Genomic DNA, 40,663 nt, shown 5'->3' on the forward strand with positions numbered 1-40,663 from the left:
TCCAAAAAATGGTCGATGCCGATCCATAACTGGCGTCAGGCCATGGTTCGATTTATCATTGAGTTCGGGGATCGCCTCGAAAAGCACATTAACTAAATGGCAGTTACACAGAATCTGTTACAGGCTCTCCCGGTGGCGTTCATTCATTATAGTCATCCCGGTAGCGCTCTTGTGCCGGGATCTTGTTAACACCTGTTTGTATTAACTACGGAGTACACCACTCCGTCATCCCGGTAGTGCTCTTGTGCCGGGATCTTCTCAACACCTGTTTGTATTAACTACGAAGTACACCACTCCGTCATCCCGGTAGCGCTCTTGTGCCGGGATCTTCTCAACACCTGTTTGTATTAACTACGAAGTACACCACTCTGTCATCCCGGTAGCGCTCTTGTGCCGGGATCTTGTTAACGCCTGTTTGTATTAACTACGGAGTACACCACTCTGTCATCCCGGTAGCGCTCTTTTGGGGCGCACGCAGTGCCGGGATCTTCTCAACACCTGCTTGTATTAACTACGAAGTACACCACTCCGTCATCCCTGTAGCGCTCTTGAGCCGGGATCTTCTCAACACCTGTTTGTATTTAACTACGAAGTACACCACTCCGTCATCCCGGCGGTGTTCTTGTGCCGGGATCTTCTCAACACCTGTTTGTATTTAACTACGGAGTACACCACTCCGTCATCCCGGTAGCGCTCTTGTGCCGGGATCTTCTCAACACCTGTTTGTATTTAACTACGAAGTACACCACTCTGTCATCCCGGTAGCGCTCTTTTGGGGCGCACGCAGTGCCGGGATCTTGTTGACGCCTGTTTGTATTAACTACGAAGTACATCACTCTGTCATCCCGGTAGCGCTCTTGTGCCGGGATCTTGTTAACACCTGTTTGTATTTAACTACGGAGTGCTGTTGAGGAGATCCCAGCTAAAATCGTGCTGGGATAACGCTTGGGGCGTTACTTCACTTGGTTGGGTTGGTAACCAGATACATTAACTGGTTCGGGAGCAGGTGGAACGATTTCTTTTCTACGACTGGGCCCAGAGAACCGCACTTTATATGTATCGTATTCGCGCATTGACTCAAAACAATAGCGGCCCAAAGCTTGTTCTAATTCAGCTAAATTATGATTGGTGATCATGATGCAGTTTTTGTTGTTCACTAAGCGTTGGCGCAACAAATTGCCTAACCAACTCTGAGTATTTTTCTTGAGCATGGTCTCATTCACACAGACTTCGTCGAGTATCAGTAAGTCCACATCTAATAATTCTTTTTGGATTTCTCTAAATTGTTCAGCAACATTATCAGTGGCATTGTAATCATAAGAGAAAAAACGCATTTCCAGTAAGCTCGATAATTGACGATAGAGCACCGATATTTCGTATTGTTCAATTAGCTGGTGCGCAATTGCGCCGGCAATATGTGACTTACCACGACCATAATCACCGTAGAAAATCATCATATGTGAACCGCTTCGTCGCCAATTAGGATCGTCATGAGCAGCGATAAAAGATTGGGCAATGCTGACCGCTTCGATCACGTCATCACTGTCTTCAATTAGGGTATCGAAGGTCCATTTCGGATTCAGATCAGAGCGTCCGTGAATTTCTTGAATACGGCGCAATTTGGTTTCTTGCTGCAGTTTTCTAACGTCTCTATTAGCTTGTTTTTCGTATTCCGCGCGCACCGTTTTATAGTCAGTATAGGTGTCGGGCACGTCAGACTTGCCTAAGGCTTTGGCTAATTGGTCGATTCTTTTATTGATACTGTTCACAATGATCCGTAACGGTTAGTAACCATTCTATTCAATAGTTTGGTTTCGATTACTTATTAATACTATTTTGCTTCTTACTGTATTTGGCTACAAGTTGTTTTGCATTTTCATCTGCTTCAACGCCCGCTTTTGGCGTTACCCACTGATTTCCTACTTTATATTTTGGCTTCACACCACTGGCAACACGGCGTTGTTTCAACTGAAAAACAAACTTCTGGGTCCACTGGAATTGACTAAACTGCATTTCAGGTCGGCCCATCCAATAAGCGATAAACTCACCCAGCTCTGTTTCACTATAGTCTTTATCAATGATACCCACCAATGCTGCTAAGTCTTCAAACACGGTTTGATGAGGCGTCCAGTCAGTCGTCATTGCTGACCATTTCATGTGCAGGCTAGGGTAGTCATCGGTTTTTACGTTTAACAGCGGCAAGGTGACTTGTTGACCGTTAAAGCTTTTATCTAAGGAGGCGTCAGCACTGATCTCAATCAGTTGGTACTTAACCAATTCTTTGATCAACGCGTTTATCTGTCGGCCCAAGGTAAACTTTTTCGAGCCGCCATTTAACATAGCGATCAATTGCTTGTAATTAAGTGGTGCAGTTACTCCGCTTTTTTTGTCGGCCAGGGGACGTAAACCAAGCAAATATAGCACTCGGGCATCATTACTGATTTCTTGGGTCAAGGCGCTTTGCTCAGTGTTATTCACAACTAGACCTTTTGTCGCTTGGTAAAATTAAACCGCATTTTGCAAGTAATCTTTTAACCATTCTACCGCAATATCTTCTGGAATAGGGTGGTGTAACACATCAATATGAATGGGTTGGTATGCTAATTTTGCACCGGCTTTTTCCATCAAGTTTTGTAATACCATTGCGCCATTGCAATACGTGTCGTAACTGCTATCACCTAATCCAACGACTAAAAATGTGATATGACTTAAATCCATACCCGATATTTGTTTTGCAAAGGGCTGAATGTTGTCGGGTAAATCACCAGCGCCATGGGTTGAAGAACAGATTAGCCAGATAGCGTCAGGATTGATTTCCTGCACATTAGGATCAAGATGAATACTGACACTATGACCTTGTTCACTCAGTGTTTCACTGAGTGCATCGGCAACGTATTCACTGGCACCTAATACCGTCCCTACTAAAATATCGTAACTTGCCATGAACTTTTCCTTACTTTCCAATACAAAACGACGAGAAAATTTTACCCAGCAAATCATCAGAGCTGAATTCGCCAGTAATTTCATTCAAAGCTTGTTGAGTTAAACGTAATTCTTCTGCTAGAAGCTCTCCAGCGAGATGGTCGTGCAATTGTTGATGGCCTATGGCTAAATGCTCTGCGGCACGTTCTATGGCATCTATGTGCCTACGTCTTGCAATAAACTGGCCTTCACCGCTTTGATCAAAGCCCATGCAATCTTTAAGGTGCTGTGCCAGTGCTTCTATGCCCTGATTTAACTGGGCTGAAATTTTGTACACGGGGAACTGATGGTGTTGTTCCACGCCAGCTTGCTCACCTGATAAATCAATTTTATTGCGCACAATCGTCAGTTTGACGTCTTTGGGAAGCTTGTGCATGAAATCAGGCCAGATCTTATATGGGTCGTTTTCCTTGCTATCACTGCTATCTAGCATAAATAAAACCCGATCGGCTTTGGCTATTTCCTGCCATGCTCGCTCGATACCAATCTGTTCTACTTTATCTGCGCTGTCCCGAAGTCCAGCGGTATCGATAATATGCAGGGGCATGCCATCTAAGTGAATATGTTCTTTGAGAACGTCTCGAGTGGTACCGGCAATGTCGGTCACTATAGCGGCATCACGTCCAGCAAGGGCGTTCAGTAAACTCGATTTACCGGCATTGGGTCGACCTGCAATGACAACTTGCATCCCTTCGCGCAACAAACTGCCTTGCTTAGCCTGCTGTTGCACAATGTTTATTTGGGTAATGATGTCTGCTAGGTCGTTGGCAACTTTTCCGTCGCTTAAGAAATCGATTTCTTCATCAGGAAAGTCAATTGCCGCCTCGACATACATGCGCAGGTGAATAACTTTGTCGACCAGCAAGTGGATTTTAGTCGAGAACTCACCTTGTAAAGAGCGCATTGCGCTTTTGGCGGCTTGTTCTGAACTAGCATCTATTAAATCAGCAATGGCCTCTGCCTGAGCTAAGTCTAATTTGTCATTCAAAAATGCCCGTTCGCTGAATTCGCCAGGGCGAGCCATACGCATTTTGGGAATACTAAGAATTCGTTTGATCAGTAGGTCGAGCACAATTTGGCCACCGTGACCTTGCAGTTCAAGCACATCTTCGCCAGTGAACGAATTGGGCTTTTGATAAAAAATCGCAATGCCTTGATCCAATACCTGACCATCTTCATCGAAAAAAGGCAGATAATGGGCTTTTCTCGCCGTTAACTTGGTGGTCAACAGTTGTTCTGCGACTAGCTCACACAGAGGCCCAGATACACGCACAATACCCACGCCGCCGCGTCCCGGTGCAGTGGCTTGCGCAACAATGGTATCAGTCTGAATGTCCACGTATTAGGTTACCTAATCTCTGAAGTTGTTAAATTGCAGTGGTTGGCCCACATCTTCGCTTTTCAACAAGGCAATCACCGCTTGAAGATCATCCCGTTTCTTGCCAGTGATACGCAGTTGATCACCTTGAATACTGGCTTGTACTTTCATCTTCTTATCTTTTATCAACTTCACTATTTTCTTAGCAACAGGTTGTTCAATACCTTGTTTGAACTTAATCGTTCGGCGGTGGGTTTTTCCACTTCTAACCACATCTTGCGGGTCCATGGCTGAGGTATCCAAATTGCGCTTTGAGCAGGCATTTCTGAGCATATCGGTCAGTTGCTGTAATTGAAATTCACCTTCAGCAATCAACACCACAGACTCGTCTTTAAATTCCATTGAAGCTTCAACACCACGAAAATCAAAGCGGGTACTGAGTTCACGATTTGCATTGTCGACTGAGTTACGAACTTCATTCATGTCAATTTCAGATACTACGTCAAAAGTGGGCATTGCTTGTCTCCTATCTTAGTTATGGCTACATTGTAAACGTCTGGACCTTTACAAAAAAGCCCGCATTGGCGGGCTTTTGAATTTATTTAATTCTGTTTGCGACTATTTGGTTTGTAAGCCGCGTTTTTCCATAGATGCGTAAATAATCTTAGCTTGTATTAGGGTGATAACGTTACTGATCAACCAATACAGTACTAAGCCTGCGGGGAAGAAGAAGAAGAAAATACTCATCGCCACTGGCATCCACTGCATTATCTTCTGTTGCATCGGATCTTGAATGGTCATTGGTTGTAACTTCTGGAGCAAATACATACTCAAACCAGTCAAGATGGGCAATACATAGTATGGGTCTCTAACTGACAAGTCTGTGATCCAAAACACGAAGTCGGCGTGACGTAACTCAACACTTTCAAGCAATACCCAGTATAAGGCCAGGAAAATTGGCATTTGCAGTAAAAGAGGGAAGCAGCCACCCATTGGATTGACTTTTTCTTTCTTGTACATCTCCATCATCGCTTGCGACATCTTTTGTCTGTCATCGCCATGACGTTCTTTAAGCTGGGCCATTTTAGGCGCCAGGTTGCGCATCTTAGCCATCGACTCATATTGCTTCTTAGTCAACGGATACATTACACCTTTAACGATGATAGTAATAATCACAATCGCCAAACCCCAGTTGATCACAATGCTTTGGATCCACTTGAGCAAGGTGAACAACGCTTGAGAAATCATCCAAAGCGGGCCGTAATCTACGGTCAAATCTAAGCCGTAAGCAATTTCTTTGAGCGCGTCTTGATCTTTTGGTCCCATATACAGTGAATTTGACACTGTTACCGTATCGCCCGCTCTGACATCAAAGGGCTGACCGATGAATCCAATAGCTGCGTAGCGGTTTTGAATAATACTACTATACAGTTGGTTGGTTTCTTCTTGGGGCGGTACCCAAGCTGAAACGAAATAATGTTCTAGCATGCCGGCCCAGCCGCCGACTGTGGTCTGGTTAAGACGATCTTCTTCCATGTCGTCAAAATCTAACTTTTCGTAGCGGTCTTCTTTGGTTGAATAGGCTCCACCACGATAAGTCGGCATGAACATACTGCCTTCTGGTCCAGCGATACTTTGTTTGAGCTGAGCATATTGTTTAAATTGTTTGTCGGTTAATGCACCGTTTTTGACTTCATATTCAACCGTGACTTTATGTTCGCCGCGTTTAAAAATAAAACGTTTGGTTACCACCAATCCTTCGATAGAGGTCCAACGCATAGGCACGATTAATTCATTGCCTTGTAAAACAAATTCTTTTTGAGATACAACATAGGCTGGACGACCTTTGGTTGAATCAATCGCATCTCTTCCTATCAGTCCACTTTGTGCAATATAGAGGTTGTTACTATCTGGTCTTAACAAGTTATAAGAATCATTTGATCCTTGCGTAACCGGAAACTTCACCAAGTTTGCTGAAACAACGTCACCGCCGCGAGTGTCGATCAATACATCCAAGGTGTCTGTTTTAATCTTGATAAGACTGTCCGATACAGTATTGGTAGTTTGTACTGGATTATTGTCTTGTGAAATCGGCACATCACTGTTGTTGCTTGGTGCAACACTGGGTATGGACTGAGGCATATCTGCGCTAGGCGTTGAAGGCGTCATTTGCTCAGCTTGAGGAGCGGGCGCTACAGGTTTAGGCCCGTAATCCGCTTGCCATTGATTCCATAACAGAAAACTGACCACTACTAGGCCAATTAACAAAAAATTACGTTGGGATTCCATAAGATACTCTTTAACTACGTGTTCAATTTAGCGGCATGTTAGCGCTGCGTTTATTTTTGTCACTATCAATTAGTCCGACAGTGCATTGAATTATTACATTCGAACTTAAAATTTGTGCAAAATAGTAATGCCAAATGCCTCGAATGATAAGCTTAATCGTGTTTTTTAGTCTTTTTTTCTGGTACTTCGTCAAATCCACCTGGATGCAGCGGGTGACATTTCCCAATTCTTTTCATGCTTAACCAGCTTCCTACAAAAAAACCGTGTTGTTTAATTGCTTGAATTGCATATTCTGAGCATGTTGGATGAAACCTGCATGAAGGCCCAATCATGGGTGACAGAAACTGTTGGTACAGCCTGATTAACCCAATTGGGATTGCGCGCAACGATGCGTAAGCTTTTTCCATAGTTTATCCAGCAACTGAGTGATTTGCTCATTGCTCATTTTATCCAAACCTGATTTACCCACTACCACTATATCAGTGTTCAGTAATCGGTGTTGATTAAGACGGAAGCTTTCTCTAATCAGTCTTTTTACCCGATTACGGTCATGTGCTTTTCTTACTCGTTTTTTAGATACAGTAATTCCCAGCCTTGGATGATCAAGCTGATTAAATCTGGCGAGTATTGTTAGCTGAGGTGAAACAGAAGGAATGGCTTGTTGGAAGACATTTTCAAAGTGAGTGGGAGTTAAAAGTCTTAACTCCCGAGAAAACGAATTTTCACTCACTTTGATAAATTAGGCTGATAAACGAGCACGGCCTTTAGCACGACGATTAGCAAGGACCTTGCGGCCATTCTTAGTCGCCATACGGGCACGAAAACCGTGTGAACGCTTACGCTTTAAGTTACTTGGTTGAAATGTTCTTTTCATGACCTAGTCCCGATACATAAGGGTTAATACAAAATGAACATCAATAGAGTAAAAACCATTGCGCTCAAAAAGGACGCTGAATTCTAGAGATCTAATAGGGTGTTGTCAATCATTGATCGCAAAATAAGCGCTAAAAAGAACACATTTACTCAGTAAGTTTTGCGTGAGCTGTTGATAACAATGCGATTCGTTGCTTTTTTATCCACAGGAAGAGTTAATTTTTCGAAATTACCTCTTTATAATGGCTGCTTTTTAGTGTATCCGGCCAGCCAATAATCTACGGTTATAGATCTTTTGTTTTTGATAAGATAATAAAATAACTAATTAAAACAGGGTGTTGGAGTGTAAACTGCTGGTGTGATTAACTATTTAGTAATTCAAGGTTGCACTGATCGTGTGGTTTGCGAGATAATTCACAACCCCTGTGTGACTAGGGTATAAAAAGAATAATAATTGGTCAATCTCATGTCAGTTGAGTATTCACAATTATCCAATCATATTTAACAAATAACGAGCCTTTTTGGGCCTCGTGACGGATATTTAACAATGTCTTTATGGAATAGATGCCTTGACCGGCTGCAACACGATCTTACCACTCAAGAATTTAGTATGTGGATAAGACCGTTAAAAGTTCACCAAGATGATCAATCTGTCACTCTGGTAGCGCCTAATCGATTCGTGCTTGATTGGGTAAGAGATAAATATCATTCCCGTATCACCCAATTGTTTGATGAGTTTTGTGGAAATGAAGCACCAAGTTTAAATTTAGATGTAGGATCAGCAATACCACGCAACACCGCATTTTCTGCACCTGTTGCTCAGAATGAAACATTACAAACCGAAAATACCGTAGCGTCTGTTGGTTCATCAAACAATAATGCCAGTTCTGCTTCAGGTCAGAATAATTCAGTGGTCAGTTACGAACAGTCGTCACCCGCAGGCAAAGCACACAAAAGCAATATCAATGTTACCTATAAATTTGATAATTTTGTCGAGGGTAAATCTAATCAATTGGCTAGAGCTGCAGCCACTCAAGTCGCTAATAACCCTGGTGGGGCGTACAACCCGTTGTTTATATACGGAGGAACGGGCTTAGGTAAAACTCACTTATTGCATGCGGTAGGTAATGGCATTATTGCCAAAAAGAAAAACGCGACTGTGGTGTACATGCATTCAGAACGTTTTGTTCAAGACATGGTAAAAGCGTTACAGAATAACGCCATCGAATCATTTAAACGTTATTACCGCTCAGTCGATGCACTGCTTATAGATGATATTCAGTTTTTTGCTAATAAAGAGCGTTCTCAAGAAGAATTCTTTCATACTTTCAATGCGTTACTAGAGGGTAACCAACAAATCATTTTGACCTCTGATCGCTACCCTAAAGAAATTGACGGTGTAGAGGACAGGTTAAAATCTAGGTTTGGTTGGGGATTAACCATTGCGATTGAGCCGCCAGAGCTTGAAACACGTGTTGCGATACTGAATCGCAAAGCGCTTGAGAATAAAATTCATTTGCCTGAAGAAGTGGCGTTCTTTATTGCTAAACGTTTACGTTCAAATGTAAGAGAGTTAGAGGGCGCGTTAAATCGCGTGATAGCCAATGCTAATTTCACCGGCAGAGCGATTACCATAGATTTCGTCAGAGAAGCATTACGTGATTTATTAGCCTTGCAAGAAAAATTGGTTACCATTGATAATATTCAAAAAACCGTTGCCGAATATTACAAAATAAAGATGGCTGACATATTATCTAAACGCCGGACTCGAAGTGTTGCTCGACCGAGACAAATGGCGATGGCATTATCAAAGGAATTAACCAATCATAGTTTGCCTGAAATTGGCGATGCATTCGGGGGTAGGGATCATACAACCGTATTGCACGCGTGCCGAAAAATAGTGCAGCTTAGAGATGAAAGTCATGATATAAAAGAAGACTATCAAAACTTAATTCGCACCTTATCTTCTTAAAAATAAAAACGAGTTATAACTAAATGAAATTCACCATAAGCCGGGAAAATTTTTTACAGCCATTACAATTAGTGTCTGGTGCCGTAGAAAGACGTCATACTTTACCAATATTATCTAATGTTCTGATCAAAGTTAGTGAGAATTCACTCTGGCTAACAGGTACTGATCTAGAGGTAGAACTCATTTCTAACGTGACGTTGTCGGGTGAGTTTCAAGAAGGTGAAATAACAGTACCTGCGAAAAAGTTATTTGATATTTGTCGTGGATTATCAGACGAAAGCGAAATTAAATTTGAAGTAGATGGTAGTAAAGCCATTATTCGATCTGGACGCAGTCGCTATACATTATCGACCTTGTCTGCCTCTGATTACCCTAATCTAGAAGATTGGGAAGGCGAAACTGAATTTGAAATATCACGCGCAGATCTAAAACACTTGATCGAAAGCACCCAATTTTCCATGGCGCAACAAGATGTTCGTTACTACCTAAATGGTATGAGTCTTGAGACAGAAGAGAATATCATCCGCACTGTGGCAACAGACGGCCATAGGTTGGCGTTATGCAGAATGTCGTATACGGCGTCTACTCTGCCTAGTAGACAAGTTATCATTCCACGTAAAGGCGTGTTGGAAATTGGTCGATTGATTGAAGCCGACGACAAAATGGTTAAGATCCAACTTGGCTCAAACCATATTCGTATTTTCTCAACAGATTTCATTTTTACCAGTAAATTGGTTGATGGTCGCTTCCCTGATTATCGTCGTGTACTACCAAAAGATGGCGATAAAACCATTGAAGCCAGTAAAGATGTCATGAAGAACGCGTTTTCGCGCGCTTCTATATTGTCGAATGAGAAGTTCCGTGGCGTACGGTTAAACTTATCTAATGGTGAACTAAAGATAACTGCCAATAACCCTGAACAAGAAGAAGCAGAAGAAATCATTGACGTAAATTATCAGGGTGATGACTTGGAAATTGGATTCAACGTTGCTTACTTAATCGATGTATTTAATGCTCTGGGTTCTGAAAACGTCAAGATTTCACTAGCAGATTCAAACAGCAGTGCGTTGATTGAAGATGCTGCGGATGACTCAGCATTGTACGTTATTATGCCGATGAGACTGTAGGCTACAAGGTACGGTCAGTTTATGAAGCTGGACACAGTCCAGATCCATCAGTTTAGAAATTTAGCGAATGTAGAAATTTCCCCTTCTGATTCACTTAATTTTATCTTTGGAAAGAACGGAAGTGGAAAGTCTTCCTTGTTGGAAGCTATCCACTATTTGGGCTTTGGTCGTTCTTTTCGAACTTCAAAACACAAAAATGTTATCCAATATGACGCGCAGAAATTTAGTATTTTTGCATTAAGTTCTGACGAAAAGGGCAGTGTTAAACTCGGAATGTCCAGAAGCACGTCGGACGAACTTGTTGTTAGTGTCAATGGCAATAAATCTAATCGTATGTCTGAGTTGGTAAGTCAGCTGCCAATTCAAATTTTCACTCCGCAAAGTTCAGAGTTGGTTTTAGGTTCGCCGTCTTTGCGTCGACGATTTTTAGATTGGGGATTGTTTCACGTGGAACAATCCTTCGGACAAAGCTCGCAAAACTATCAAAAAATTCTCAAACAGAAGAACGCGTTGTTAAGAAAATCATCCTATATGCCAGCGTCAGATTACCCTCAACAAATGGCTTTTTGGGACAAACAAATTGTAAAAGAAGGCGAGATGCTGACTAAACAAAGAAAAGCCTATTTAGAGGCCATTCTGGAGCATATAAATAGCAATTTAGTGCATTTTCTACCTGAGTTTTCGGTCGAAATCTCGTATCATAGGGGTTGGGAAAAAGAAGCAACTTTAGAAGAAGCAATTTTAAAAAAATCTGAGAAAGACATTAAGAATGGCTATCTCAGTGTTGGTCCTCATAAAGCAGATTTGCGAATTAGGACAAACGGTGTAGATGTCGCTGAAGTATTATCTCGAGGCCAACTTAGAATGTTGGTCGCAGCGTTACAGTTAGCACAGATTCAATTCTTAAAAGAGCGCACTAATAAGTCGACAGTATTCCTATTAGATGATGTTGGTGCGGAGCTAGACGAAACAAAACGCGAATTGTTTATCGACAAATTATTGGAGATAAACTCACAACTTTTTATATCGGCAATTGAGAAAAGCCAATTGCCTTTTATAAATAAATATAAAAACAAGAAAATGTTTCACGTGGAACATGGCCGGATGAGAGAGGAGAGCTAATCAAATGGCAGACGAGAACAATACATATAATTCCTCAAGCATTAAGGTGCTTAAAGGGCTTGATGCAGTTAGAAAAAGACCTGGAATGTATATTGGTGATACCGATGATGGAACCGGATTACACCATATGGTATTTGAGGTAGTAGACAACTCAATTGATGAATCGCTCGCTGGTCATTGTTCAGAGATAAATGTAAAAATCCATACTGATGGCTCAGTATCTGTTAGCGATGATGGCCGTGGTATTCCAACAGAAATCCATGAAGAAGAGGGTGTTTCTGCTGCTGAAGTCATCATGACAGTGCTACACGCTGGCGGTAAATTTGATGATAATTCTTATAAAGTATCTGGCGGTTTGCATGGTGTGGGTGTCTCCGTAGTTAACGCTTTGTCTAAAAAACTACAACTTAAAATACGTCGTGCAGGAAAAGCCTACGAACAGGAATACGTTCACGGTGTGCCTCAAGAACCGCTTAAAGCTGTTGGTGAATCTGACCAGACAGGTACCACAATACGGTTTTGGCCAAGTGAAGAAACCTTTACGGGTATCGAGTATCACTACGATATTCTCGCCAAGAGATTAAGAGAACTTAGCTTTTTGAACTCCGGTGTTTCTATCGTGTTGACAGATGATAGAGATGGTAAGAAAGACCACTTCAAATACGAAGGTGGCATACAAGCCTTTGTTGAATATCTTAATAGAGCAAAAACGGCGGTTCATTCTAAAATATTTAGTTTCCAGACCGAAAGAGATGACGGTATCTCGGTCGAAGTGGCGATGCAATGGAATGATAGCTTTAATGAAAACGTATTTTGTTTTACTAACAATATTCCCCAACGTGATGGTGGAAGTCACTTAGCCGGTTTCCGTGCAGCGCTTACTCGTACGCTTAATAACTACATGGAAAAGGAAGGACTGAATAAAAAGTCTAAAACTAATGCCAGTGGTGACGACGCACGTGAAGGTCTAACCGCAGTAATATCGGTAAAAGTGCCGGATCCAAAATTCTCCTCTCAAACTAAAGATAAGTTGGTATCTTCGGAAGTTAAACCTGCTGTAGAAACCGCGATGGGCGAAGCGTTAACGGATTTCTTATTAGAGAACCCGGCTGAAAGTAAAATCATCGTTGGCAAAATTATCGATGCGGCAAGAGCTAGAGAAGCAGCTAGAAAAGCCCGTGACATGACTCGTCGTAAAGGCGCTTTGGACTTAGCTGGACTGCCAGGTAAACTGGCTGATTGCCAAGAGAAAGACCCTTCAATGTCTGAACTCTACATAGTGGAGGGTGACTCGGCAGGTGGATCTGCCAAACAGGGTCGTAATCGTAAAAACCAAGCCATTCTTCCGTTGAAAGGTAAAATCCTAAACGTTGAGAAAGCGCGTTTTGACAAAATGTTATCATCGCAAGAAGTTGCAACCCTTATTACTGCTTTAGGTTGTGGTATCGGTCGAGATGAATATGATCCTGAAAAACTGCGCTATCATAAAATCATCATCATGACGGATGCTGACGTGGATGGAAGTCACATTCGTACATTGTTGTTGACCTTCTTTTTCCGTCAAATGCCAGAAATTATCGAACGCGGTTATATCTATATTGCCCAGCCTCCGCTATACAAAGCTAAGAAAGGGAAGCAAGAGCAGTATCTGAAAGATGATGAATCACTGACCAATTATTTAACGTCGATTGCTCTAGATGGCGCCTCTATTCATGTTAATGCTGATGCCCCGGGGATCACGGGAGTGGCTTTGGAGAATCTGGTAAATCAGTATCACATTGCCGTTAAAATGATTGAACGCATTAGCCGTATTTATCCTAAGGTCTTAGTTAACCGATTGATTTATAGTGATATTTTAGAGATTTCAGATCTTTCTAATAAGGAAAGTTTGAATAAATTCGGTGAAACCTATATTGCAGCGCTAACGGATGATGAATCAGACGGCGCTACCTATAGCTTTACGGTGAAAGAGGATGCCGAACGTAGTAGTTACTATATTTCAATCATCCTACGTCGTCACGGTATTGATACCGAATATAAGTTTGACCATGATTTTGTAGACTCAACTGAGTACACCAAAATAAAGGAATTGAACAAAGCTATCAATGGCATTATGGAAGAGGGTGCTTACGTTAAACGTGGCGATAAAACCAAAACCGTGTCTGACTTTGTATCTGCGTTGGAATGGTTAATGGGCGAATCTAAACGTGGTCAATATATACAACGCTACAAAGGATTGGGTGAAATGAACCCAAGCCAACTATGGGAAACAACCATGGATCCTGAAAATAGACGTATGTTGCAAGTAACCATAGAAGACGCCATTGGAGCGGATCTATTGTTTACTACACTTATGGGTGACCACGTTGAGCCTCGTCGTAACTTCATTGAAGAAAACGCATTAAGAGTGGCAAACCTAGACGTCTAGTTAAGCCTCTCCTAGTGAGTAAATAGCGTTACACAGCAATAACCTAAGGCACTTATTCATCGAATAGGTGCCTTTTTTATTACCTGGCCTTAACTTCATATAAGTCATCCCAATGGTGCTCGTTAATATCAAGTCATCCCACTGGTGCTATTTCTTAACACGTCATCCCGGTGATACTCTTGTGCCGGGACCTTCCAGACGCCTGTTTGTCGTTAACTACGAAGTACTGTCACGGAGATCCCCGATAAAGAGACCTCGGGGATGACAGAAATGGAGCACTTGGGGGTGACGATGTTCGTACACTTGGGGATGACGATGTTCGTACACTTGAGGATGACGAGGTGTGTTGTCATCCCGATGGTGCTCGTTCATAACACGTCATCCAGGTGGTGCTCGTTCATTACACGTCATCCCGGTGGTGCTCTTGTGCCGGGATCTTCCAGACGCCTGTTTGTGGTTAACTACGGAGTACTGTCACGGGGATCCCCGCACTGCGTGCGCACCTAACAACGTTTCGGGGATGACAGAAATGGAGCACTTGGGGGTGACGATGTTCGTACACTTGGGGATGACGATGTTCGTACACTTGGGGATGACGATGTTCGTACACTTGGGGATGACGATGTTCGTACACTTGAGGATGACGAGGTGTGTTGTCATCCCGATGGTGCTCGTTCATAACACGTCATCCCGGTGGTGCTCTTGTGCCGGGATCTTCCAGACGCCTGTTTGTAGTTAACTACGAAGTACTGTCACGGAGATCCCCGCACTGCGTGCGCACCTAACAGCGTTTCGTGGATGACAGAAATGGAGCACTTGGGGATGACAGAAATGGAGCACTTGGGGATGACGACGTGTGTTGTCATCCCGATGGTGCTCTTCCTTAACAAGTCATCCCGGTGGTGCTCTTGGGCCGGGATCTTTCAGACGCCTGTTTGTAGTTAACTACGAAGTACTGTCACGGAGATCCCCGCACTGCGTGCGCACCTAACAGCGTTTCGGGGATGACAGAAATGGAGCACTTGGGGATGACGATGTTCGTACACTTGGGGATGACGAGGTGTGTTGTCATCCCGGTAGTGCTCTTAGGCCGGGATCTTTCAGACGCCTGTTTGTAGTTAACTACGAAGTACTGTTACGGGGATCCCCAACAAGAGCACTTGGGGATGACGGTTTTACTGAAAAACAAGCATAAAAAAGCCTGGGAAGACCCAGGCTTTTATAAATATTCACTGCTAATAGGATAAGAGCCTTTTCGCTTTATTAAGCCCTAAAAGCTTCTAGAATGCCTTTTTTATATAAACCGTAGGTGATTCTTCATTACTAAAATCAATGAAAAAATCATATTTACCAGTTTCTTCGGGAGTAAATTGAAAGTTGCCGCCTGGATTTTCACAAGAAGATAAGGCTCTGGTGCCTGTCATTAATACTTTACCCTCTGTTCCAATAGGACTACCGCAGTCATAGCCGGGAGTATAATTCTTGTCTGCGAACTTAAAATCATAAGGCTGACCATCGGCGATCAATTTGACCGATGCTTTAAACAACTTACCTTCGACCAATTCCAATCGATAGTTTTCGTCAGCTTCCCACCATGTGAAAACGCCCCTAAGATAGAAGCTTTCATAATCTTTCTCTAAAATCTGTTCAACGAATGTTGTTGAACAACCAGAAAGAAGGGCAGTAAACATGACGAGCAACAAGATTCTCTTTTGCATAATCGTTTTCTTTGACCTCAATTAATCCATTTAATCATGTCTGAGTAGCGAAACATCAGCACATTGTAAGAATAGACCACGCAGCTCTAACAAGAGCGCTAGTCTGTTATGTTTCAAAGCTTGGTCGTCTGCCATCACCATGACATTATCAAAAAATCCATCTATCGACTCACCCAGCGTAGACAGCTCAGTTAACACCGCAACATAGTCACCATTTTGTAGTAAAGGCAGAATTTGTGCTTTGCTATTTTTTAGTTGGGTAGCAAGTTGCTTTTCTTGGGGTTCAACCAAGAGCGAGTCATCGACCGTGTAATCTGCAGTAACCTGATTCTTATCTAAAATATTAGCGACCCGCTTATTGGCTGCCGCTAAGGCTTGCGCAGAAGGCAGTGCTTTAAAGCGAGTCACGCCTTGAATTCTGGCGTCAAAATCCGCAGGGCGAGTAGGGCGACGAGCAAGTACTGCCTGTATGACATCAACTTCTACACCTTGTTCCTGATACCAGGTTCTAAATCGACCTAGAATGAAATCAATGACCTGTTCGACAACCGCTTGGTTTTCAAATTTGTCGTTCAATAAGGTGTTAGCATCACCGACAATATCCGTTAGATCTAACGGCAGTTTCAACTCTACAATAATTCGTAAAACGCCTATTGCAGCTCTGCGCAGTGCAAATGGGTCTTTGTCACCTTTGGGGAGTTGTCCAATACCAAATATGCCTACTAACGTGTCAAGCTTATCTGCAAGTGCTACCGCACAACTGACTAACGACTTGGGTAGGTCGTCACCGGAGAACCTCGGCATATATTGTTCATTCAAGGCATTTGCCACATCCGCATGTTCACCGTCGTGATTAGCATAATGCATTCCCATGATCCCTTGAACATCCGGGAACTCCATGACCATTTCAGTCATCAAATCCGCTTTTGATAGCAATCCCGCTCTTTGCGCATGCTCGCTATTGGCGCCAATACGCTCCGCAATCTTTGCCGCAAGTTTGGCGATGCGCCGCGATTTATCCGCTAAGGTACCAAGCTGCTTTTGAAATAGCACAGACTCTAAACTATCCAAACGGGATGCTAAAGAGCGCTTTTTATCGGTTTCAAAGAAAAAGCGAGCATCAGACAAGCGTGGACGAATGACTTTTTCATTACCGCTGATTACTTGACTTGGATCGCGACTTTCAATGTTAGACACGAACAAAAAACGCGACATCAAGTTGCCGTTATTATCCAGTAAGGGAAAATATTTTTGGTCGCCTTTCATCGTGTATATCAAGGCTTCTTTGGGTACGTCTAAGAACTCATTTTCAAAATTAGCAACCAAAGTGACTGGCCATTCAACGAGTGAGGTGACTTCGTCTAATAAGTCCTGCTCAAGCTCTACTCGCCCACCTTCATTCGCTGCTGCTGAGGTTAGTTGCTGGCTTATTTTTTGTTGACGCGCATTATAGTCAGCAAGAACAAAGCTTTGCTCTAAAGTCTCTAAATAGGCATCGGCACTGCTTAACTCAAGCGTTTTATCACCGTGAAAACGGTGTCCTTGAATAGTGCGAGATGAATTCAAACCCAACACTGAGCCGTTAATTAAGTCGCTACCGTAAAGCATACACAGGGTATGAACGGGACGAATAAATTGGGTCTTTTTGGCTCCCCATCGCATCGGCTTTGGGATCGGTAGCTTTTTCAAAGCCGCATCGACTAATCCTGACAGTAGCTCATCTAAAGCTTTACCAGAAACGTTGGCAACGTGTAATAACCATTCACCTTTGTCCGTGCTCAGGCGTTGTGCCTGCTCTACGGTGATCCCATTTGCATTTGCCCAACCTTGCGCTGCCTTGGTCGGATTGCCTTGATCATCAAAAGCGGCGGACACTGCAGGGCCACGCTTTTCAACTTTTTTATCGAGTTGCTTGTTTGCTAACTGATGTACTTTAACCGCTAGTCGACGTGGTGAAGCAAACCACTGAATCGACTCGAACGGTAAGTCAGCTGCTTCTAAGCCTTGTTGCAAATTGTCGGCAAATGCTTGCGCTAAGGTTTTTAACGATTTCGGGGGTAGCTCTTCTGTGCCGAGCTCGACTAACAAGTTTTCATTACGCATCTTGTTGTCCTCCTTCGACGCTTTGGGTGTTTTTACACATAGGGAAACCGAGTTTCTCTCGGCTTGCGTAATATGCTTCGGCGACCGCTTTGGATAAAGCTCGCACGCGCAGGATGTAGCGTTGACGTTCAGTGACAGAAATAGCATGTCGAGCATCAAGCATATTAAACGCATGAGACGCCTTCATTACTTGCTCATAGGCCGGTAAAGGCAAACCTGCTTCAATCATCCGTTGGCTGTCTTTCTCACACTGATCAAACTGGGCAAATAAAGCGGGTACGTCGGCATGCTCGAAGTTATAGGTTGATTGTTCAACTTCATTTTGGTGAAACACATCGCCGTAAGTCACTTTGCCCATCGGACCATCTGTCCAAATCAGATCGTAAATACTGTCGACTCCTTGAATGTACATGGCTAAACGTTCAAGACCATAAGTGATCTCTCCGGTTACAGGGAAACATTCCAGTCCGCCCACTTGCTGAAAGTAGGTAAACTGTGTGACTTCCATACCATTAAGCCAAACTTCCCAGCCAAGCCCCCAAGCGCCCAAGGTTGGCGATTCCCAATTGTCTTCAACGAAACGGATGTCGTGAACCAAGGGATCAAAGCCCAGCTCTTTCAGTGAGTCTAAATATAACTCCTGAATATTATCCGGAGACGGCTTAAGCATGACTTGAAATTGATAGTAATGCTGCAAACGATTCGGGTTTTCTCCATAACGCCCATCTGTAGGCCGACGACAAGGTTGCACGTAGGCGCTACTAATTGGCTCTGGGCCTAATGAACGCAGAAAAGTCATAGGATGGAAGGTACCAGCGCCTACTTCCATATCGAGGGGCTGAATTATCACACAGCCTTGACGAGCCCAATAATCCTGTAATGCTAGGATCAGCCCTTGAAATGTCTTGATATCAAACTTTTGCATGTACTTTCGCTACACAAATGGGTTATTAAAAAAATGCTCGACAGTATACCTTTTGTCGTGCTTTGAATGTAGGCTAAATCTACGATTAATTACTGCAAATCGCATTTTGAGAGAGATATGAGTGATTTCATTCGCTGTGGTTGGGTAGGGAAGGACCTTATTTATCAGCAATATCATGATCAGGTTTGGGGTAGACCGGTTACCGATAGCCAGACATTGTTCGCTAAATTATGTTTAGACGGTCAACAAGCTGGCCTAAGCTGGATTACAATTCTAAAAAAACAACAAAACTATGAGGATGCCTTCTATCAATTCGATCCTGTTCAAATTGCTACTATGACGGATAAGGATGTTGAGCGACTCATGCAAAACCCCGGTATTGTGCGAAATCGGTTAAAGATCCAATCTATAATTAAAAATGCCAAGGCTTACCTAACGATGCAAGAGCAGGGTGAAGACTTTTCGAGGTTTATTTGGCACTTTGTGGATCACCAAGTGGTGGTGAATCGTTGGCAACAGCAATCTGACGTGCCCACCTCAACCCCACAATCAGATGCGATGGCTAAAGCGTTAAAAAAACGGGGTTTTAATTTTGTCGGCACGACCATTTGCTATGCATTTATGCAAGCGGTTGGTTTAGTCAATGATCATACAACAGACTGTCATTGCTACGAGCCTTGCGTGGAGCTTGCTAACACCATTTAGGCTGATTTAATCCAATGCCGACTTTGATATTGCTGGATTGATTTAACCACTTTGTGGGCACAGTTCTAACGATAATCAAGCGTTCGGATATGGGCGATTTCTTTTAATATCTCTGATTCCAGACGTGATTCATGCTCTTCGCGCACTTTATCTTGCTTGGCTTTTACTTTTTTATCCAGCTGATCGCGAGCGTCATGGGTTGGCAACTCTCGTACTTGCAAAAACAACTGATACAAAGCGGGGTAGTCTCGTTGGCAATTAGGCGGAGACTCAACCGGAATGCTGTCAATTAAGTTAACTAACCGTATTGCTCCTTCGGACAAATTACATTGCTGTTGCTCAACGGCTAGCGCAATGGTGTGGACACTTTCCATAATACGCTCTATGCGAGCTTGGCGAATACCTGACTGGCGTTTTGTTTGCTGTTTAACTTGATAAAGCAACTTACCTGCGTAGAAACTTAAACCTGCAATTACAGTAGCTGCTGCGGCGATAACAACATAACTTAAAAAACTCAAACGACACCTATTTTATTTAAATTTATTAATGTCTATAGATTCAAAACGAGCAAAAGGATCGTCCTCATCGGGTGCTGTTTGCTGCTCTTCATCCTCTTCTCCAATACCTAGCAGTCCGCACAATATTTTGTGTCGAGCTAAGGTAGCATCAACGTAAGCCTGATCTTCTTTTGAAATTGACTTATCTTCATCTAATTGATCAAGCAAAGTTGCCAATCTTTCATCATCTTCGATTGCTTTTAACTCTTGCGCAGGGCTGAAGAACTTTGCTTTTTTTACTTCTACACTGTCAGACTTTTCTTTGACGAGCAGTGGGATGGGCTTTTTACTGCCAATACGTGGATCGTTGTTTTGTCGTTGTCCGGAGTTTTGAGCATCGGCTTTTACGACACTGTTGCGGGTTCCAGAAACATTACCTTTGTGTTTTTTAGGCTTACCCGCTTGTGATTGTCTGGGCTTTTTAGGTGCCCAGCTTTCTTTAGGGACGCCAATTTGACCTATTTTTCGTGATTTTTTAACTCGTGCCATGAATGAATGCCTTGCTGAATGCAATAAGGCGAATGGTAACGCAATTTGACTAAAAACGGTTAGCTAAATCACCGAATCGCAGACAAGAAAAAAGGTAACAGTTGCCTGTTACCTTTTAGATATCGAGTGTCGTATGACACTTCTCCCGTTATCTGCTCATCCTGAACTGTAGTGGAATCCGTTTCAACGCTTATCTTTTTGTTATTATTAACTAAGCTTTTATATTGTTTTCGGTCTTCCTGACGCTTTATGATTAGTCCTTTTATTCCCAAGATGGAATTTTAGGGAACAGCAATTTTTGTTTTTGTTAGCGCTGTTCTAACTTCCTTGGCAAGCCGTGGCTTGTACTTCCTTTTTTTAATCTGCCGAAAGAATACACGATCAAAAAGGATTTACAACTTTTTTACATTCAAATCACAAAAAAAATGAACTTTTTTGTAAATTAAACGTAACGTCAGCTGCTAAATCCTCGTGAATTGGCTTGTTAGTGTAAGCCACCTAAGTACTTGGCAAGGGTTTCAATGTCTTTATCGGTCAGCTTTTTAGCGATGTCGCGCATCATGCCATTAAGATCATTGTTGCGCTCTCCACTTCTAAACATTTCCAACTGTGCTTTTAGATACGTGTAGTGCTGGCCACTGATATCTGGAAAACCCGCCAACCCCATGCCATTTCCTGTTGGCCCGTGGCACGCGATACAGGCTGTGATGCCGCGATCTAAATCGCCACCACGATAGAGTTGCTCACCCAGTGCAACGACATCTTCTGGTGTGGTGCCTTGCTTTTGATCTTGGCTAGCAAAATAAGCGGCTAGATCTAGCATATCCTGCTCACTAAGGAGCATCGCTTGACTATTCATGACTACGTTGTTGCGACCTTCCTTGCCGCCGGTTTCACCAGCAAGTTTGAATTCTTTAAGCTGCTTGACCAAATATTTTTCGTGCTGACCAGCCAAAATGGGGTTCATTTCAATTGCACTATTACCGTCTGTACCATGACAAGCTACACAACCCTTGCTTATAACTAAGTCTTTTCCTGCTTCAGCATTGCCTTGCGCAATAACAGAAGTCGAAAAGCCGAGTGCTAAACAAATCAATAAACCCAATTTTTTCATAATGACTCTCAACAACGTTCTATATTGGTTAACATAATAGCGGTATTTTACACATTTAATACAATGATAAAATCATTTCCAGAATAATTATGTGGATAATTCAGTGTTTTACGCTAAAAAATGCGGTTCAATGTTATACTCAGCCTATAAAAACTAACCCGTCAACATTTTTAAGAGAGTCACAGTGAGTCACTACAGTCACGCTAAATTTGTCACTAGCGCCCCTGATATTCGTCATTTGGAACAAGATCAAGGAGCCGAAGTTGCCTTCGCAGGCCGCTCCAACGCAGGTAAATCGAGCGCATTAAATCGATTGACGCGGCAAAAAGGGTTAGCCAGAACCAGTAAAACACCAGGACGAACTCAATTAATCAACGTATTTGAAATTGAAGAAGGCAAGCGTTTAGTTGATTTACCTGGATATGGTTTTGCTAAAGTGCCCATCGAAATGAAGCATAAGTGGCAAAAAGCCTTAGGCGAATACCTGCAAGTTCGAAAAAGCTTAAAAGGCTTAGTGGTGTTGATGGATATCCGCCATCCTTTTAAAGATTTGGATCAACAACTAATTCATTGGGCGGTTGAGCGTGAATTGCCAGTTTTAGCGCTGCTAACGAAAGCGGATAAACTTAAATCGGGAAAACGCAAAGCCCAACTGCTAATGGCCCGCGAAGCATCTTTGGCTTTTTGCGGAGACGTTACCGTGCACGTGTTTTCTTCTTTCAATGGTCTTGGCTTAGATAATGTGGAACAAGTGCTAGACGTTTGGCTAGGTTTTCGCGAATTAGCAGCGGAATAATATTCATAAAAAAAGCCCCTTTAAATAAAGGGGCATAATATTTAGAGAACACACATAAACTGTAAATTATGACTCGTCGAATTGAGTAAAGTTCAATCGGCTGCTAATTTATTTAACCTAACCTTTGGATTAGATGTGTCGAGCAAATAAATATTACATATCTGCTTCACAATGGTGTGGATAAATTAAACCGAATCTTCTAAAACACACTTCAATGATGCAATTTTTGCAATTATCAAGGCGAGTTTTGGTACCTGGCTTATTGCTAGAAAACTCAACGCAGATAGGCGTAAAAAGGGCGTTATTGAGGGGCGCTTATTATCCTTTAGTTCAGGTTATTTAAATTTTTACTTCAATGATAATAAACCCCATACTCTCTGCGTTTCCGCTTCTTCATAGGTTTGACTCAATACCAAGCGCTTTGTAAATCCCGCTACGAGCTATCTTTGGCCAATAAATGATTGTTTCACTCGATGACCTTTTCATCTTTAGCTTTGACATATTTTTGACATAAAAAAACCCCAGCAAGTTGCTGGGGTTAAAAGCAAAGGTCTATCTACATTAAATAACCTCTGTACCCTACAGTGCATATTCTAACCGCAGGAAGATCAAAATCAACCAATTTTTGTAATTTAATTACAAAAAAGAAATATTATAAGAATTGATTTTGTTTCTTTTAATGCGCCTCATCCCAGTTATCCCCCACGCCAGCTTCAACTATAAGTGGGACTGAAAGCTCGCAAGCCTGTTCCATTAGTGCAATGATATGTTGCATGTGATCATTAAGTTTTTGTTCTTTTATTTCAAAAACTAATTCGTCGTGTACTTGCATGATCATTTTCACATCATCATTTCCTAAGCTTGTGATCCAAGCGTCGACACATAACATGGCCTTTTTAATGATATCTGCTGCGGTGCCTTGCATGGGCGCGTTTATTGCGGCGCGCTCTGCACCTTGTCGTCGCATGCCATTACTGGCGTTAATGTCTGGCAAATATAAACGTCGCCCAAAGACAGTAGACACATAACCTTTTTCTTTAGCTGATACGCGCGTCTCTTCCATGTACTGCAATACACCGGGATAACGCTGGAAATAGACATCCATGTATTTTTGCGCGTCATGGCGCGGAATGTTGAGTTGCTTTGCTAATCCAAAAGCTGACATACCGTAGATAAGTCCAAAGTTAATCGCCTTAGCACTGCGCCTCTGGTCGCTAGTTACGTCTTCTAGGGCTACTCCAAATACTTCTGCAGCAGTGGCTTTGTGTACGTCCTTGCCGGTTGAAAAGGCGGTTAGAAGCCCTTCGTCTCCTGATAGGTGCGCCATTATTCGTAATTCAATTTGTGAATAATCAGCCGCCACAATTTTATAGCCCTTTTCGGCGACAAACGCTTGTCTTACTTTGCGGCCTTCGAGGGTTCTAATGGGAATATTCTGCAAATTAGGATCGGTAGACGAGAGCCGTCCTGTGGCAGCAATCGCTTGATGATAGCTAGTATGCACTCGACCGGTACGCTGATTGATCATCTTGGGTAACTTGTCGGTGTAGGTGTTTTTTAACTTAGTTAACCCTCGGTATTCCATCAGCAATTTGGGTAGCGGGTAATTTAACGCTAATTCTTGTAACACTTCTTCCGCTGTTGATGGTGCGCCCTTAGGGGTTTTTTTCAGTACCGGCAAGTCCATCTTATTAAACAGAATTTCTTGTAACTGCTTGGTTGAGCCTAGATTAAATTCTTCACCAGCAAGTTCGTGTACTTCTTTTTCTAATTGCATGATCCGAGAGGCTAAATCTTGACTTTGTTGTAGCAAGGTTTGGCTATCAATTAACACACCTTGCTGCTCCATTTTGGCCAATACTGAAGCCAATGGCACTTCAAGTTCGGTAAGAATGTTGACGAGCTCTTTATCTTTCTCAATTTGCGGCCACAAAACCTGATGCAGTTGCAACGTGATATCGGCATCTTCGGCTGCGTAAGGAGAGGCCTTTTCCAACGGAATCTGATTGAAGGTTAACTGTTTAGCTCCTTTTCCGGCCACTTCTTGAAAACTGATGGTGTGGTGGTCGAGGTAGTGTTCAGACAAACTATCCATGTCATGGCGCGTGGCAACACTATTAAGTACGTATGACTCCAACATAGTGTCAAACGCAATGCCATTTAGCTCAATATCATAATTGGCCAACACATTCTTATCGTACTTAAGGTGCTGGCCAACTTTTTTATGTGCGTGACTCTCAAGTAGCGGTTTCAATTTGGATAGCACATAATTTCGCTCTAGTTGTTCGGGCGCATCCATATAGTCATGTGCAAACGGCAAATAAGCGGCTTCACCAGCCTTAACTGAAAAAGAAACTCCCACCAGCTCAGCATCCATATAATTGAGGCTGGTTGTTTCCGTATCAAAGGCAAATAGATCAGCGTCATTTAATTTAGATAGCCAATCATTAAAATCTTGCTCGGTTAAAATGGTGGTGTAAGCCGTCTCGGTGGTTTTGGGGGGCAAAGTAACATCGGTTTTATCCTCTGCGCTAACCGCTTCCGGTGCCGGTCCTTTAGCATCAAGTATATTGCCACCAGCATTGGCTTCTTTTAACCAACGTTTAAATTCATATTCGGAAAACAACTCAGCTAACTTGTCATTTTGAGGTGGTGTCGGCGTTAGCTTTTCGGGCTTAAAATGTAATTCGACGTCTAATTTAATGGTCGCTAACTCATAAGAAAGTCTCGCCTGAGCTTCATATTCGCGCATTTTATCGGCCATTTTCTTGGCACCACGGAATTCTAAATCGGCTATTTTATCGAGATTTTTATATATCGCGTCAATGCCGCCAATGCCCTGAAGCATGCCCAGCGCACTTTTATCCCCTACACCCGGCACGCCGGGTATATTGTCAACTTTGTCACCTTTTAAAGCGAGGAAGTCGATGATCAATTCAGGTCCAATGCCAAACTTTTCAACCACGCCATCGACATCCATAATTTGGTTATTCATGGTGTTGATTAGCGTCACATAAGGATTGACTAATTGAGCCATATCCTTATCCCCAGTACTGATCAATGTCGGTCTACCTTGCTCCATTGCTTGTTGCGCAAGGGTACCAATAACATCATCAGCTTCTACTCCATCCTCGACAATAATGGGCAACCCCATAGCTTCGATAATGGCATGCAATGGTGCGATTTGACTGCGCAACTCATCCGGCATAGGCGGTCGATTGGCTTTATACTCTGGGTAAATATCATCGCGAAAGGTTTTTCCTTTGGCATCGAATATAACGGCTATGTGAGAGGGAGAGTATTGCTTAACAAGACTTCTAAGCATGTTGACGACGCCATAAATAGCGCCAGTGTCTTGGCCTTTTGAATTGGTCAAAGGCGGCATGCCGTGGAAAGCGCGAAATAGATAGGAAGAGCCGTCAACTAATACGAACGGATTTTGCGGTACTGTGGCCATGGAGTTTGCATTCTGGTTGTATAATGGAATTGTGTTCAGAATGCCATATTTCAGCCATTTCATCTACCGTCAATGCTGTGGATAACTGTGTAGATAAAAATATTCAGGCACACTAAAACGCATCAGTGATAAAATCGCCAATGTTGCTCTAGACCTTATGGTCTGCATACTTCAAAAGTAAGGAAAAGACAAAACCTTAACATTTTTATTATTATTATCTTGTGGATAATTGTTAAGTAAACACTCTCACCACGGGTTAACACATCAGGGTACGACAGTATCTACTCGACGCTCAAATTCTAATATTAATAGGCATATGATTAGCACTATTTAATCGTTTGTGACCTATCGATTCTTAACGCTTACTTCTGTTAAGCGTCCACGACTTCATCCAAACCCAATTTGAGCAGGGCAGTAATGTATCATAATCTACTGAGGATAGAAGTGATCCTATTAAACTTTTTAAGTGATATTTCGCTTTGTTTTATTGTCAATTTGCATAAGCCAAATAACATGCGGTTTGCAGCGTAGGAGTGGAAATAAATTTTAGATAACTCAGGCTAACTTTTTGGCTTTTTATTTGGTGTGAGTGCTTGCTTACCCTTGGATGCCTTGTACTAGTGGGTTCTGGCTGCTAAGGCTAATTGCAACTAGATTCTTGCTGATGTGTTTATCTCACCCAAGGCCAGATAGCACGCGGGTTTGCTCGTTGACAAAAATCGCAGCGCTCAAGATTGATATTGGTAGTGTTCTTATCTGTTCAATTATCCGAGTGAATAACGTGTAAAAATTGGCCCGCTATTTTGGCATATTTGTAAATTGAAGTTTCGGTGTAGCTGGATCTCGGGTGTTCTAATATTCAGAGAAATTAAAATGTGCGCGACATATTAACTCGTTGGGTTTAAATTCAAATGACGTCTATCAGTGGCTATTTTGGCCGAAAATGCACAAAATGAGGAAAAACAAACAATTAAATTGTAATAAGCGCTTTAGATTTATGTCAATGCGGACAATAATTAGCACTTGCACTAATAACCAAAGAGCCGACTTTAGTTTGAGCTTGAGAAACATTCCAATGAACTTACTTTTCGTTAAAGACGCGAGCATCAAAGTGGAAAACACACCAACATGATGCAATATCGCACGATCATTCGAATCTTAGGATTGCTAGTGGCTATGTTTAGCTCAACGATGTTATTTCCGGCCACTATTTCTTTGATCTTTCAAGATGGCAGCGGACTGCCCTTTATCTTGGCATTTTTTCTGATCCTATTTACCGGCCTTATTATTTGGTATCCCAATCGTAAGCATCGCAAAGACCTTCGCGCTAAAGAAGGGTTTTTAATTGTTGTGTTGTTTTGGGCAGTATTGGCCAGTTTTGGGGCCTTTCCTTTCTTGCTACTTGACCAACCTGAAATGTCAGTAACTGACGCATTCTTCGAGTCTTTTTCAGGATTAACAACGACGGGAGCCACTGTCATTGAAGGGATCGAGTACTTGCCAAAGTCGGTACAGTTTTATCGCCAACAATTACAATGGCTCGGTGGTATGGGGATCATTGTATTAGCCGTAGCAATTCTGCCGATATTGGGTGTGGGGGGAATGCAGCTTTATCGTGCAGAGACGCCAGGACCGGTTAAAGATTCAAAGATGACCCCACGTATTGCCGATACAGCCAAACACCTTTGGTACATTTATCTAGCGCTCACCTCTGCTTGTTCGTTTGCTTATTGGCTCGCGGGAATGGATTGGTTTGATGCTATCTGTCACGCTTTTTCTACCATCGCTATTGGTGGATTTTCCACATATGACGCAAGTATCGGACATTTCAATAGTCCCGTCATCAATCTGATCTGTGTTGTCTTTCTTTGGATTGCCGCGTTAAATTTTGCTCTCCATTATGCCGCTGCAAATGGCCGTAGTTTGAAGGGTTATTTTTACGACCCTGAATTTAAAGCGTTTTTCTTTATTCAATTTGTGCTGATTACGATTTGTTTCTTGGTATTGATCCAATACAACACTTATGACACGGCTGAAGCGGCATTTGACCAGGCGTTATTTCAAGCCGTTTCTATCAGTACAACAGCAGGATACGCCACCGCAGATTTTGCCAATTGGCCCGTGTTTTTGCCGATCCTTCTCATCTTTTCGAGCTTCATCGGTGGCTGTGCCGGCTCTACTGGTGGTGGCCTGAAGGTAATACGCGTATTCCTTTTGTACTTACAAGGTAAACGTGAAGTGGAAAGGTTGATCCACCCGAAAGCTGTTTATTCAGTAAAGTTAGGCGATAGATTAATGCCCGAGCGTGTCGTTGAAGCCGTGTGGGGGTTTTTCTCTGCCTATGCGATGATATTCGTCATTATTATGATTGGTTTGATCGCCACAGGAATGGATAACATTACCGCATTTTCAGCCACCGCAGCTACTCTAAATAACTTGGGACCTGGCTTAGGTTCAGTGGCGGGGACGTTCGCTGACGTGTCTGATGGCGGCAAGTGGTTCTTAATTACCGCCATGCTGTTTGGTCGTCTTGAAGTCTTCTCTCTGCTAGTTCTATTTTCCCCGACGTTTTGGCGCAGTTAGTAAAAAATTTGCTGATAAGGGAGCGAGCAGGTGCTAACCCCAATCATGTTGAAAGTAGCCATTAAATAAAAGGCATTTAGGTTGTTCTATTCTTTAAAAGTAAAAAAGGAACCTGAGCTTCCTTTTTCAAACCCGCCAAGCCTATTGGGTGAAATCTGATAAGCCTTGCATTAATAACTGTTTGGCTTGCTGACCTTGTTCTGAGTCCAGATATTTTTTAGCTTGTTCGATGTATTGCATGATCATTTCAGGCTTCAGTCCAAGGGCTTCAAACTGTTTTTTAACACCATTAATGGCTTTAAGGGAATCATTGTACTCTGCAGCTTTGTCCATCAAGCCACTTAGGCCGCCAGATTCTTTAAGTTGACTAATGTCGGGGGCGGACTTGATCAGCTCATTAACGCCGGGCAGTGCCTTAGATAGTTGGCCAAATTTTTCATCTGATAAATTACCTTTAACATAATTAAATAGAGAGCCTAGACCTCCACTGGCTTGATCCGCATCTACCCCTAGGTTTTGCGACAACATGCTAATCATGTCATTTGCGTTAGGAGTCACTTCTTGGGTTTCTTCGCCAAGGCCGATCATGCTCTTGAGCGATTCGAACCACCCTTGGGCATAGGTTTGAGATGAGAAAGTCAGCGTAATAATGGTAACTAAGGTCAATATGGATTTCACAGGTTTATCCTTTTATTTAATCAATGGCGCAGCGGGGCTGTTAACTCATAGCCTATATTAAACAGTGTAGTTAGAAACCCCAGATAGGTAAATAACCGAGGTACAACTCAGATAAGCGTGAAAAGGGCGCTATTGAGGAGCTTATTATCTTGAGTTCAGGTTACCTAGTTATCCGAAGAAAAATGCACTGGGTTGGAATAACTTCTCTACATCGGAGATAAATTTCTTATCCACCAGAAATAAGATCACGTGGTCATTTGCTTCAATCATGGTCGTACTGTGAGCAATGATCACTTCATCTTGTCGCACTATTGCCCCAATAGTGGTGCCCGGTGGTAACTTGATTTCGTCAATGCGCCGACCAATAACTTTTGAGGTGTTTTCATCACCATGGGCGATAGCTTCAATTGCTTCTGCAGCCCCTCGGCGTAATGAATAAACATTAACAATGTCACCTCTACGTATGTGAGTTAACAGCGCTGAAATTGTGGCCTGTTGAGGAGAAAATGCGATGTCTATTTCGCCACCTTGGACGAGATCAACATAGGCACTGCGCTGTATCAACACCATCGCCTTTTGTGCGCCAAGACGCTTAGCAAGCATGGCCGACATGATATTTGCTTCATCATCGTTGGTGACCGCAATAAAGGCGTCAACTTGTTGAACATTCTCTTCAGTTAAAAGCTCGTGATCTGAGGCGTCACCACAAAATACGATGGTTTTGTCTAACTGGGCAGACAGGTATTTGGCTCGCTCCGGTGAATACTCAATTAACTTAACGTTGTGATTGTGTTCCAAGCGTTTGGCTAGGCCTTCTCCGATCAGGCCTCCGCCGGCGATCATGATGCGTTTGTAGCTTGACTCTAGCTTTTGTAGCTCGCTCATAACGGCGCGGATATGTTTAGTGGCGGCGATAAAAAACACTTCATCATCGGCTTCTATAACCGTAGAACCCAGAGGGCGAATTGGCCTTCCCCGACGGTATATCGCGGCTACACGAGTATCAACGTTAGGCATGTGTTCACGCAACGTCGACAGCGCATGGCCAACAAGCAAACCACCATAGTAAGCTTTTACGGCCACTAAGCTGGCTTTACCATCAGCAAATTCAACCACTTGCAATGCACCTGGATAATCTATCAAGCGTTTAATGGCCTTGGTAACTAATTGCTCTGGGGCGATAAGGTGATCGACGGGAATATCTTGATGATGAAATAGTTTTTCTTGGTGAATAATATATTGTTCTGAGCGGACTCGGGCGATTTTAGTCGGTGTTTTAAATAGCGTGTGGGCAACTTGACATGCCATCATGTTGCTTTCATCACTGTTGGTGACGGCAATTAGCATGTCAGCATCTTCTGCCCCCGCTTTGGCTAACACATCAGGGTGGGAGCCAACGCCGTGCACAACTTGCAGGTCTAAGCGATCCTGTAGTGAGCGCAATGTCTCTTGATCAGAATCAATCACTGTGATTTCGTTTTTTTCGCCCACCAGATTTTCTGCGAGTGTGCCACCCACTTGACCGGCGCCTAATATAATAATTTTCATTCTTTTTTGTCAGGCATACTGTGTTTTATGATGCTAATTAAGACTTTAGCAGTCTCGCATAGTAGAAACCATCCATTTGTCCTTGGCCGGGCAGAATTTGTCGGCCCGGACGCGATTTAGTCTCATCTTGGGTTATCTTTAACAAGCTTGCATCTGAATTATGCTCTAGGAAATCAGTGATCTGTAATTGATTCTCTTCTGGAAGTATCGAGCAGGTTGCATACAACAAGGTACCTCCAGGTTTGAGCATAGTCCACATGCTTGCCAAGATCTGCTTTTGCAGATCCACCAGTGTCTGAATATCGCTGTTTTTTCGTAACCACTTAATGTCAGGGTGACGACGGATAACCCCTGTCGCAGAGCAAGGTGCATCTAATAATATGCGATCAAACAGTTGCTTGTCCCACCAAGTTTCAATGTCAGTCGCATCGGCTACTAAAAGATTAGCCTGCAGATCGAGTCGCTGCAGATTTTCTTGCACCCGCTCCAATCGCTTAGCATCCACATCTAGGGCGATACATTCAGATAACTTTGGTTGCAATTCCAATACATGACAGGTTTTTCCACCCGGTGCTGCGCAACAATCTAACACCCTTTCTTCGGCTTGCGGGTCGAGGTAATAAGCGGCCAATTGCGCTGCGCCATCTTGTACTGCAAACCAACCATCGTCAAAACCCGGCAGTGCAGTTACATCGACACTTTTTTCAAGAATAAGCGCATCAGGATGTTCATCACTTGTGCTAAATGAAATATCAATTTCTTGTAGGGCTGCGGCATATTCGCGTCGATCCATTTTAGTTTGATTGACCCGTAACCAAATAGGGGGACGCGCCAACATGGCATCATTGATAGTCGCTAACTCTTGTGGATATGCCATGTTTAAACGCTTATACAACCATTTTGGCAATCCATATTCGATTTGTTGATTATTTACCGGTAATTCCGCTAAGTTTTGCCGTATAAAATTACGCAACAACGCATTGACTAATCCTTTTAGCGGCTCGGCTTTCAATGCGCGGGTCGCCGCGACAGTTTCAGATACGGCTGCATGAGCCGAGACTCGACTAAATGCTAACTGGTAGAATCCTAAAATAATTAAGTGCTCGACCACTTTGTATTTATTTTTCAGCGGCTTGTCTAACAGTTTTCTCAACCAAAACTGCAATATTGGAAGCCGGCGTAACATGCCGTATACCATTTCTTGCAACCAGGCTTTGTCTTGTTCTGTGTGACCTTCTTGCAGCTCGGGGAGGCATTGTCGAGCAGATTGACCTTTTTCCAGAATCAAAAACATGACGGTGGCCGCATCTGCCCGCAACGATTTGTTTGTTTTACTCTTGCCTGAACGGGGAGGGGAATGACTCACGACAATATTTTGCCAGTTTCAAACCAAGATTTTTTGGCATTGAGAATATCACTTACCGGCATGGCTTTTTTGCCCGGCACTTGGATCTGGCTGATAAGTAGCGCCTGATTTGCTGTTGCTACTAGAATGCCATTCTTATCGGCTTGAATAATTTGCCCTGGCACATACTGACTGATATCCATATCGACCACTTTCGCTTGCCAAACCTTGATCGCGACCGGGTCGTCATTTGATTCGACAACTAAGTTAAAAAACGCCATTGGCCAAGGATTAAAGGCACGGATGTTGCGCTCAAGTTGACAGGCTTGCTGTTGCCAATCGATGTGTGCTTCTTGTTTGCTGAGCTTTTCAGCATAATTCGCCAACTCATCTTGTTGCCGCTCAGGCGTTAGCGAGTCTAATTGTTCCAAACAGCTCAATAATGCTATGGGTCCGAGCTGAGCCAGTTTCTGATATAGACTGTCGCTGGTGTCGTCTTGGGCAATATCGATACTCTGTTTATACAGCATGGCGCCGGTATCTAAGCCTTTGTCCATTTGCATAATTGTCACGCCTGTTTGCTCGTCACCGGCCCAAATTGCTCTTTGGATAGGAGCAGCTCCGCGCCAGCGAGGTAACAAAGAGCCATGTACATTCAAACAACCGAGTTTGGGAATATCCAAAACGTGTTGTGGCAGTATCAATCCATACGCAACCACAATCAGGATGTCAGGTTGTAATTGTGCCAACTGCTGCTGAGCTTCGGGTGTTTTTAACGAAGCGGGTTGATATACGGCAATATCGTTGGCTTGGGCTAATTGCTTTACGGCACTTGCCTGCAGCTTCTTTCCTCTTCCGGCGGGGCGGTCAGGTTGACTGTACACGCCAATAATGTTGTGCTGAGAGTGGATCAATGCGTCCAGGTGTTTGGCGGCAAAGTCAGGGGTGCCGGCAAACACAATATTTAGCGGTTTAGCCAATGGAATTCCTTTGAATCTATGATGCGCGAGCGCTGATCCGGGCTTCTTTTTCAAGCTTTGCGCGGATACGTTGACGTTTTAGCGGAGACAAATAGTCTACAAATAGCTTGCCTTTAAGGTGATCCAATTCGTGCTGAATACAAATCGCTAACAGGCCATCTGCTTCTAATGTGAATTCCTTGCCATCAGCATCAAGCGCCTTAACCACGATATGTTCGGCACGTTCCACCTTTGCGTAGTTATTTGGCACAGAAAGACAGCCTTCTTCGCTGATGGTTTTGCCATCCATTTCGATAATTTCAGGATTGATAAACACCCGTCGTGTGTCTTGATCTTCGGAAACATCCATTACAACCACGCGTTTATGCACATCTACCTGAGTAGCCGCTAGGCCAATACCGTTTTCTTCGCGCATGGTTTCGAACATGTCTTCGACTAGCTGTTTAATGCTAGCATCTATTTTTTCTACGGGCTTTGCGACTGTGCGAAGGCGCTCGTCGGGAAACCTCAATACATTTAATATGGCCATCTTGTTCTTCAGCTAAACTATACTTTGTACTCTTGGACAGTTTTTTAAAAACTGTACTCAAGGACAGTATCAATTACTATACGGTTCAATAAAATACACTATTGAATGATTTGGATCGCTATTCTAGCCTAAATAGATATAAAGTTCGATCAAGCTTTATCAAGGTTGAGTCGATATTAAAACCACGATCTAAGGTGCAAAGAGGAAGCCATGGGCAGACAATTAATGAAACTTTTAGTGATATTGGTGTTATTGCCGTTGGCTGCGCTTGCGGATGTGATCAATATTAAAGAGTCGGCACCTCAGGTTTATGTGGTGAAAAAAGGCGACACGCTGTGGGATATCTCCAGTCTTTACTTAGACAAGCCATGGCAGTGGCCAGAGCTATGGCGCAATAACGTGCATATTACCAATCCACATTTGATTTATCCGGGTGATGAATTGCGCTTACGCTACAACGAAAAGGGTGAGCCAGTTCTTGATGTGGTGAGAGAAGAGCCTAAAAAGCAGATCAAGTTGTCACCCCAAGGTGTGAAACAAGCTAAATCTGCATTACCAATTCCCGCTTTGCCTTGGACGGTAATTCAGCCCTATATCGAAAACAGTCAGATAATGAGTGAAGAGGAATATGGTCGATTACCGCGCATGTTGGGAAATCAAGATGGTTCGGTCAGATTTGCCTCGGGTGATATTGTGCTAACCAAGTCAATGCGACGCACGCCAGAACATTACAACGTGATCCGAAAACAAGATGAAATCCGCGATCAGTATGACAATCTATTGGGAATTCAAATTCGCCATGTCGCTGACGCAACGCCTCTTAAGTCAGACGTTGAAGGGCAACATTTAGTCGAAGTACAACAAGCCAATTTTGAAGTGAAACGTGGTGACAAGCTGCTTCCCAAAACCGAACCAGAACTAGACAGTTTAATTCTGAGTGCGGCAACGCGCCAACGAGGACAAATTGTCAGTAGCTTGGAACAACATCGCTTACTCGGTAAATATGATGTGGTGGTGCTGGATCTAGGCCAGCGTGAAGTAAAACCAGGAACCGTGATGGGGATATACGTTCAAGGCCCCACCATCTTTGATAGTGATGATCCTAAATACGAAAACGAAAATAACTTTGTGCAAAGTGCCTTTGATGGCGCGGATGAAGTGCAACAACCTGCAATTAAAGTGGGTGAAGTGGTTATTTTTAAAGTGTTCGACAAGGCCAGTTATGGATTAATCACGCGTTCTACTAAAGTTGTTAGAATTGGTGCGCTGGTGGCCAAGCCTTAGGAAAGTATTAATGTAAAAGGAATTCACATGGCACAGGATGTGCGACATTCAAAGACCGTATCGTTAGTCAGTAAGTCGATCTCAAGTCCCCCGCCAAACCTTGCTTCACTGGAAATTTGGCTGAGCTTAAATCAAGTTCCTCGATTTGGTTTCAGCACCTTGATGCGCTTTGTAAAAGCAACAGGCCACCCCGCAGAAGCGTTATTAGCACTATCCGCCAAAGAGTTAGCGTTATTGGGCTTTGATGCAAAGCAAATAACGGCGATTACTAAACCGGACCAGAAATTGATCGCTAGCCAAATTAAATGGTCAGAGTCAGCGTGTGATCGTTTTATTCTATATCCTTCTCATCCACAGTTTCCCGCGTTACTCGGGCAGATATCTCGGCCGCCACTGATCTTATTTGGCAATGGCAACCAAGCGTTACTTGATCAACATCAAATTGCGATTGTCGGTAGTCGAAACCCAACGCATTACGGTAAGCAACAGGCGTTTGAGCTGGCTCAATCGTTGGCGCTGCACAATATTTGTATTACTAGCGGTATGGCGATGGGAATCGACGCCTGTGCTCACAAAGGGGCTTTAGCTGCCAACGGCTCGACCATTGCGGTGCTGGGGAGTGGGCTGGCAAACCTTTATCCTAAGCGAAACGCCCCATTGGCCGATAAAATACTGAATCAGCAAGGTTTGCTACTGTCTGAATTTAGCCCGGAAACAGCACCTACAGCAGCCAATTTCCCGCGCAGAAACCGGATAGTGAGTGGACTTTCTTTAGGAGTACTAGTGATTGAAGCCGCAATGCGAAGTGGTTCGTTAATCACCAGTAAATATGCGCTTGAACAAAATCGTGAAGTGTTAGCTGTACCAGGGAATGTGCTCAATCCATTAAGTGCTGGATGCCACTATTTGATCAAACAAGGTGCGAAACTCGTAGAAACAGTAGATGACATATTAGACGAATTTCAGAACATTCGTTCCAGTATCGACCAGAGTCAGGCAAAAAAGATTGAAAAAAGTCAAACCGAAAGCTTGGCATCTGGTAAATTGTTAGATAATGTAGCTTATGACGTTACTGCGTTAGACGTCATTATTCAGCGCAGCAAGCTGCCGATTGAAGATGTATTGGCGCAATTATTAGAATATGAGTTGCGTGGTTTAGTAGCCTCTGTATCTGGAGGTTACATCAAATTGAGGGGAAAATAGTATGTTTGATATCCTCATGTATCTGTTTGAAAATTTCATTCACAGTGAAACAGAAATCCGTGTTGATCAAGATGAATTGACCGACGAATTAGTGCGTGCCGGCTTCCATCATGATGAAATATACAAAGCCTTGTCTTGGCTGGAAAAGCTCGCGGCTTTGCAAGAAACTGACATAAACCCTTATCTAGTCAAGTCCGGCAATGCGATGGTAAATCGTGTTTATACGCATGAAGAAGAAATGCGTTTAGATGTGCAGTGTCGGGGCTTTTTAATGTTCTTAGAGCAAATAAATGTGCTCGACTCTGCTACCCGTGAAATGGTAGTTGATCGCGTAATGGAAATTGACTCTAAGGAATTTTGTTTGGAAGATCTTAAATGGGTCGTGCTGATGGTGCTTTTCAATGTACCAGGCAAAGAAAATGCCTACGCTCAGATGGAAGATCTTTTGTTTGATGAGCCAGAAGGCCCATTACACTAATTTTTGTTTCTGCAACCAGCGGCATTAATGTTGTGCAGTGGTACTGCACAACATTAATGGATTTGTATGTCAAAAATTGATCACTCACTTTTCTCCGCTCACGAAAAAGCGCTAGATGGCGATTTTGGTTTTTGCCCTGAATGCGATGCAAAATTGCAGGTAAGGCGAAGCAAAACCGGCGCTTTTTTAGGCTGTAGCCAATACCCCAAATGCGATTTTGCTAAACCATTACATGACAATCAAACCCAGCAGCTAAAGATCATTGAAGATTCGCATTGTCCAGATTGTGGTAATCAATTAGCCATCAAAAAAGGGCGGTTTGGCCTTTTTATTGGGTGCTCCAATTATCCACAGTGCCACCATATTGAAGCGGTTAAACAGCAGGATGACACGCTAATTCCGTGTCCATCATGTCAGCAAGGCAAGCTTCTCAAGCGTGCCAATAAATTTGGTAAAACCTTTTATGCTTGTAGTCGTTTCCCACAATGCAAATATGCGCTCAACAGTCCACCGGTTGCTGCTACTTGTCCTAAATGCAACTGGGCAGTGGCTATTGAGAAACGCGCTCAGGGTAAAATGTCATTACAATGTCCACAAAAAAGTTGCTTAACGAAATGGACACCTTAGCTTGAAATCTCGGTTTTCTATCGCTAGTAGATGATTTACACTTCGGGTTTTCAAAATGCCAGAACGGTGCATGATTATCTCAACTTTTTCCGACGAACTTAAACTCGCATTTTCCCAAGGTAGGGTGTTTGCCTATCCTACCGAAGCGGTATTTGGTTTGGGCTGCGATCCACTCAATGAATCAGCGGTATTGAAATTGCTGAAGCTTAAGAGCCGCCCCTTGCATAAAGGCTTAATATTAATAGCATCGTGTCAGGAGCAATTAGCGCCCTTCGCCGATTTCACTAAGTTACCTGAAGAACGACGCAAAGAAATTGATGAAAGCTGGCCTGGCCCTAATACTTGGTTGGTCCCTAAAAAATCAGCAACGCCAGACTATTTGACCGGCGGTTCTGATTTAATCGCAGTAAGGGTGAGTGCCCATCCTGTGGTAAGACAGTTATGTGACGGCTTGAACTCTGCGCTGGTCTCTACCAGTGCAAACGTGTCTGGCGCTGAGCCCGCTCGAACCCAGAGTGACGTTTTGGCGCAATTTTCCAACACCGTGTTGTGTGTTGATGGTGCAGTCGGTACTCAGAATAATCCCAGTCAAATTCGTAATGCCTTAACCGGCGATGTCATAAGAGCAGGCTAACCAGTGACTAAATCAACAGTTCCCAACATTCAAACCGTAAAAGAGTTTCTGCTGAAACTGCAAGATGATATTTGCCACACGCTGGAAATGACAGACGGTAAAGGGCAGTTTAAAGAGGACAATTGGATAAGAGAAGAGGGCGGTGGAGGCCGCACCCGAGTGTTAACCAAAGGACAGGTAATCGAACAAGGCGGAGTGAATTTCTCTCATGTCTATGGCACACAACTTCCCCCCTCAGCGACGGCGGCCAGACCAGAATTGGTTGGACGTAGCTTTCAAGCTATGGGCGTGTCTCTGGTTATTCATCCTCACAACCCCTATGTCCCCACATCGCACGCGAATGTTCGATTTTTTGTTGCGGAAAAAGACGGTGAAGAACCGGTGTGGTGGTTTGGTGGGGGCTTCGATCTCACCCCGTTTTATCCTTTCTTGGAAGATGTTCAGCATTGGCATACCGTTGCCCGAGACCTGTGCCAACCCTTTGGTGAAGATGTTTATCCTAAATACAAAAAGTGGTGCGATGACTATTTCTATTTAAAGCATCGGGGTGAAACGCGCGGAGTGGGCGGCTTATTTTTTGATGATTTAAGTGACACAGGCTTCGACCGTTCATTTGAGTTTATGCGTGCAGTTGGCAATGGCTTTTTAGATGCGTATGTGCCGATTGTAGAGCGCAGAAAGGAAATACCTTTTGGCGATAGAGAGCGAGACTTTCAACTATATCGACGCGGGCGATATGTGGAATTTAACTTGGTGTTTGATCGGGGAACCTTATTTGGACTGCAAACGGGCGGACGTACTGAATCGATATTAATGTCCATGCCGCCGTTGGCAAGATGGGAATACAATTATCAAGCCAGGTCTAATACGCCTGAAGCGCGTTTAACAGAAGAGTATTTAAAACCACGAGATTGGTTGGATTTGAAACCAGACGGGATCTCGTTTAAATGACGTCTTCATCGGCAGTGGATCGCTATGCGGTATTCGGCAACCCCATAGCGCAAAGTAAATCGCCTACTATTCATCAACTCTTTGCGCTACAGACTGAACAAGACTTAACTTACGACAAGATTTTAGGTCAAGTAGGTGGTTTTTCTGCCAGTTTAGCGGGTTTTTTCGCCGATCCTTATGCTAAAGGGTGCAACGTGACTATGCCCTTTAAAGAAGATGCTGCTAATTGGGTTACAGAATTATCACCGGCCGCACAAGCTGCAGGCGCGGTAAATACGATTAGCCGTTTAGACAATGGCGGTTTTAGAGGCGATAACACCGATGGACAAGGCCTTGTTGTTGATCTTGAAAACCAACAATTCTTGTTCGCTGATTCTAACGTTCTATTAATTGGAGCGGGGGGAGCGGCAAAAGGAGTGGTTTTACCATTGCTGCAAAAAGGGCTGGCGAGTCTAGATATCGTTAATCGTACCCAAGTAAAAGCAATATCATTATGTGATAGGTTTAACGATGAGCGATTGTCAGGTAAGAGTTTTGAACAAGTGAACCGCGAAGCGAAACACTATGACTTAATCGTAAATTGCACTTCGACAAGTCTGCAAAACGAGTTGCCGCCCTTATCAGAAGAGGTCATTTCCCGCGCTGAACATATTTATGACATGGTATACCAATCAGCTGACACTATCTTTATTGCCAAAGCCAAACAATTAGATGTAAAGAAAACCAGCGACGGCTTGGGCATGCTAGTTGGTCAGGCTGCTTACAGTTTCTTTTTATGGCGAGGCGTAATGCCAAAAATCCAACCCGTGTTGGACAAGCTGCGGGTTCAGTTATGAATCAGCAAGTGCAAATACTGGATGGTTTCGAATACGTCGAGCAACTTCGCGCATTAAAGCTAATTGCGTTGGCTGCCGGTCAATTGATTTCCTGTTACGTGGATGAGGTAGCGGAGCACAACGCTCAATCGTTTTATCAAAAGCACCAATTTGACATTGAAGAGTTGCTTATCGAGCAAATAGAACTTGAGCGTTGGACTGAATCCGGAGAAGTCCGGATCCTGTCCAGTGCTATTTAACCTTCAGTTCAGGTTATTTAACTTTCTGCTAGGTACTCGTTTTTGGTGACTAAGTAGTTTTCAGCAGACACTTTCAAAAATGCCAATTCACTTTCATTTAATTTGCGCGCCTGTTTAGCCGGGCTACCTACGTATAAAAAACCACTTTTCAACACTTTGTTCGGCGGTACCAAGCAACCGGCACCCACAAACACATCATCTTCGATTACTGCACCGTCCATTATAATTGCGCCCATACCTACCAGAATCCGATTTCCAAGGGTGCAACCGTGTAACATACATTTGTGGCCAATAGTAACATCGTCACCGATCACTAACGGATACCCGTCGGGGTTATTAGCGCTACTTCTAGTAACATGCAGCACAGTGGCATCCTGTATGTTGGTTCGATTTCCGATACGCATAGTATTTACATCACCACGAGCCGCGACCAATGGCCAAATACTAACATCGTCTCCACATTGGATATCGCCGATCCAAACCGCTGTGTCATCTATATAACATCCTCGCCCAAACGAAGGCGTTATCCCTTTAAACTCTCTTATTGTCATAGAAATCCAAAATCAAACATAACTATATAACGAATATACCGCCTAAAATGCTGTTTTACTAATCTAACTGCTTAGATATTGTGCGTTCAAACACCTTTTTCAAAAAGACCCTTGACCTCACATCTGGGGTCTGTAGAATGCGCGCTCGCTTCAGGGAGTTCTAACAAGAACATCCATTCGCAAATAGTCTTAGGACGAAATTGTGACATTGCTGTAAAGCAA

37 protein-coding genes are annotated in these 40,663 nt (G+C 43.3%); 15 read left to right on the plus strand and 22 right to left on the minus strand.

The window, feature by feature from the left end:
• Positions 1-953: 953 nt before the first annotated feature.
• From ABD036_RS17980 to rpmH, 9 genes are all read right to left on the minus strand, one after another.
• A complete protein-coding gene (locus ABD036_RS17980; RefSeq protein ID WP_343862428.1) occupies positions 954-1,769 on the minus strand; it encodes a DnaA ATPase domain-containing protein in 816 nt (271 codons plus the stop codon).
• Positions 1,770-1,818: 49 nt separating this feature from the next.
• Positions 1,819-2,478 carry a DnaT-like ssDNA-binding domain-containing protein gene (locus ABD036_RS17985; RefSeq protein WP_343862429.1) on the minus strand — a complete coding sequence of 220 codons (660 nt, stop codon included), beginning with the start codon at positions 2,476-2,478 and terminating at the stop codon, positions 1,819-1,821.
• A 27-nt stretch (positions 2,479-2,505) separates the two neighbouring features.
• Positions 2,506-2,943: an FMN-binding protein MioC gene (mioC, locus tag ABD036_RS17990; RefSeq protein WP_343862430.1), complete on the minus strand. Its 438-nt coding sequence runs from the start codon at positions 2,941-2,943 to the stop codon at positions 2,506-2,508.
• A 10-nt stretch (positions 2,944-2,953) separates the two neighbouring features.
• Complete coding sequence (mnmE, locus tag ABD036_RS17995) at positions 2,954-4,321, minus strand: tRNA uridine-5-carboxymethylaminomethyl(34) synthesis GTPase MnmE (RefSeq protein ID WP_343862432.1); 1,368 nt, start codon at positions 4,319-4,321, stop codon at positions 2,954-2,956.
• A 12-nt stretch (positions 4,322-4,333) separates the two neighbouring features.
• A complete protein-coding gene (locus tag ABD036_RS18000) occupies positions 4,334-4,816 on the minus strand; it encodes a YajQ family cyclic di-GMP-binding protein (protein ID WP_343862434.1) in 483 nt (160 codons plus the stop codon).
• A 102-nt stretch (positions 4,817-4,918) separates the two neighbouring features.
• Positions 4,919-6,589: a membrane protein insertase YidC gene (gene yidC / locus ABD036_RS18005; protein WP_343862435.1), complete on the minus strand. Its 1,671-nt coding sequence runs from the start codon at positions 6,587-6,589 to the stop codon at positions 4,919-4,921.
• 152 nt (positions 6,590-6,741) lie between these two features.
• A complete protein-coding gene (gene yidD, locus ABD036_RS18010) occupies positions 6,742-6,996 on the minus strand; it encodes a membrane protein insertion efficiency factor YidD (protein ID WP_343862437.1) in 255 nt (84 codons plus the stop codon).
• Positions 6,951-7,319 carry a ribonuclease P protein component gene (rnpA, locus tag ABD036_RS18015; protein WP_343862439.1) on the minus strand — a complete coding sequence of 123 codons (369 nt, stop codon included), beginning with the start codon at positions 7,317-7,319 and terminating at the stop codon, positions 6,951-6,953. Before rnpA ends, yidD begins: the two co-directional genes overlap by 46 nt.
• A 9-nt stretch (positions 7,320-7,328) precedes the next feature.
• The gene (gene rpmH / locus ABD036_RS18020; RefSeq protein WP_008842504.1) at positions 7,329-7,463 is read right to left on the minus strand and encodes a 50S ribosomal protein L34; all 135 of its coding nucleotides are present in this window, start codon (positions 7,461-7,463) and stop codon (positions 7,329-7,331) included.
• A gap of 609 nt (positions 7,464-8,072) precedes the next feature.
• Between rpmH and dnaA the strand changes: the two genes are divergently transcribed.
• From dnaA to gyrB, 4 genes are read left to right on the plus strand one after another with little or no spacing between them, the layout of a single operon-like run.
• The gene (gene dnaA, locus ABD036_RS18025; RefSeq protein ID WP_425542587.1) at positions 8,073-9,434 is read left to right on the plus strand and encodes a chromosomal replication initiator protein DnaA; all 1,362 of its coding nucleotides are present in this window, start codon (positions 8,073-8,075) and stop codon (positions 9,432-9,434) included.
• 23 nt (positions 9,435-9,457) lie between these two features.
• Positions 9,458-10,561: a DNA polymerase III subunit beta gene (gene dnaN, locus ABD036_RS18030; protein ID WP_343862445.1), complete on the plus strand. Its 1,104-nt coding sequence runs from the start codon at positions 9,458-9,460 to the stop codon at positions 10,559-10,561.
• A gap of 21 nt (positions 10,562-10,582) precedes the next feature.
• The gene (recF, locus tag ABD036_RS18035) at positions 10,583-11,683 is read left to right on the plus strand and encodes a DNA replication/repair protein RecF (protein WP_343862447.1); all 1,101 of its coding nucleotides are present in this window, start codon (positions 10,583-10,585) and stop codon (positions 11,681-11,683) included.
• A gap of 4 nt (positions 11,684-11,687) precedes the next feature.
• Positions 11,688-14,111 carry a DNA topoisomerase (ATP-hydrolyzing) subunit B gene (gene gyrB / locus ABD036_RS18040; RefSeq protein WP_343862450.1) on the plus strand — a complete coding sequence of 808 codons (2,424 nt, stop codon included), beginning with the start codon at positions 11,688-11,690 and terminating at the stop codon, positions 14,109-14,111.
• A 1,280-nt stretch (positions 14,112-15,391) separates the two neighbouring features.
• Here gyrB and ABD036_RS18045 read toward each other — a convergent pair.
• The 3 genes from ABD036_RS18045 to glyQ are packed head-to-tail and all read right to left on the minus strand — an operon-like array spanning position 15,392 to position 18,857.
• Positions 15,392-15,829, minus strand: coding sequence for a hypothetical protein (locus ABD036_RS18045; RefSeq protein WP_343862452.1), 438 nt, complete (start codon positions 15,827-15,829; stop codon positions 15,392-15,394).
• Between the two features lie 30 nt (positions 15,830-15,859).
• The gene (gene glyS / locus ABD036_RS18050; protein ID WP_343862453.1) at positions 15,860-17,932 is read right to left on the minus strand and encodes a glycine--tRNA ligase subunit beta; all 2,073 of its coding nucleotides are present in this window, start codon (positions 17,930-17,932) and stop codon (positions 15,860-15,862) included.
• On the minus strand, positions 17,925-18,857 hold the full coding sequence (glyQ, locus tag ABD036_RS18055) for a glycine--tRNA ligase subunit alpha (RefSeq protein ID WP_343862455.1): 933 nt from the start codon (positions 18,855-18,857) through the stop codon (positions 17,925-17,927). The genes glyS and glyQ overlap by 8 nt, the downstream gene beginning before the upstream one ends.
• Before the next feature lie 117 nt (positions 18,858-18,974).
• Between glyQ and ABD036_RS18060 the strand changes: the two genes are divergently transcribed.
• Entirely contained in the window at positions 18,975-19,562 is a 588-nt protein-coding gene (locus ABD036_RS18060; RefSeq protein WP_343862457.1) for a DNA-3-methyladenine glycosylase I, read from the plus strand.
• A 65-nt stretch (positions 19,563-19,627) separates the two neighbouring features.
• On the opposite strand, the gene ABD036_RS18065 is transcribed toward ABD036_RS18060, so the two are convergent.
• From ABD036_RS18065 to ABD036_RS18075, 3 genes are all read right to left on the minus strand, one after another.
• Positions 19,628-20,080: a DUF2489 domain-containing protein gene (locus tag ABD036_RS18065; protein WP_343862459.1), complete on the minus strand. Its 453-nt coding sequence runs from the start codon at positions 20,078-20,080 to the stop codon at positions 19,628-19,630.
• A 12-nt stretch (positions 20,081-20,092) separates the two neighbouring features.
• Positions 20,093-20,608, minus strand: coding sequence for a Der GTPase-activating protein YihI (gene yihI, locus ABD036_RS18070; protein ID WP_343862461.1), 516 nt, complete (start codon positions 20,606-20,608; stop codon positions 20,093-20,095).
• A 484-nt stretch (positions 20,609-21,092) separates the two neighbouring features.
• A complete protein-coding gene (locus tag ABD036_RS18075) occupies positions 21,093-21,722 on the minus strand; it encodes a c-type cytochrome (protein ID WP_343862464.1) in 630 nt (209 codons plus the stop codon).
• 184 nt (positions 21,723-21,906) lie between these two features.
• On the opposite strand from ABD036_RS18075, the gene yihA reads away from it, so the two are divergent.
• Entirely contained in the window at positions 21,907-22,518 is a 612-nt protein-coding gene (yihA, locus tag ABD036_RS18080; RefSeq protein ID WP_343862466.1) for a ribosome biogenesis GTP-binding protein YihA/YsxC, read from the plus strand.
• 676 nt (positions 22,519-23,194) lie between these two features.
• Here the strand turns inward: yihA and polA are convergent.
• Positions 23,195-25,975 (minus strand): DNA polymerase I, encoded by a 2,781-nt coding sequence (gene polA / locus ABD036_RS18085; protein ID WP_343862467.1) that lies wholly within the window; start codon positions 25,973-25,975, stop codon positions 23,195-23,197.
• A 1,131-nt stretch (positions 25,976-27,106) separates the two neighbouring features.
• Between polA and ABD036_RS18090 the strand changes: the two genes are divergently transcribed.
• Entirely contained in the window at positions 27,107-28,558 is a 1,452-nt protein-coding gene (locus tag ABD036_RS18090) for a TrkH family potassium uptake protein (protein ID WP_343862498.1), read from the plus strand.
• A 141-nt stretch (positions 28,559-28,699) separates the two neighbouring features.
• Here the strand turns inward: ABD036_RS18090 and ABD036_RS18095 are convergent, their stop codons facing one another.
• From ABD036_RS18095 to def, 5 genes are all read right to left on the minus strand, one after another.
• Complete coding sequence (locus tag ABD036_RS18095) at positions 28,700-29,236, minus strand: DUF2780 domain-containing protein (RefSeq protein ID WP_343862469.1); 537 nt, start codon at positions 29,234-29,236, stop codon at positions 28,700-28,702.
• Between the two features lie 168 nt (positions 29,237-29,404).
• Positions 29,405-30,784: a Trk system potassium transporter TrkA gene (trkA, locus tag ABD036_RS18100; protein ID WP_343862471.1), complete on the minus strand. Its 1,380-nt coding sequence runs from the start codon at positions 30,782-30,784 to the stop codon at positions 29,405-29,407.
• 37 nt (positions 30,785-30,821) lie between these two features.
• Complete coding sequence (gene rsmB, locus ABD036_RS18105; RefSeq protein ID WP_343862473.1) at positions 30,822-32,150, minus strand: 16S rRNA (cytosine(967)-C(5))-methyltransferase RsmB; 1,329 nt, start codon at positions 32,148-32,150, stop codon at positions 30,822-30,824.
• Complete coding sequence (gene fmt, locus ABD036_RS18110) at positions 32,147-33,109, minus strand: methionyl-tRNA formyltransferase (protein WP_343862475.1); 963 nt, start codon at positions 33,107-33,109, stop codon at positions 32,147-32,149. The genes rsmB and fmt overlap by 4 nt, the downstream gene beginning before the upstream one ends.
• A gap of 16 nt (positions 33,110-33,125) precedes the next feature.
• Positions 33,126-33,638 (minus strand): peptide deformylase, encoded by a 513-nt coding sequence (gene def, locus ABD036_RS18115; RefSeq protein WP_343862477.1) that lies wholly within the window; start codon positions 33,636-33,638, stop codon positions 33,126-33,128.
• 210 nt (positions 33,639-33,848) lie between these two features.
• Here def and ABD036_RS18120 point away from each other — a divergent pair, with 210 nt between their 5' ends.
• The 8 genes from ABD036_RS18120 to ABD036_RS18155 all read left to right on the plus strand — a co-directional run bounded on the left by ABD036_RS18120 (position 33,849) and on the right by ABD036_RS18155 (position 39,890).
• Positions 33,849-34,922, plus strand: a complete 1,074-nt coding sequence (locus tag ABD036_RS18120) for a LysM peptidoglycan-binding domain-containing protein (RefSeq protein WP_343862479.1) — start codon at positions 33,849-33,851, stop codon at positions 34,920-34,922.
• A gap of 27 nt (positions 34,923-34,949) precedes the next feature.
• Positions 34,950-36,125: a DNA-processing protein DprA gene (gene dprA / locus ABD036_RS18125; RefSeq protein ID WP_343862481.1), complete on the plus strand. Its 1,176-nt coding sequence runs from the start codon at positions 34,950-34,952 to the stop codon at positions 36,123-36,125.
• Position 36,126: 1 nt separating this feature from the next.
• Complete coding sequence (locus ABD036_RS18130) at positions 36,127-36,603, plus strand: DUF494 family protein (RefSeq protein WP_343862483.1); 477 nt, start codon at positions 36,127-36,129, stop codon at positions 36,601-36,603.
• Between the two features lie 66 nt (positions 36,604-36,669).
• The gene (locus ABD036_RS18135) at positions 36,670-37,230 is read left to right on the plus strand and encodes a DNA topoisomerase family protein (protein WP_343862486.1); all 561 of its coding nucleotides are present in this window, start codon (positions 36,670-36,672) and stop codon (positions 37,228-37,230) included.
• 70 nt (positions 37,231-37,300) lie between these two features.
• Positions 37,301-37,864, plus strand: a complete 564-nt coding sequence (gene tsaC, locus ABD036_RS18140) for an L-threonylcarbamoyladenylate synthase type 1 TsaC (RefSeq protein WP_343862488.1) — start codon at positions 37,301-37,303, stop codon at positions 37,862-37,864.
• A 3-nt stretch (positions 37,865-37,867) separates the two neighbouring features.
• A complete protein-coding gene (gene hemF / locus ABD036_RS18145; RefSeq protein WP_343862490.1) occupies positions 37,868-38,815 on the plus strand; it encodes an oxygen-dependent coproporphyrinogen oxidase in 948 nt (315 codons plus the stop codon).
• The gene (gene aroE, locus ABD036_RS18150) at positions 38,812-39,651 is read left to right on the plus strand and encodes a shikimate dehydrogenase (protein WP_343862492.1); all 840 of its coding nucleotides are present in this window, start codon (positions 38,812-38,814) and stop codon (positions 39,649-39,651) included. The genes hemF and aroE overlap by 4 nt, the downstream gene beginning before the upstream one ends.
• Entirely contained in the window at positions 39,648-39,890 is a 243-nt protein-coding gene (locus ABD036_RS18155) for a hypothetical protein (protein ID WP_343862494.1), read from the plus strand. Before aroE ends, ABD036_RS18155 begins: the two co-directional genes overlap by 4 nt.
• A 17-nt stretch (positions 39,891-39,907) precedes the next feature.
• Here the strand turns inward: ABD036_RS18155 and ABD036_RS18160 are convergent, their stop codons facing one another.
• Positions 39,908-40,441 (minus strand): gamma carbonic anhydrase family protein, encoded by a 534-nt coding sequence (locus tag ABD036_RS18160; protein ID WP_343862496.1) that lies wholly within the window; start codon positions 40,439-40,441, stop codon positions 39,908-39,910.
• Between the last annotated feature and the right edge of the window lie 222 nt (positions 40,442-40,663).

Origin of the sequence: Aliiglaciecola litoralis (assembly GCF_039523355.1) — a bacterium.
Classification (GTDB): domain Bacteria; phylum Pseudomonadota; class Gammaproteobacteria; order Enterobacterales; family Alteromonadaceae; genus Aliiglaciecola; species Aliiglaciecola litoralis.

What these genes read in the sequence shown, in the direction of transcription:
- ABD036_RS18090 (WP_343862498.1), top strand. Translation starts at nt 27,107, where the DNA reads ATGCAATATCGCACGATCATTCGAATCTTAGGATTGCTAGTGGCTATG.
- def (WP_343862477.1), bottom strand. Translation starts at nt 33,638, where the DNA reads ATGGCCATATTAAATGTATTGAGGTTTCCCGACGAGCGCCTTCGCACA.
- ABD036_RS18135 (WP_343862486.1), top strand. Translation starts at nt 36,670, where the DNA reads ATGTCAAAAATTGATCACTCACTTTTCTCCGCTCACGAAAAAGCGCTA.
- tsaC (WP_343862488.1), top strand. Translation starts at nt 37,301, where the DNA reads ATGATTATCTCAACTTTTTCCGACGAACTTAAACTCGCATTTTCCCAA.
- glyS (WP_343862453.1), bottom strand. Translation starts at nt 17,932, where the DNA reads ATGCGTAATGAAAACTTGTTAGTCGAGCTCGGCACAGAAGAGCTACCC.
- rpmH (WP_008842504.1), bottom strand. Translation starts at nt 7,463, where the DNA reads ATGAAAAGAACATTTCAACCAAGTAACTTAAAGCGTAAGCGTTCACAC.
- ABD036_RS18075 (WP_343862464.1), bottom strand. Translation starts at nt 21,722, where the DNA reads ATGAAAAAATTGGGTTTATTGATTTGTTTAGCACTCGGCTTTTCGACT.
- yidC (WP_343862435.1), bottom strand. Translation starts at nt 6,589, where the DNA reads ATGGAATCCCAACGTAATTTTTTGTTAATTGGCCTAGTAGTGGTCAGT.
- dnaA (WP_425542587.1), top strand. Translation starts at nt 8,073, where the DNA reads ATGTGGATAAGACCGTTAAAAGTTCACCAAGATGATCAATCTGTCACT.
- ABD036_RS18155 (WP_343862494.1), top strand. Translation starts at nt 39,648, where the DNA reads ATGAATCAGCAAGTGCAAATACTGGATGGTTTCGAATACGTCGAGCAA.
- ABD036_RS18045 (WP_343862452.1), bottom strand. Translation starts at nt 15,829, where the DNA reads ATGCAAAAGAGAATCTTGTTGCTCGTCATGTTTACTGCCCTTCTTTCT.
- polA (WP_343862467.1), bottom strand. Translation starts at nt 25,975, where the DNA reads ATGGCCACAGTACCGCAAAATCCGTTCGTATTAGTTGACGGCTCTTCC.
- gyrB (WP_343862450.1), top strand. Translation starts at nt 11,688, where the DNA reads ATGGCAGACGAGAACAATACATATAATTCCTCAAGCATTAAGGTGCTT.
- glyQ (WP_343862455.1), bottom strand. Translation starts at nt 18,857, where the DNA reads ATGCAAAAGTTTGATATCAAGACATTTCAAGGGCTGATCCTAGCATTA.
- ABD036_RS18120 (WP_343862479.1), top strand. Translation starts at nt 33,849, where the DNA reads ATGGGCAGACAATTAATGAAACTTTTAGTGATATTGGTGTTATTGCCG.
- aroE (WP_343862492.1), top strand. Translation starts at nt 38,812, where the DNA reads ATGACGTCTTCATCGGCAGTGGATCGCTATGCGGTATTCGGCAACCCC.
- ABD036_RS18000 (WP_343862434.1), bottom strand. Translation starts at nt 4,816, where the DNA reads ATGCCCACTTTTGACGTAGTATCTGAAATTGACATGAATGAAGTTCGT.
- dprA (WP_343862481.1), top strand. Translation starts at nt 34,950, where the DNA reads ATGGCACAGGATGTGCGACATTCAAAGACCGTATCGTTAGTCAGTAAG.
- ABD036_RS18160 (WP_343862496.1), bottom strand. Translation starts at nt 40,441, where the DNA reads ATGACAATAAGAGAGTTTAAAGGGATAACGCCTTCGTTTGGGCGAGGA.
- trkA (WP_343862471.1), bottom strand. Translation starts at nt 30,784, where the DNA reads ATGAAAATTATTATATTAGGCGCCGGTCAAGTGGGTGGCACACTCGCA.
- mioC (WP_343862430.1), bottom strand. Translation starts at nt 2,943, where the DNA reads ATGGCAAGTTACGATATTTTAGTAGGGACGGTATTAGGTGCCAGTGAA.
- dnaN (WP_343862445.1), top strand. Translation starts at nt 9,458, where the DNA reads ATGAAATTCACCATAAGCCGGGAAAATTTTTTACAGCCATTACAATTA.
- yidD (WP_343862437.1), bottom strand. Translation starts at nt 6,996, where the DNA reads ATGGAAAAAGCTTACGCATCGTTGCGCGCAATCCCAATTGGGTTAATC.
- recF (WP_343862447.1), top strand. Translation starts at nt 10,583, where the DNA reads ATGAAGCTGGACACAGTCCAGATCCATCAGTTTAGAAATTTAGCGAAT.
- ABD036_RS18130 (WP_343862483.1), top strand. Translation starts at nt 36,127, where the DNA reads ATGTTTGATATCCTCATGTATCTGTTTGAAAATTTCATTCACAGTGAA.
- ABD036_RS18060 (WP_343862457.1), top strand. Translation starts at nt 18,975, where the DNA reads ATGAGTGATTTCATTCGCTGTGGTTGGGTAGGGAAGGACCTTATTTAT.
- yihI (WP_343862461.1), bottom strand. Translation starts at nt 20,608, where the DNA reads ATGGCACGAGTTAAAAAATCACGAAAAATAGGTCAAATTGGCGTCCCT.